General features: G+C 62.1%; 48 protein-coding genes and 1 pseudogene (1 of these 49 running past the window's edge). 32 read left to right on the top strand and 17 right to left on the bottom strand.

Translation table 11 applies throughout. The annotated features are described in order from the left end of the window. The 4 genes from CKW19_RS20890 to CKW19_RS20875 form a co-directional block, all read left to right on the top strand. A protein-coding gene (locus tag CKW19_RS20890) for an amidase (protein ID WP_095059643.1) crosses the window boundary here: on the top strand, positions 1-110 show its 3' portion. 1459 nt of this gene lie to the left of the window's left edge; 110 of the gene's 1569 nt are visible here — the last part of the coding sequence; the start codon falls outside the window, past its left edge; its stop codon occupies positions 108-110. 298 nt (positions 111-408) lie between these two features. Further along, on the top strand, positions 409-2118 hold the full coding sequence (locus CKW19_RS20885; protein ID WP_095059642.1) for an FAD-dependent oxidoreductase: 1710 nt from the start codon (positions 409-411) through the stop codon (positions 2116-2118). A gap of 8 nt (positions 2119-2126) precedes the next feature. After that, on the top strand, positions 2127-3830 hold the full coding sequence (locus CKW19_RS20880; RefSeq protein WP_095059641.1) for an FAD-binding protein: 1704 nt from the start codon (positions 2127-2129) through the stop codon (positions 3828-3830). Beyond that, positions 3827-4606: an SDR family oxidoreductase gene (locus CKW19_RS20875; protein WP_095059640.1), complete on the top strand. Its 780-nt coding sequence runs from the start codon at positions 3827-3829 to the stop codon at positions 4604-4606. Before CKW19_RS20880 ends, CKW19_RS20875 begins: the two co-directional genes overlap by 4 nt. Positions 4607-4859: 253 nt before the next feature. Here CKW19_RS20875 and CKW19_RS20870 read toward each other — a convergent pair whose 3' ends face one another. Beyond that, positions 4860-5645, bottom strand: coding sequence for an enoyl-CoA hydratase (locus tag CKW19_RS20870; protein ID WP_095059639.1), 786 nt, complete (start codon positions 5643-5645; stop codon positions 4860-4862). 142 nt (positions 5646-5787) lie between these two features. On the opposite strand from CKW19_RS20870, the gene CKW19_RS20865 reads away from it, so the two are divergent. From CKW19_RS20865 to CKW19_RS20820, 10 genes are all read left to right on the top strand, one after another. After that, positions 5788-6573 (top strand): SDR family oxidoreductase, encoded by a 786-nt coding sequence (locus tag CKW19_RS20865; RefSeq protein WP_095059638.1) that lies wholly within the window; start codon positions 5788-5790, stop codon positions 6571-6573. A 56-nt stretch (positions 6574-6629) separates the two neighbouring features. After that, complete coding sequence (locus CKW19_RS20860) at positions 6630-7598, top strand: bifunctional MaoC family dehydratase N-terminal/OB-fold nucleic acid binding domain-containing protein (RefSeq protein ID WP_095059637.1); 969 nt, start codon at positions 6630-6632, stop codon at positions 7596-7598. 8 nt (positions 7599-7606) lie between these two features. Next, a complete protein-coding gene (locus tag CKW19_RS20855) occupies positions 7607-8740 on the top strand; it encodes an acyl-CoA dehydrogenase family protein (RefSeq protein ID WP_095059636.1) in 1134 nt (377 codons plus the stop codon). Continuing rightward, entirely contained in the window at positions 8712-9131 is a 420-nt protein-coding gene (locus CKW19_RS20850) for a MaoC family dehydratase (protein WP_095059635.1), read from the top strand. The genes CKW19_RS20855 and CKW19_RS20850 overlap by 29 nt, the downstream gene beginning before the upstream one ends. A 17-nt stretch (positions 9132-9148) precedes the next feature. Continuing rightward, complete coding sequence (locus tag CKW19_RS20845) at positions 9149-10327, top strand: lipid-transfer protein (RefSeq protein WP_095059634.1); 1179 nt, start codon at positions 9149-9151, stop codon at positions 10325-10327. A 10-nt stretch (positions 10328-10337) separates the two neighbouring features. After that, the gene (locus CKW19_RS20840; RefSeq protein WP_095059633.1) at positions 10338-11507 is read left to right on the top strand and encodes an acyl-CoA dehydrogenase family protein; all 1170 of its coding nucleotides are present in this window, start codon (positions 10338-10340) and stop codon (positions 11505-11507) included. 65 nt (positions 11508-11572) lie between these two features. Further along, positions 11573-12778: an acyl-CoA dehydrogenase family protein gene (locus CKW19_RS20835; protein WP_095059632.1), complete on the top strand. Its 1206-nt coding sequence runs from the start codon at positions 11573-11575 to the stop codon at positions 12776-12778. Continuing rightward, complete coding sequence (locus tag CKW19_RS20830) at positions 12775-13917, top strand: acyl-CoA dehydrogenase family protein (protein WP_095059631.1); 1143 nt, start codon at positions 12775-12777, stop codon at positions 13915-13917. The genes CKW19_RS20835 and CKW19_RS20830 overlap by 4 nt, the downstream gene beginning before the upstream one ends. A gap of 192 nt (positions 13918-14109) precedes the next feature. Then, the gene (locus CKW19_RS20825; protein ID WP_095059630.1) at positions 14110-15792 is read left to right on the top strand and encodes a class I adenylate-forming enzyme family protein; all 1683 of its coding nucleotides are present in this window, start codon (positions 14110-14112) and stop codon (positions 15790-15792) included. A 91-nt stretch (positions 15793-15883) separates the two neighbouring features. Further along, positions 15884-17266 carry a DUF1329 domain-containing protein gene (locus CKW19_RS20820; protein ID WP_177408840.1) on the top strand — a complete coding sequence of 461 codons (1383 nt, stop codon included), beginning with the start codon at positions 15884-15886 and terminating at the stop codon, positions 17264-17266. Positions 17267-17559: 293 nt separating this feature from the next. On the opposite strand, the gene CKW19_RS20815 is transcribed toward CKW19_RS20820, so the two are convergent. The 9 genes from CKW19_RS20815 to cysD all read right to left on the bottom strand — a co-directional run bounded on the left by CKW19_RS20815 (position 17560) and on the right by cysD (position 25939). Beyond that, positions 17560-18015, bottom strand: a complete 456-nt coding sequence (locus CKW19_RS20815; RefSeq protein WP_095059628.1) for a nuclear transport factor 2 family protein — start codon at positions 18013-18015, stop codon at positions 17560-17562. Positions 18016-18102: 87 nt separating this feature from the next. Next, positions 18103-18894 (bottom strand): SDR family oxidoreductase, encoded by a 792-nt coding sequence (locus CKW19_RS20810; protein WP_095059627.1) that lies wholly within the window; start codon positions 18892-18894, stop codon positions 18103-18105. 40 nt (positions 18895-18934) lie between these two features. Further along, entirely contained in the window at positions 18935-19402 is a 468-nt protein-coding gene (locus CKW19_RS20805; protein WP_095059626.1) for an SRPBCC domain-containing protein, read from the bottom strand. Positions 19403-19422: 20 nt separating this feature from the next. Further along, the gene (locus tag CKW19_RS20800; protein ID WP_095059625.1) at positions 19423-19878 is read right to left on the bottom strand and encodes a nuclear transport factor 2 family protein; all 456 of its coding nucleotides are present in this window, start codon (positions 19876-19878) and stop codon (positions 19423-19425) included. A gap of 21 nt (positions 19879-19899) precedes the next feature. After that, the gene (locus CKW19_RS20795; RefSeq protein ID WP_095059624.1) at positions 19900-20616 is read right to left on the bottom strand and encodes an EthD domain-containing protein; all 717 of its coding nucleotides are present in this window, start codon (positions 20614-20616) and stop codon (positions 19900-19902) included. Positions 20617-20634: 18 nt separating this feature from the next. Continuing rightward, a complete protein-coding gene (locus tag CKW19_RS20790; RefSeq protein WP_095059623.1) occupies positions 20635-21822 on the bottom strand; it encodes a sulfotransferase in 1188 nt (395 codons plus the stop codon). Further along, positions 21819-22931: a DUF1214 domain-containing protein gene (locus CKW19_RS20785; protein ID WP_095059622.1), complete on the bottom strand. Its 1113-nt coding sequence runs from the start codon at positions 22929-22931 to the stop codon at positions 21819-21821. The genes CKW19_RS20790 and CKW19_RS20785 overlap by 4 nt, the downstream gene beginning before the upstream one ends. A gap of 108 nt (positions 22932-23039) precedes the next feature. Next, entirely contained in the window at positions 23040-24953 is a 1914-nt protein-coding gene (gene cysN / locus CKW19_RS20780; protein WP_095059621.1) for a sulfate adenylyltransferase subunit CysN, read from the bottom strand. Then, positions 24953-25939 (bottom strand): sulfate adenylyltransferase subunit CysD, encoded by a 987-nt coding sequence (cysD, locus tag CKW19_RS29180; protein WP_256580364.1) that lies wholly within the window; start codon positions 25937-25939, stop codon positions 24953-24955. The genes cysN and cysD overlap by 1 nt, the downstream gene beginning before the upstream one ends. A 1055-nt stretch (positions 25940-26994) precedes the next feature. Between cysD and cysQ the strand changes: the two genes are divergently transcribed. Further along, positions 26995-27759, top strand: coding sequence for a 3'(2'),5'-bisphosphate nucleotidase CysQ (gene cysQ / locus CKW19_RS20770; protein WP_177408839.1), 765 nt, complete (start codon positions 26995-26997; stop codon positions 27757-27759). A gap of 420 nt (positions 27760-28179) precedes the next feature. Here the strand turns inward: cysQ and CKW19_RS20765 are convergent, their stop codons facing one another. The 3 genes from CKW19_RS20765 to CKW19_RS20755 all read right to left on the bottom strand — a co-directional run bounded on the left by CKW19_RS20765 (position 28180) and on the right by CKW19_RS20755 (position 30552). Then, positions 28180-28635, bottom strand: a complete 456-nt coding sequence (locus CKW19_RS20765) for a nuclear transport factor 2 family protein (RefSeq protein WP_095059619.1) — start codon at positions 28633-28635, stop codon at positions 28180-28182. Between the two features lie 89 nt (positions 28636-28724). Beyond that, complete coding sequence (locus tag CKW19_RS20760; protein ID WP_256580362.1) at positions 28725-29153, bottom strand: nuclear transport factor 2 family protein; 429 nt, start codon at positions 29151-29153, stop codon at positions 28725-28727. A gap of 70 nt (positions 29154-29223) precedes the next feature. Then, positions 29224-30552 carry an MFS transporter gene (locus tag CKW19_RS20755; protein ID WP_095059617.1) on the bottom strand — a complete coding sequence of 443 codons (1329 nt, stop codon included), beginning with the start codon at positions 30550-30552 and terminating at the stop codon, positions 29224-29226. 255 nt (positions 30553-30807) lie between these two features. Here CKW19_RS20755 and CKW19_RS20750 point away from each other — a divergent pair, with 255 nt between their 5' ends. The 11 genes and pseudogenes from CKW19_RS20750 to CKW19_RS20700 form a co-directional block, all read left to right on the top strand. Next, positions 30808-31893, top strand: a complete 1086-nt coding sequence (locus CKW19_RS20750) for an alkene reductase (RefSeq protein ID WP_095059616.1) — start codon at positions 30808-30810, stop codon at positions 31891-31893. Further along, positions 31890-33743, top strand: coding sequence for a long-chain-acyl-CoA synthetase (locus tag CKW19_RS20745; RefSeq protein ID WP_095059615.1), 1854 nt, complete (start codon positions 31890-31892; stop codon positions 33741-33743). Before CKW19_RS20750 ends, CKW19_RS20745 begins: the two co-directional genes overlap by 4 nt. Next, on the top strand, positions 33736-34821 hold the full coding sequence (locus tag CKW19_RS20740) for an MBL fold metallo-hydrolase (protein WP_095059614.1): 1086 nt from the start codon (positions 33736-33738) through the stop codon (positions 34819-34821). The genes CKW19_RS20745 and CKW19_RS20740 overlap by 8 nt, the downstream gene beginning before the upstream one ends. A 67-nt stretch (positions 34822-34888) precedes the next feature. Then, a complete protein-coding gene (locus tag CKW19_RS20735; RefSeq protein WP_095059613.1) occupies positions 34889-36556 on the top strand; it encodes a DUF1302 domain-containing protein in 1668 nt (555 codons plus the stop codon). A 94-nt stretch (positions 36557-36650) separates the two neighbouring features. Continuing rightward, on the top strand, positions 36651-37862 hold the full coding sequence (locus CKW19_RS20730) for a thiolase family protein (RefSeq protein ID WP_095059612.1): 1212 nt from the start codon (positions 36651-36653) through the stop codon (positions 37860-37862). 4 nt (positions 37863-37866) lie between these two features. Beyond that, on the top strand, positions 37867-38817 hold the full coding sequence (locus tag CKW19_RS20725; RefSeq protein ID WP_095059611.1) for an OB-fold domain-containing protein: 951 nt from the start codon (positions 37867-37869) through the stop codon (positions 38815-38817). Between the two features lie 345 nt (positions 38818-39162). Beyond that, a complete protein-coding gene (locus CKW19_RS20720) occupies positions 39163-40149 on the top strand; it encodes a YCF48-related protein (RefSeq protein ID WP_095059610.1) in 987 nt (328 codons plus the stop codon). A 14-nt stretch (positions 40150-40163) separates the two neighbouring features. After that, positions 40164-42596 carry an RND family transporter gene (locus CKW19_RS20715; protein ID WP_095059609.1) on the top strand — a complete coding sequence of 811 codons (2433 nt, stop codon included), beginning with the start codon at positions 40164-40166 and terminating at the stop codon, positions 42594-42596. Between the two features lie 148 nt (positions 42597-42744). Beyond that, a complete protein-coding gene (locus CKW19_RS20710; RefSeq protein ID WP_095059608.1) occupies positions 42745-43980 on the top strand; it encodes a helix-turn-helix transcriptional regulator in 1236 nt (411 codons plus the stop codon). A 135-nt stretch (positions 43981-44115) separates the two neighbouring features. Further along, positions 44116-44883: an SDR family oxidoreductase gene (locus tag CKW19_RS20705; RefSeq protein ID WP_095059607.1), complete on the top strand. Its 768-nt coding sequence runs from the start codon at positions 44116-44118 to the stop codon at positions 44881-44883. Positions 44884-44894: 11 nt separating this feature from the next. After that, positions 44895-45623: pseudogene (locus CKW19_RS20700) on the top strand (SDR family NAD(P)-dependent oxidoreductase); the annotation flags it as partial. Positions 45624-45852: 229 nt separating this feature from the next. Here the strand turns inward: CKW19_RS20700 and dmpG are convergent. The 4 genes from dmpG to CKW19_RS20680 all read right to left on the bottom strand — a co-directional run bounded on the left by dmpG (position 45853) and on the right by CKW19_RS20680 (position 49487). After that, the gene (gene dmpG, locus CKW19_RS20695) at positions 45853-46881 is read right to left on the bottom strand and encodes a 4-hydroxy-2-oxovalerate aldolase (protein WP_095059605.1); all 1029 of its coding nucleotides are present in this window, start codon (positions 46879-46881) and stop codon (positions 45853-45855) included. A 10-nt stretch (positions 46882-46891) separates the two neighbouring features. Then, positions 46892-47818 carry an acetaldehyde dehydrogenase (acetylating) gene (locus CKW19_RS20690; RefSeq protein ID WP_053159794.1) on the bottom strand — a complete coding sequence of 309 codons (927 nt, stop codon included), beginning with the start codon at positions 47816-47818 and terminating at the stop codon, positions 46892-46894. A 31-nt stretch (positions 47819-47849) separates the two neighbouring features. After that, on the bottom strand, positions 47850-48641 hold the full coding sequence (locus tag CKW19_RS20685; protein ID WP_095059604.1) for a fumarylacetoacetate hydrolase family protein: 792 nt from the start codon (positions 48639-48641) through the stop codon (positions 47850-47852). A gap of 72 nt (positions 48642-48713) precedes the next feature. Beyond that, on the bottom strand, positions 48714-49487 hold the full coding sequence (locus tag CKW19_RS20680; RefSeq protein WP_095059603.1) for a glucose 1-dehydrogenase: 774 nt from the start codon (positions 49485-49487) through the stop codon (positions 48714-48716). Positions 49488-49500: 13 nt separating this feature from the next. Here CKW19_RS20680 and CKW19_RS20675 point away from each other — a divergent pair, with 13 nt between their 5' ends. The 6 genes from CKW19_RS20675 (at position 49501) to CKW19_RS20650 (ending at position 57123) form a co-directional block, all read left to right on the top strand. Further along, on the top strand, positions 49501-50001 hold the full coding sequence (locus CKW19_RS20675) for a hypothetical protein (protein WP_095059602.1): 501 nt from the start codon (positions 49501-49503) through the stop codon (positions 49999-50001). A 155-nt stretch (positions 50002-50156) separates the two neighbouring features. Next, entirely contained in the window at positions 50157-51344 is a 1188-nt protein-coding gene (locus tag CKW19_RS20670) for an acyl-CoA dehydrogenase family protein (protein WP_095059601.1), read from the top strand. 79 nt (positions 51345-51423) lie between these two features. After that, positions 51424-52446 carry a ferredoxin--NADP reductase gene (locus tag CKW19_RS20665; RefSeq protein WP_095059600.1) on the top strand — a complete coding sequence of 341 codons (1023 nt, stop codon included), beginning with the start codon at positions 51424-51426 and terminating at the stop codon, positions 52444-52446. 16 nt (positions 52447-52462) lie between these two features. After that, entirely contained in the window at positions 52463-54079 is a 1617-nt protein-coding gene (locus CKW19_RS20660; protein ID WP_095059599.1) for a FadD3 family acyl-CoA ligase, read from the top strand. A gap of 94 nt (positions 54080-54173) precedes the next feature. Next, positions 54174-55820, top strand: coding sequence for a DUF1302 domain-containing protein (locus CKW19_RS20655; protein WP_095059598.1), 1647 nt, complete (start codon positions 54174-54176; stop codon positions 55818-55820). Positions 55821-55893: 73 nt separating this feature from the next. Then, positions 55894-57123 (top strand): NADH:flavin oxidoreductase, encoded by a 1230-nt coding sequence (locus tag CKW19_RS20650; RefSeq protein ID WP_095059597.1) that lies wholly within the window; start codon positions 55894-55896, stop codon positions 57121-57123. Positions 57124-57671 lie beyond the last annotated feature (548 nt).

The following is a 57671-nucleotide window of genomic DNA, read 5'->3' as shown; positions in this document are numbered from 1 at the left end:
CGGTGGGCATGATGTTCACCGCTCGCCTGGGTGGCGAAGACGTGCTGCTGCGCTTGGCCAGTCAACTGGAACAGGCCCACCCGTGGGCTGCCAGACGTGCCACTCTTTAACCCGCCCCCTCACCCTGTAGGCGCCGGCAAGCCAGCTCCTACAGGTTTATTGGGCGTTGCCGGGATTTGCGCCTGACGGTGATCCCCTGTAGGAGCCGGCTTGCCGGCGAAGGCGGTGTGTCAGGCGAGTGAGATGTTGGATGTGCCGACCGTATCGCTGGTAAGCCAGCTGGGCACCCCCTAGTCCACTTTGACGATGAGCCCATCCCCCCGCAGCCCCGATCATGGGCTGCACTCCGCCAGCGCACCCTGCGTGGTCGGCGGTTTCTTTCTGACCTCAGCTAATGGCATAACAACAATGACGGCTCAAGTTCAGTCTCAGACCCACTACGACGTGATCGTCGTCGGTTCGGGTGCAGGTGCGATGACTTCGGCGGTGTTCCTCGCCGACCAGGGGTTGCGCGTGCTGGTGGTGGAGAAAAGCGACCAGTATGGTGGCACCTCGGCGATCTCCGGCGGCGGTATCTGGATTCCGAACAACCATTACTTCGCGCGCATGAGTGGCACCGACAGCTACGCCACGGCGCTGACCTACCTGAAGGCGGCGGCAGGGGAGCATGTCGATGAAGTGCGCCTGCGTGCCTATCTGGACAATGCGCCAAAGATGATCGAACTGCTCACCCGTAACAGTCGGGTGCGTTATGCAGTAGCGGCCAAATACCCTGATTACTATCCGCATCTACCGGGAGCCCTTGCCGGTGGGCGAACCCTGGACCCTGAATTTTTTGACACCAGTCTGTTGGGTGACGAACTGGCAAACCTGCGCAAGCCGTCGCCTTCAACGCTGCTGATGGGTTGTATCGCCTGGACGGCGCGTGATGCGCACAAGGTCATGGCCCGCAGTTTCGGCTGGCGTCTGCTGATCATGAAACTGATGCTGCGCTACAAGCTGGACTTCAAGTGGCGGCGCAAAAGCAAGATTGATCGCCGTGCGTCCCTGGGCAGTTCGTTGGTCGCCTCGTTGCGTCGCTCGCTGATGGACCGCAATGTGCCGCTGTGGCTCAACACCGATTTTTGCGACCTGATCACTGACAACGGACGGATCAGCGGCATCACCGTGCGGCGTGACGGCGCCGAGCTGCAACTGCGCGCGCGGTTGGGGGTGATTCTGGCCTCGGGTGGCTTCGAACAAAACCAGGTGCTGCGCGACCAGTACCTGCCCAAGCCGACCCGCAAGTCCTGGAGCGCGACACCGCCTGGCAACAATACTGGCGCGGCGCTGGAAGCAGGCATGGCTCAGGGCGCGGCCACCGCATTGATGGATTGGGCCTGGTGGGCGCCGACCATTGCCGTACCGGGAGAGGACAAGCCCCGGGGGATCTTCGCCGAGCGAGCGTTCCCTGGCGCCATCGTGGTCAACGGTGAGGGGCAGCGGTTTGTCAACGAGGCGGCGCCGTACCTGGAGTTCGTCGATGCCATGCATCAGGACAACCAGAAAACCGGTGGCAAGTCGGTGCCGGCCTGGGTGGTCTTCGACGCGCATTTCCGCTTCAACTACGCCATGGGCCCTTTGATGCCCGGCCAGATCATGCCCGACAGCCGCTTGCGCAAAGAGTGGCTCAACAACCTGTACTGGAAGGCCGACACCCTGGCCGGGCTGGCCCGGCAGATCGGCGTCGACAGTGCCGGGCTGGAAGCCACCGTCAGCAAGGTCAACGCCTATGCCCAAAGCGGTGTCGACCTCGACTTCGCCCGTGGCGGCAACGTCTTTGACCGTTACTACGGCGACTGCAACGTCAAGCCCAACCCTTGCCTGGCGCCGCTGCGCAAAGGTCCGTATTACGCCATGCGCCTGGATGCCGGTGACATCGGCACCAAGGGTGGCCTGTTAACCAACGAGCACGCCCAGGTGGTGCGTGATGACGGCACGACCATCGCCGGCTTGTACGCCATCGGCAACTGCTCGGCGTCGGTGATGGGCACCAGCTATCCGGGCGCGGGTGGCACCCTGGGGCCGGCGATGACTTTCGGCTATGTCGCCGCCAACCACTTGGCCAGCCAGCGATAGGAGCGTGTATGTCAATGTCCGATAACCTCCCCAGCACCGAAGCGCTGCCGCCCTTGCAGGTGGCTGATAGCAACAGCGTGACCTGGGACGAAGAATGCGATGTGCTGGTCGTTGGCTGGGGCGCGGCCGGTGCTTGCGCCGCGCTAGAAGCTCGCGCCCAAGGCGCCGATGTGCTGATCGCCGACCGCTTCACCGGCGGCGGTGCCAGCGCCAAAAGTGGTGGGGTGGTCTACGCCGGTGGCGGCACTCGCCATCAGCAGGCTGCGGGCTTTAACGACAGTCCCGATGCCATGTTCGATTACCTCAAGCACGAAACCCAGGGCGTTGTCAGTGACGACACGTTGCGGCGCTTCTGTGATGACAGCGTGAGTAACCTCAATTGGCTGGAAAGCCACGGCGCGCCCTACGCCCACCAGATGCCACCGGGCGGGGGCAAGACCTCGTACCCGCCCGACGGCTACTTCCTCTATTACTCGGGTAACGAATTGGTACCTGACCACGGTGGTCCCCTGCCTCCGGCACCACGAGGGCATCGCACCGTGGGCAAGGGGCAGGGCGGCGCGGTGCTCTATTCCCACCTCAAGGCAGCGTGCCTGAAGGCCGGAGCGAAGACGCTGTTGCAGGCGGCGGCGCGACGGCTGGTGATCGATCCCCGGGGGCGGGTACTGGGTGCCGAGTTTTGGTGTATGCCCGTTGGCAGCAAGCAAGCGCAGTTGCATGCACGACTGGCGGCCCGCGCCGAACGATTGCAAAACTTCGCCCCTGGCTATTGCAACAAACTTCGCCAGAAAGTCTGTCAGCTTGAACGGGATTTCGCCCAGTCACGCCGGGTGCTTGCGCGCAACGGGGTGATCCTGAGTACCGGTGGTTTCATCTTCAATCGCCAGATGATTCAGCAGCATGCACCGAAGTTCCTGCGCAACTTCAAGGTTGGAGCCACCGGTTGCGATGGCAGTGGTTTGCGCCTGGGTGCCAGTGTCGGCGGCCAGAGTCGTGGGCTTGAGCGGGTATCGGCGTGGCGATTCCTCAACCCTCCGTACAGTTGGCACAAAGGCATTGTGGTCAATCGCGAGGGGCGGCGCTTCTGCAATGAAGAGGTCTATGGTGCCACCCTCGGCCAACCCTTGATGGAAGAGCAGGGCGGTAAGGCGTGGCTGGTGCTGGATGCGCCGTTGCGCAAGAAGGCCATTCGCGAGGCGCTGTTTGGTGGCTACTGGTGGTTCCAGAGTTTTCCGGCTCTGGCGCTGATGCTGTTCAAGGTGCGCAAGGGCAAGAGCCTGAGCGAGCTGGCCGACGCGACGTCCATGGACCCTGCCGTGCTGCGGGCCTCGGTGCTGGCCGCCAACGCCGCCGCCCGTGGCGAGGCGCCGGAGCCGTTCGGCAAGTCCGAGGGCGGGCGCCAGGTGCTGGAGCAAGGACCTTTCTATGCCTGCGATATCTCCGTGACCAATCCGGTATTCCCCCTCGGTGCCCTGACCCTGGGCGGCTTGCGCGTGGATGAGCGCAGCGGCGCGGTGCTGGACGAGCAAGGCCAGCCGATCGACGGCCTGTACGCGGCTGGGCGCAGTGCCCTGGGGATTCCTTCGCACCTGTACATCAGCGGCCTGTCCTTGGCCGACTGCGTGTTCTCCGGCCGTCGAGCCGGTGCCGCCGTCGCCCGCCCGCACGACCGGCAACTTCAAACGACCCACGCACATGAGATGACACGATGACCCTCAATCACCACAACAAGAATGGCCGAGTTCACGGCAAGGTCGCGCTGGTCACCGGCGGCGCCAAGGGGATCGGCGCTGCCAGCGTGCGGCTGCTGGCGGCCGAAGGTGCCAAGGTGTTGATCAGCGACCTGGACGTCGAGGCGGGCCAGGCTCTGGCGGTGGAAATCGGACCGGCTGCAGACTTTATCCGCCACGATGTCAGCAGCGAAGGTGAGTGGCGCCAGGTCATCGACCATGTGCGCGAGCACTACGGACGCTTGGATATCCTGGTAAACAACGCTGGCATCCTCATCTGCGGTTCGATTGAAGACACCAGCCTGGAGCAGTGGCACAAGGTAATGCGCGTGAATGCAGACAGTGTGTTTCTGGGCTGTCGCGAAGGCATTGCATTGATGAAGGAAAACGGAGGTTCGATCATCAATCTGTCGTCCATCGCGGCCTTGGCCGGGCGTGACGATTACATGGCCTACAGTGCTTCAAAGGGGGCGGTGGCGGCGTTGTCGCGTTCGGTGGCGGTGCTTTGCCGGCGGCGTAAATACGGCATTCGCTGTAACACCCTGCACCCTGATGGCGTACTCACCGACATGACCCGCGGGGGTTTCCCCGAGGGTGTTGACCCGAATCGCCTGACTATCGATAGCGACCCGATGAACCGCATGTGTCGGCCCGAGGATGTGGCGGCCAGTGTGCTGTTCCTTGCCAGCGACGAGGCTCGGGCGATCAATGGTGTCGAGTTGCGTATCGATAGTGGGCAGATGGTGATGAGTATCTAACCCTTGCCCGCGAAGGCGGCCTTCCAGTCGACACTGATTTTGCGGGTGTCCCCGATCCCCTGTAGGAGCGAGCTTGCTCGCGAAAAACTTCCTGACAATGGGTTCATTCAGACAGCACGCATCATCGTTTTAGTCCATCGCGAGCAGGCTCGCTCCTACAAGGAGTGCGCATGAACTACCGGTCAGAACGGCCGGCAGGCCGCCTTCGCTGGCAAGCCAGCTCCTACAGGTATGCGTCTTGGTTGACGAACGCCTAGTACCCCTCGAATTGCGCCGGGCGTTTGTCGATGAACGCCTGCATGCCTTCTTTCTGGTCCCGTGAGGCGAACAGCAGGGCATTGGCTTTTCGCTCCAGGGCCAGGCCGGTTTCCAGCGGGGCGTCCATGCCTGCCAGGATCACTTCCTTGATCTGCTCGGCGGCCAATGCCGGCATCGCCGCGATGACGCGCGCCAGTTCCAGGGCGTGGGCCTGCACCTGGTCATCGTCCACCAGATCACTGACCAAACCTGCCACCCAGGCTTCCTCGGCGCTGATCGGTTGCCCAGTGAGCGCCATGCGCATCGCCTTGACCTTGCCCACCGCGCGCACCAGCCGCTGGGTGCCACCGATGCCGGGCATGATGCCAATGCGGATTTCCGGTTGGCAGAAGCGTGCGCTGCGCCCGGCGACGATCAGGTCGGCGTGCATCGCCAGCTCGCAACCTCCGCCATAGGCGTAACCGCAGACCGCCGCGATCACCGGTTTCGGACAATGCTGGATCGGCCCCCAGACCCGCTCGGTGTGGCGTTTGTAGATATCGATGGCGCCGACCCCGGCCATGCTGTTGATGTCGCCACCCGCCGCGAACACCTTGTCACCGCCCGTCAGCACGATGCAACGCACCTCGGGATCAATCGCCAGTTCACTGAAATACCGCGACAGCAGCGCCTGCAATTCCAGACTCAAGGCATTGGTCGCCTGCGGGCGGTTGAGCCGCAGCAGGGCCACGCCGGGCAGTGGGCGTTCGAGCAGAACCGGTGCAACGGATGGGTCGGACATGGGCATCCTCAAAGACCAGAAAACGTGTGAATGACCACCAGTGTCCTGTTCGCGAGGTTTAATTTTCATCGTCCGTTCAGACGTAGTTTGACCCGAGGTTCGTCCCTAGAGTGACCCTTGTCAGTAGAGAAAGGAGCACATGATGGAGCTGCATTCGGGTCTTGATTACAGCGGCAAAGTGGTGCTGGTCACCGGTGGCACCAAGGGCATCGGCGCGGGTATCGCACGGGGGTTCCTCGCTGCCAACGCGAGGGTGATCGTCTGTGCCCGGCGCGAGCCTGAGCAGGTGCCGACAGTGGGTGGCAAGCGTGCGAGCTTCATTGCCGCCGATGTGCGTGACCACGACTCCCTGCAACGCCTGTTCGCCAGCATCGAGCGCGACTTCGGGCGCCTCGACGTGGTGATCAACAACGCCGGCGGCAGTCCGTCCGCCGAAGCGGCCACGGCCTCGCCCAGGTTCCACGAAAGCATCATCGGGCTGAACCTGATCGCGCCGCTCAATGTCGCCCAGCACGCCAACCGGCTGATGCAGGTACAGGCGCAGGGTGGTTGCATCGTCTTTATCGGCAGCATCAGTGCACTACGTTCTTCGCCAGGCACCGCCGCTTACGGCGCGGCCAAGGCCGGGGTGCTGGCGTTGGTGCAATCGCTGGCGGTGGAGTGGGGCCCCAAGGTGCGGGTGGTCACGGTCAGCCCGGGGCTGGTGCTGACCGAGCAGGCGCATCTGCATTACGGCTCCGAGGCCGGTATCGCTGCCGTGGCTGCCGGCATCCCGGCCGCTCGTATGGCGGTGGCCGAAGACATCGCCAACGCCTGCCTTTACATCGCATCTCCGCTGGCCAGCTACGCCAGCGGTTGCAACCTGTTGCTGCACGGCGGTGGTGAACGCCCGGCATTTCTCGGTGCTGCGCAGGTTCTGCCCACCTGATCGACCTATTGCGGCGACCGGGTTCGGTGGCCGCCTTCAATGTGAAGGAGACGACTTTGGCTGATCCACAATTGCTATCCAATGTGCGCGCCCTGGTGGGGCGCCAATACGGCCGCGTGTATGCCTGGGACGAGGTCAATGCCCCGATGATTCGCCAGTGGTGCGAAGTCATGGGCGTGGACAACCCGCTCTACACCGACCCGGCGTTTGCCCAGGGCACCCGGTATGAGGGCCTGATCGCTCCACCGGCGATGTTGCAGGTGTGGACCATGGAAGGCCTGCACGCCAACAACTATCCGCCTGGCTCCACCGACGAGAACCCGTACGAGGTGCTCAAGGAAATGGAAGCCTACGGCTACGCCTCGACCGTGGCGGTGAACTCTGAACTGACCTTCACCCGTCCGGTGCGCCTGGGGGAAAAGCTCTACTACACCACGCGCCTGGATGCGGTGGGCGATGAAAAAACCACCGCCCTGGGCACTGGTTTTTTTGTCACCCTGGTGATGAGCCACTTCGTCGAAAAAGCCGGTGGCGACGAGCCGGTGGGCGAGTTGCTGTTTCGCGTCTTCAAGTTCCGCGCGGCCAATGCCCAGGCGCCAGCCAAGGTTGAGTCGGCACCGGTCAAGGCCAAGCGCCCGCTGCCGGGCATCAGCGACGACACCCGCTTCTTTTGGGAAGGCTGCGAGCAGGGCCAGTTGCTGATCCAGCGCTGCACCGCCTGCCAGACCCTGCGCCATCCACCGGCACCGGTGTGCATCGAATGTCACAGCTTCGACTGGGACACCGTGCAGGCCAGTGGCCGCGCCCAGTTGTATTCGTTCGTGGTGATGCACTACCCCGAAGTGCCGCCATTCGATTACCCCAACCCGATTGGCCTGATCGAACTGGAAGAGGGCGTGCGCCTGATCGCCGGCCTGGTCGGCATCGAGCGTGAGCAATTGCAGATCGGCCAGCGTTTTCAGGTCGAGTTCCAGACCTTCGATGACCAGCTGACCCTGCCGTTGTTCCGGCCGGTAGAGGCATAGGAGCCACCATGGATTTCGAATTGAGCGAAGACCAGCGCGCCATTGCGCAGATGGCTGACGGCTTGTTTGTCGACCATTGTCATGACGACTACATGCGCCAGTGGGACACCAGCGGCGAGCCGATGATGGCGCCGCTGTGGGCGCTGTGTATCGAGACCGGGCTGCATGCCCTGGCTATTCCCGAAGAACACGGCGGCAGCGGTCTGGGCATGACCGAACTGATGCTGGTGCTGCAAGCCCAGGGCAAGGCCCTGGCCCAGGTGCCGTTGTGGCGCCATCAATTGGCTGCCGCGACCCTGGCCCGTTTCGACGCTGGCGACAGTGCGGGCTGGGTTGCCAAGGCGGCGTCCGGCGAGGCGCTGCTGAGCCTGTCCATCGACGGCTTGAGCAGTGCCCGGGGCATTGAATTGCAGGCGCAAGCGAATGCCGGGGGCTGGTCAATAAATGGCCGGGTCGCAGCCTTGTCCCAGGGTGATTTGGCCAGCGCCGCACTGGTGCTGGTGCAGGCCGAGGGCCAGCCGCGCTTGCTGCTGCTCGATCTGGCGGCGCCCGAGGTTCAACGGGTGTCGGCAGTGTTGACCCACGGCGAGGCGGTGGCCGACCTGCACATTCACGGCTTGACCGTGAACGCCGCCGCGCTGTTGCCGATTGAGGCCGTCGCTTGGCTGGAACTGCGCTGCACAGCGGCATTGGCAGCCTTGCAACTGGGGGTCAGCGAAGAGCAGATCCGCCGCACCGTGGCCTACGTCAGCGAACGTCGACAGTTCGAGCGCAGCATCGGCAGCTTCCAGGCGGTGCAGATGAGCATGGCTGACACCCATATCGCCGTCGAAAGCTTGCGCACCGTGCTGTGGCAACTGGCTTACCGCATCGATGCCGGTTTGCCGTCGCCCAGCGAAGCCCTGGCTACCGCCTGGATTGCCTGCGAAGCAGGGCATCGCATCGGCCATGTCGCACAGCACGTGCATGGTGGCATCGGTGTCGACTTGACCTACCCGATCCACCGTTTTCTCTACTGGAGCCGTGGCCTGTGCCTTGCCTTGGGTGGCTCGGCAGCAAGCCTGGAACGCCTGGGCGACTGGCTCAACGATAACGACAAGCTGGGATGGAAATATGACCTCGAAGAACACCAAGCGCTTTGAAGACGTGCAACCCGGCGAAGTACTGCCGGAACTTGCCGTGCCGATCACGGTGACCCTGATCAACGGCGGCGCGATTGCCACCCGTGACTACTTCCCCGGTCACCACGACGCGGAAGCGGCCCGTGCCCTGGGTTCGCCCCATGTGTTCATGAACATCCTCACCACCAACGGGCTGGTGCAGCGGTTCATCGAGCAGTGGAGCGGGCCGCTGGCACAGTTCACCGCGCTGAAAATCAAGCTCGGCGCGCCGAACTATCCCGGTGACTGCATGACCTTCAATGGCAGCGTCACTGGCGTTGATGCGGACACCCGTTCGGTGGAAATCACCTTGAGCGGCAAAAATTCCATGGGCAACCACGTGACCGGCACGGTCGCGCTGGTCCTGCCTTGACAGCCGGAGAGACACAGATGACTGATTCATCGATTTCCGGGCGTGCCGCGATCGTTGGTCTGGGCGCGACCGAATTTTCCAAAAACTCCGGACGCACTGAATTGCGCCTGGCGCTGGAGGCCACCTTGAGTGCGCTCAAGGACGCCGGCATCGATCCATCCGAGGTCGAGGGTTTCAGCTCCTACTCGGTGGACAAGGTCCCGGAGTACGAAATCGCCCGTTTGCTCGGTTGCAAAGACGTGAAGTTTTTCTCGCAAGTGCCCCACGGCGGCGGTGCGGCCTGTGGGCCGGTGATGCACGCGGCGATGGCGGTGGCTACCGGGATGGCGAAAGTGGTGGTGGTCTATCGGGCGATGAACGAGCGTTCCTGGTATCGCTTCGGTACCGGCAGCTACGGCTTCGCTTCGGCGCCGACTTTCGACAACGTCAACTACGGCTGGTACATGCCCCACGGCTTCCATACACCGGCCGCCTGGGTCGGGATGTTTGCCCAGCGCTACATGCACACCTACGGCGCCACCAGTGAAGACTTCGGCCGAATAGCGGTGGCGGCGCGGGATTTTGCCGCGACCAACCCCAAGGCGTTTTTCCACGGCAAGCCGATCACCCTGGAAGAACACCAGGCCTCGCGCTGGATCTGCGAGCCGCTGCACTTGCTCGATTGCTGCCAGGAATCCGATGGCGCCGTGGCGATGGTCATCACCTCGGCCGAGCGTGCCCGTGACCTGCGGCAGAAACCGGTGACCATCAAGGCCGGCTCTCAAGGCATCAGCCACGGCCAGCAGAGCATGACGTCGTTCTACCGCGACGACATCACCGGGTTGCCGGAGATGGGCGTGGTCGCCCGTGAACTGTATCGCCAGTCGGGCCTGGGCCCGGACGCGTTCCAGACGGCTGTGATCTACGACCACTTCACCCCGTTCGTGCTGCCGCAGCTGGAAGAGTTCGGCTTCGTCAAACGCGGCGAAGCCAAGGAATTCATCCGCGCCGGGCACCACGCCCGTGGCGGAAAACTGCCGATCAACACCCACGGTGGACAACTGGGCGAGGCCTATATCCACGGCATGAACGGCATCGCCGAAGCCGTGCGCCAGGTACGTGGCACGGCGGTCAACCAAGTGGCGGATGTGCAGAACGTGCTGGTCACCGCCGGCACCGGCGTACCCACCAGCGGCCTGATTCTCGGCGCAGCGTAAGGAGCACCAGATGTTCGTCGACCTCACTCCCGAACAACATGCCCTGCGCCACAAGGTGCGGGACTATTTCCAGGCCCTGATGACCCCGGACATGCGCGAGCAGTTGCGTGGCAAGGAAGGCGGCGAGCTGTTTCGCCAGACCATCCGCCAGATGGGTCGCGACGGCTGGCTCGCGGTCGGCTGGCCCAAGGCCCATGGCGGCCAGGGTTACGCCGCCACCGAACAGTTGATCTTCTTCGAAGAAGCCAACATCGCCGGCGCGCCGCTGCCGTTCGTGACCATCAGTACCGTGGGCCCGGCCTTGATGACCCACGGCAGCGAGTTGCAGAAAGAACGCTTCCTGCCCGGCATTGCCGCAGGCGAAATCATGTTCGCCATCGGCTACTCGGAACCGGAGGCCGGCAGTGACCTGGCGGTACTGAAAACCAGTGCCCGTCAGGATGACCAGGGCTTTGTGGTCAATGGCAACAAGCTGTGGACGTCTGGGGCCGAATCGGCCGACTTCGTCTGGCTGGCGGCCCGCACCGACCCGACCCAGGCACGGCACAAAGGCATTTCGCTGCTGATCGTCGACACCACGACGCCGGGCTTCTCTCACACCTTGATCCCCACCACCAGCATTCCGACCACGGCCACTTATTACGACAACGTACGGGTGCCCAACGAGATGCTGGTCGGTGAGTTGAACGGTGGCTGGAAGCTGATCACCTCGCAACTGAACCACGAGCGACTCGGCCTGGGTACCTGGTCGGACAAGGTAGTGGCGCTTTTTCGCCGGGTTTATCTGTGGGCGCGGGCCAGCGACGAGCAGGGGCGTCGGGCGATGGACAAGGCCTGGGTGCGCAGCTCGCTGGCTGAATGTTATGCGCGCCTGGAGGCAATGCGCCTGATCAACATGCGCATCGCCTCGGACCTTGAGCACGAGCGCATGGACGTGGCGCTGAGTTCGACCACCAAGGTGTTCGGCTCGGAATCGGCCATCGAGATCCTGCGCAAACTCGCGGCGGTCCTCGGCGCCAATGGCTCGATGCGCAGCGGTTCGGCAGCGACGTTGCTGCAGGGCGAGCTGGAATACGAGTTGCGCAGTTCGGTGACCCTGACCTTTGGCGGTGGCACCAATGAAATCCAGCGTGAGCTGATCGCCCAGTTTGGCCTCGGCATGCCGCGCACCCAACGCTGACGTTGGTCCATCAACAACAAAAACCGTACCCGCCCCGAATCCGGGGCGAGTCGAAGGGGACTTTCATGAGCACTATCGAGCAATTCAGGCACGATACCCGTGCCTGGCTGGAGGCTAACTGCCCGCTGTCGATGCGCACCGGCATGGCTGAAGGCGATGTGGTGTGGGGCAGCCAGAACCCGCAGTTTCCCTGTGAAGACGCACGCTTGTGGTTTGAGCGCATGCGCGACAAGCGCTGGTTCTGCCCCGAGTGGCCCGAGGAATACGGCGGCGCCGGTCTAAGTGACGAACAACTGGCAGTGCTGGAAAGTGAGATGCGCCGTCTCAAGTGCCGGCCGCCGCAGATTAACCTCGGTATCTGGATGCTTGGGCCAGTGCTGCTGGCTTACGGCAGCGAGGAACAGAAACGCGATCTACTGCCACCGATTGCCCGCGGTGAAGTGCGTTGGTGTCAGGGTTTCTCCGAGCCGAACGCCGGTTCCGATCTGGCCAGCCTGAAGATGGCCGCCCGCGATGCCGGCGATCACTTCGTGGTGGACGGCAGCAAGATCTGGACTTCTTACGGTGACAAATCCGACTGGATGTACGCCCTGGTACGCACCGACTTCAGCGTGCCCAAACACCAGGGCATCAGCCTGATCGTGCTGGACATGCGCAGCCCCGGCGTCAAGCCACAGCCGATCGATTTGATCAGCGGCAAATCGGCCTTTTGTCAGGTGTTCTTCGACAGCGTGAAAGTGCCCAAGAGCCAGCTGATCGGGCCGTTGAATGGCGGCTGGAACCTGGCCAAGTACCTGTTGCAACACGAACGCAAGGCGATGTCGAAATTCGGCGAGTTCAGCCTGCCGTCGCACTTCGACCTGCTGGCCCTGATGCGCGAATACGTGCCGGCGCCCCGGTCCCAGAGCGAGCACGCCCTGCAGGCGCGGGCCACGGCCTGTGCGATGAACGAGCATGCCTACAACCTGACCGTGCAGCGCATGGGCGAAGAGGCTCGGGCTGGCGACGACATCGGTGGCCTGATGTCGATCATGAAGCTGGTGCACACCGAACAGGAACGCGACAAATTCGAAGTGCTGCTCGATGCCATGGGCGGGGATGCCTTTGGCTGGGAGAGCGCGGCATTCAGCGAGCAGCAACTGGCGGTGACCCGCGCCTGGTTGAACAGCTATGCGCTGACCATTTCCGGCGGGTCCTCGGAGGTCCAGTTGAACGTCATCGCCAAGCGCGTGCTGGGTTTACCCGACGCTAAAAAAGGAGTTACCCCATGAGCCTGCGCTATAGCGACGAACAACGTTTGCTGGCCGACAGTGCCCGGGATTTTCTCGCCGCGCGCAGCCCGGTCAGTGCCCAGCGTCGACTGCGCGATGACGCGGTTGAGGCGGGTTTCGATGCGCAGTTGTGGCAGGGCGCGGTCGATCTGGGCTGGAGTGCGATTCCGTTTCCGGAAGACTTTGGCGGCCTGGATTTCGGTTGCAAGGGCCTTGGGCCGATCTTCGAATCCATGGGCCGCAATCTCTCCGCAACGCCGCTGTTGTCCAGCGTAGTCCTCGGCGGTTCGCTGGTACTTCTGGCGGGCAACTCCGCGCAACAGACGCACTGGTTGCAAGCCGTGATCAGTGGTGAACAGCGCCTGGCCCTGGCCGTGGACGAACAGTCGCGCCACGACCCGAGCCGCATTGCCCTAACGGCTAAAGCCGAGGGGCAGGGCTATCGCTTGCACGGCGACAAGTTCTGGGTGGTCGACGGGCTGGGTGCAGATGCCTTCGTGGTAGCTGCGCGCACCGCCGGACAACCGGGCGACACGCACGGCATCAGCCTGTTCCTGGTGCCAGCCGGTACACCGGGTTTGACCGTCAGCGCCTTGTCGCTGATCGACTCGCGCAACAGCGCACGGCTGCAACTGGACCAGGTGCAATTGGGCAGCGAAGCGCTGCTGGGCACCCTGGGCGAGGGCTGGGCTGCGCTGGAAACGGTGCTGGACCGTGGCCGCACTTGCCTCGCCGCGGAGCTGTTAGGGATGGCCGAACAACTGTTCGAAACCACGCTGGAGTACCTCAAGACCCGCGTGCAGTTCGACACGCCGATTGGCACCTTTCAGGTTCTGCAACATCGTGCCGCGCAAATGTACATCGACCTGGCGCTGAGCCGTAGTGCGCTGATGGCTGCGTTGGCGACTCTGGATGACGCCGGCCACGACGCAGGGGCACGTGCGCGACTGGTCAGCCTGGCGAAATGGAAGGCCGGCGACACGGCAATCAAGGTGGCCAACGAAGCCGTGCAGATGCACGGCGGCATTGGCGTCACCGACGAGCTGGATGTCGGCCTGTACCTCAAGCGTGTCCGTGTGGCGCAGAGCTGTCTGGGCGACCGGGATTTCCATTGCGAGCGCTATTCCGCCCACGCGTAGAACCTGTAGGCAGTCAACTCCTGTAGGAGCGAGCCTGCTCGCGATAGCGGTGTAACAGGCGGCATTTATATCGACTGACACGCCCTCATCGCGAGCAGGCTCGCTCCCACAGGGATGTCGCTTGACCGACTGACATTGGCCCACTTGCACGCCATTGGGGGCGCTACCCCGGCTGTCCTGGAGAAAACAATAATGAGCATTGAACGCTGGCAAACCGCGTGGCGGCAACTGATCGCCCCCGGTGCGCCGTTTGAAGTGGTGACGCCCGATGACGGCGCTCCACGCTTCTTCCGTCACGCCGCGCACGACCTGTTGCAGGTGCTGGACACCGGTCGAGTCCATGGCGACCGTGAGTTCCTGATCTGGCAGTCGCAACGCCTGACTTTCAACCAGTTCTACGATCAGGTCGATCGCCTGGCCGGGCAGATGGTTGCCCGCTTTGACTTGCAACCGGGCGAGCGGGTGGCGATTGCCATGCGCAACCAGCCGGCGTGGCTGGTGGCCTTCGCCGCTATCCAGCGCTGCGGCGCGGTGTGTGTGCCGCTCAACAGCTGGGGGCTGCGCGATGAGTTGCAATACGCTTTGCAGGACAGTGGTTCGCGCCTGTTGCTGTGTGACGAAGCGCGCCTCGAAACCCTGCGCGCAGACCTCGCCCGTGAACAGCGGGCGACGATTGTCGTCGGAGCCCAGGCAGGGTCGTTGCCCGAGTATTGCCTGCGTTTCGAAGACCTGATCGGCGCTCCGGCATTGCCGGTGCCAACGCTGGAAATCGATCCCGATGCGCCGGCGCTTATCCTCTACACCTCGGGCACCACCAGCCGCGCCAAGGGTGCAGTGTCGAGTCACCGGGCCATCTGCCAGGCGCTGTTTGCCCTGGATTTTCAGGGCGCGTTCTGCGCCATGAGTTCGCCTGAACGCATCGGCGTGGTGATCAACAGCGGCTACCCGCCGACCACACTGGCAGCGGTGCCGATGTTCCACGTCAGCGGCCTGCATGCGCAGTTCCTCTCGGCCCTGCGCGGCGGACGGCGGTTGCTGCTCATGTACAAGTGGGATGTGGAGCAGGCACTGGACCTGATTCGTGACGAGCGTTGCACCCAGTTCAACGGGGCGCCGGTGATGATGCAGCAACTGCTCGCCTCACCGCGCTTTGGCGGCGAGCACACCGCCAGTCTGTTCGGTTTGGGGCTGGGTGGTGGAGCGGCGTCCGCCGGGGTGTTGGACAACATGCTCAAGCTCAAGCCCGATGCCATCGGCGGCGCCGGCTACGGTCTGACCGAAAGCAACGGCATCGGCGCTGCCATCGGTGGCGACCCGTTCATCTACAAGCCGGCAGCGGCGGGGTGGGCCTTGCCGATCGTCGATATTCGCATTGGCGATGATCCGCACCGACCGCAGCCTGCGGGCACTCGCGGGGTGATCTGGCTGCGTTCGCCGACCTTGATGAGCGCCTACTGGAACCTGCCTGAAGCCACCGCACAAAGCCTGCGCGACGGGTGGCTCGACACGGGCGATATCGGCTACCTCGACGATGAGGACTTCCTCAGTATCACCGGCCGGGTCAAGGAGTTGATCAACCGCGGAGGCGAGAAAATTTCCGCCGCAGAAATCGAGACGTGCGTGCTCGATATGCCCGGTGTCCTGGAAGCTGCGGCGTTCGCCATCGCCGATCCGCTACTGGGTGAAACGGTGGGGCTGGCCGTGCATGGTCAGGCTTCGACGCTGCCCCAGCAAGCGCAAATCTGCGCCTTCATCGCCCAGCGCCTGGCCGCCTACAAAGTGCCGGCGCAGGTCTATCGGGTACTCGAACCCTTGCCACGCAACGCCACCGGCAAGGTGCTCAAGGCACAGCTGCAAGAAAAGTTGGGCGCATAGCGCTGCCTTAGTCTTTCCGGACGATGTCGGGGCCGGCAGAAACCGAACAATGGGTCCATCCACACAGCCTTATCAGCGAAGGAGGCATCACATGAAAATAACAAGAACAGGTCTCATGCTCGCGGTCGCAGTCACAGCCAATAGCGGGCTGATGGGTTTTGCGCACGCCGCGGTGTCACCTCAGGAAGCAGCCAAACTGGGCAAGGAGCTGACCTGTGTCGGCGCCGAGCAAGCCGGCAATGCCGAGGGCACCATTCCGCCGTACACCGGCAAGTACCTGGGTGAAGTCCCGGGCTGGAATCATGTGAAGTTCTCCGGCGACCAGCCGGTGGACCCCTATGCGGCGGAGAAGCCGATTCTGGTGATCACTGCGCAGAACATGAGCCAGTTCGAGTCGCACCTGACCGAGGGCCAGAAGGCGCTGCTGAAGAAGTATCCGACCACCTACAAAATGAACATCTACCCGGGCCATCGGGATTTCCGCTATCCGGATTATGTGTGCCGCCGTGCGATGGACAACGCATTGCAGGCCAAACTGGTCAATGACGGTGCAGGTTTTACCGGGATTGGCCAGGTGCCGTTCCCGATTCCCAAGAACGGCATGGAATTGCTGTGGAACCACCAACAGCCGGCGCGTGCCTACACCGAGGAAAAAACCACCGATCTGGCTTCGGTCCTGCCCAATGGCAGCATCGGCTGGGGGCGTGCATATGCCCGTAACCTGGCATTGGCCAATTCACCCAGTGCCGACTCCAGGACCGAAGACAAGATTTCGGCCATGAGCAACAACATGACCCTCAAACCGGCCCGTGACAACGGCACGCTGAGCATTTCGCACGAACCCTACAACTTCGGTACGGACTCACGCCAGGCCTGGTCCTACAGCCCATCCACCCGCCGCGTACGGCAACTACCGGGCTACGGCTTCGATCAACCAATGATTGGCACCAACGGCACCATGACCGTCGACGAGGACCGTTTGTTCAACGGCACTCCGGAGCGCTTCAACTGGAAGCTCATTGGCAAGCGTGAAATCTACAGCCCGGCCAACGCCTTCAAGCCCAACACCGCGTCGATCAAATATGCCGACATGCTGACCCCCAACCATCCCAACCCGGAGTTCATGCGTTATGAGTTGCGTCGCGTCTGGGTGCTGGAAGCTGACCTGAAGGAAGGCTATCGCCATGTCTATGGCAAGCGTGTGCTGTTCATCGACGAAGACACCTGGAACTCGGTCATGGCCGACAACTACGATGCCCGCGGGCAGCTGTGGAAGCACGCCATGGTCAACTACTACTACCACCCTGACATGAGTGGCTGGCAGGCCGGGTCGCAATTCTTCATGGACTTGAATTCAGGCCAGTACACCGGTTACGGCATGACCAACGAGTCGAAGAAGGGCCCGATCCTCAACGAAGGCAAATTCACCCCGGACCAATACACCGCGGATGCGGCGCGGGCGATCGGGCGGTAACGACTTCGGCAATACCCGCTACAAGTAAAGGCCTCGCCGGGTAACGGTGGGGCCTTTTTGGGTTGGGTTCTGCAATAAGGTTATTCGATAGCAGGAGGATTTACCTGAGACAGATCAGCACGATGCTCTTGTTTTCCCGAGATGCCGTGAAGAACCTTTTTTTGCTGGTCAGACGCGTTCTTTCAACAACGTCCCATTACCTGTAGCAGCTGGCGTTAGTTCAGGGCTAGACATCTTCGTTGCGAGCAAAAAACCCAGTCAGCGCGATTACACGCTGACTTTCAGGTTGTCAGTCAGTTGATCGGCTGAGAGGTGATCGACCATTGGGGATCCAGTGGGCCGATGATCTCCAGCAGCCGTTTGTAACCGGTACGGAGAATGCGCCATTCGCCTTGTATCTTGATGTAGCTATCCTCATAGATCGCGCTGCCGTTAAGCAGGGTCTGCTTATCGAGGTTGATGAACAGGTCGTTGAGGTACCAGAGGCCAGTGGCTTCATCACCGTTGACCACGATTTCCGGGGTGTGGCCGTTGTGCATGCCGAAACGGCGATTGGTGAAGTTGGTGCGGTAGAACTCGATGGCCTGCTCCAGTCCGTTGAGTTCGAGCTGGTAGGTCGGGCTTTGAAAGCTGATCCTCACCTCGGGGGCGAGGATGCTGCGCAGTAGTTCGAGGTTACAGGTATCGATACCTCGAAAATAGCGGGCCTTGAGCTGTTTGATCTGCTCGATGGCAACGAGATCCAGCATGTTATTCAACTCCAAGGGGAAGGCGATGGCCACACGGGTACCGTGTGGCCGCTGGAAAGAGGCGACGTGCTTGTCGCCTTGAAGTGCTTAGCAGGGCAGAAAGTGGCCGCCGTTGACGTCCAGTTGTGCGCCGGTAATGACCTTGGCGTAGTCGCTGGCCAGGTACAGGGCGGCCATGGCGCAGTCGTTGTCTTCGGGGATCTTGCGCAGTGCAATCTGTTGGGCGACCTGGTCGACCAGCGACTCCATCGGGACACCCAGGCGCCTGGCTTCGCTCTCGAAGTGGCCGATGACCGGCGCGCCCCACATCCAGCCCATGAAGGTGGAGTTGACGCGGATGCCGAACGGGCCAAGATCCTGGGCCAGGTACTGCACGGCGGTTTTCAATGCACCCTTGGAGACGGCATAGCCGGATTCCAGTTGGTTGGGGGTGCGGGTGGCCATGGTGTTGATCATGACGATGCTGCCCGACTTCTGCTTCTTCATCTGCGGCAACACGGCCTGGGTCATGTGCATGGTGCCGAACAGGTTGACGTCCATCGCGTTGCGCCAGTCGTCCATTGACGACTCGGAGGAACTGCCCCAGGCGCCATGGACGTAGGCAGAGTTGATCAATACGTCGATCTGGCCGAAGTGCTCGATCGTCAGGTCGGCGAGCGTCTGGCACTGTTCGGCCTGGGCAATGTCGGTGGGGACTTTCAGCACAGGAGTGCTGTAGCCGGCGTCGCGGATGGCCTGTTCAGCCTGATCCAGCTTGGCCGGGGTGCGGGCGGCCAATACCACGGCCTTCGCCTGATACTCCGCGGCACGCACGGCCAGCTTGATGCCGAGGCCAGGACCGATACCGGAAATGATGACGACTTTATCTTTGAGCAACATGGCAATTACCTTCTTATTGTTCTGGTAGGGAATGGGGCGTTCAGGTGCGACTGGCGTGCAGTTCTTCGGCACGTCGTTTCAGATCCAGGGCCATCTGGTCGAAGCCGGTTTTTACCCAGGCTCCGTGTTCACGCATGATCGTGTCCTGGTTCAGGCCCAGGAAAATGTCAGTGGTGAAATAGCTGCAGCGGTTGGCATCGATGGCCTTGATGTACTGATCGCGGCGGGCGGCGTCCATGTTTTCCGGGACGGGGCGCTGCTCCCAGGACAGCAGTCGCTCGGGGTCGCAGGCCACGAGGTATTCGAAGACCGGAACGGTTTCGCCGGTATCGGGCGTAAGTACCTGCATATGCACCTCGTCGCCGATCTGCAGGCCGCACTGAATGTTCGGGCAGAAGCTGTTCCACTGGTGGTAATTGTCCAGATCAATGAGCACTTCCCAGACCACCCGGGCGGGGGCATTAATTTCCACCGTGTGGGAGGTCACTATGTTTTCTGCTCTGGCCATGACTGTCTCCTGTTGTGCATTCAGTTGATGGGTTTGGAGGTGATCTGCAGCTGTTCACTCAAGGGCTGGATAGTCTCGAGCAGGGTTTCGTAGCCCGTCTCGGCGATCATCCAGCGCTCGCCGCGCTTGATGTAGCGATCCTGGTAGATCGCACTGCCGTGCATGTGGGTGTTTTCCTCGAGGTTGATGAACACGTAGCTCAGGTACCAGAGGGCTGTCGCCTGGTCGCCATCGACTTCGATTTCCGGGGTGTGACCGTTGTGGGTGGCCAGGCGGGTTTTGGTGAACGAGGTGCGATAGAAGTCCAGCGCATCGCCCAGGCCATTGACGTGGAACTCGTAGGCAGGGCTCTTGAACGACAGGGCGACGTCCTCGGTCAGCATGCCCTGGAGCATCTCGATGTTGCAGGTGTCGATGGCGCGGAAATAGCGCGCCTTGAGCTGTTTGATCAGCTCGATTGCTTCTAGATCCAACATGTGAAGCCTCCTTGGGGCCACTCAGGCACTGAGCTGGTACTCGCTGGTGAGGATGCAGTCGATCTTCTGGAAGTCGATGAATTTGCTGGTCGATTCGTACATGGCTTGCTGGCGCTGCGCGCACTTGTCCGGGTCGCCCAGGGCGGCGAAGAATCCTTGCGGATTACCGATGGCCTCGGGCGGGAAGTTCTCTTCGACGATGGCGTGCAGCACCGGTGCGCCGAAGGTCAGCGCGCGTACCACGGTGTTCTGCCGGTAGCCGAAGATCGATTGCAGCGGATAGGCATTAGGCCCGTGTCCGTTGCGCCAGGTGTCGTACCAATGCTCGTAGCTCATCCGGTCTGGCTTGTGCAGCAACGCCACCTGATTCATGCCGGGCGTGCGCTCGCCGACCGGCACCCGATACTGGGCGGCACGGGGCTGGCGCTCCTCGGGATACGGCTCGGATTCCACCACCAGATAAGCCTCCAGGCGGCGGGTCTTGGGCGCCACGAGTGCCTGGATGGCGGGCCATTGCGAGGCACTGTCCAGCCACAACGAGAGCAACCCGTCCAGGGGCACGGCGCTATTGGTGATGCGCTGCGTCGAGGCGGCGGCCACCGCCTCGTCGACCAGCATCACGCGGAGGTTTTTTGCACCGGCTGCAGTCAATGCGTCGCGCAGGTCGAACAAATCCGCACGCCATTGCCTGGCGTTGGGTTGTGTCGGCTTCCACAAGGTCAAGATGATTTTTTCCATGATTTCTCCAACCTGCGTTCAGTGATTGACGCTCAGGTGACGGGCGCGATATTCGCTGTAGTCCTGGATCATCTGCGTCTCGTTCAGACCGAAGCGCTCCAGGCTGTAGTCATGGCTGGCACGTTTTTCCCGGCTGTTTTGCGACAGCCAGCCCTGCGCGTCGGCGCGGGCCTTATCGGTAAACGGCAGATTGGCGAAGGCGTAGACCTTTTCCAGCACTTGCAGCGGCTGCTTCACGGTGTCGGCGAAGTGGATGTCGAGAAAGCGCTCGGCCACATGCTGTTCGCGAACCTGCATGGTGTGACGGATGCCTCGCGCCATGCGGTTGTTCCACTGCTCACCAGCGGCTTTCGGGTCCGGGTTGTCGCTGTACATCTGCCACAGGGTGTGGGCCATGCTGGCCATCGACGGGATGGTCTGGGCCGGTTCACGGTGGGTCAGAATCACCTGCGCCTTGGGGAAGACATCCAGCAGCAAATCCAGGGTGTGCAGATGTTGTGGCGCTTTGAGCAGCCAGCGTTGACCTGCCGGCTCACGCCGTTGTTGCTTCTGCCACTGCAAGAACTGCAGCATTTTCTTCAGTTGGGTGTAGACCGGCCGCTGGTCTTGCTGATCCAGCCAGCGGGTATAACTAGGCACGTTGACGTAGGCGTCCATGGCGCACATGAACGAGTGTTCCATGAGCATGAACTCTTCGTCGCAGAGCATCGGATCCAGCGGGTGGATCGCGAGGATCTGCGGGATCACCTCGGCCATCAGATCGACCTCGGCCTTGGCCTGGGCGATGCGCTTGGCCGGCGCGGCCAGAGTTTCGTCAGTCAGCGGTGCCGGAAAGCGAGTTTCCCACCAGGCGGCGGAGTAGAAGCGTGGGTCGACCGCCAGCGTGCGCTGAAGCATGGTGGTGCCGGTGCGCGGCAGGCCGACGATGACCAGCGGATCGTCGATTTGTATCTGGGTTATTTCTGGATGACGGCGCAGGTAGTCTTCCATCACCAGGCGGTTGACCAGTTGCCCGACCAACCTTTCTTCCAGCAAATACAGGCCGGAGGCTGACAGCTGGGCTTCGGCGGCCAGGGCATCGAGCAGCGCCTGCAACGACTCGCGGTAGTTGTCATCGCCAAAATCGCTCAGGCCATTGCTGCGCGCGATGGCGCTGGCCAGCAGTTTTTCGACGGTCAGGTCTTCAATGCGGGTGTGCGCGTTCATACGGCCTCCGCGACGGCAGATACGTTTACGACGCGGGTGGTGGGGTGGCATTGCTCCCGGGCGCCGACCCAACGCAGGCAGAGCGTGCCCTGGCGTACACCGGCGGTTTGCAGCCAGTTGCTCACCCCGGGGTCCAGCTCACTGAGTACCAGCGTCACGCCGCCGTTGTCGTCGTAGCGGGCCTGATGCTTGTTGAAACAGATCTGGTGGTAGCGGTAGTCCAGCGACTCCATCCAGTAATTGTTGATCTGCAAGTTCCAGAAGTCGCAGTCCGGCACTTTATCAATGTGGATGACCAACGCCTCGTCCGCGGCTAGCGCCCAGTGCGAGTGGTAGTAGAAAATGTTCGGATCGCCGCCAACTGACTGGCAGAGCGCCTGGTTGGCTGGGGGCAACTGATTGCTGTGCGGCAGGTAGCTTTCGCTCCAGTCGGCGAACAGCCGGGCGGTGTTTTCCACGAAGCTCGATACCCGCGCCAGGCCTTGTTGGAACGTCGCCGGGTCAAGGGCCTGTGGCTTGGAATCGGTGCCGATGCGCTCGATGCTCAACTTGGCCGGCACTTCGCTGCGACGGTCAAGAAACGTCTGGCGTACGATCAAGGCATTGGTGGCGCCTTCCATTTTCAGCCAGTTGCCCGTTTGCGGTTCGCTGCTGAGGATGATTTCAAAATTGCCCTGGTCATCGACCTGTAGCTGGCTGGCATCGATGAAACCGGTCTGGATCAGGGTGCCGTCGGTTTCATAACCGCCTTTCTGGGTGCCAAAGCTCAGGTAGGCGACACTGCCGCGCTGGCCTTTGATGCGATAGTCCAGCGTGCCGTCCAGGCGCGAGTACTCATAGAGGTTGTCCGGGTTGTCGGCGCCAATTTTCGCGGTCTCGTGGGAGGTCTTGAAGAAACTGGGAAACGCCGGGTCGGCAAACTCGATGTGCATCTCCAGGCCGATGCGCAGCAGGCGCGTCAGGTAGCGGAAGCCTTCGGCGCGGGTGGCCGCATCGACGGGTGCTTCGGGACGCAGGATCTGCTCGCCGCAGCGCTTGAGGTGATCGCAGAACGTGGCCCAGGTCTGGCCACTCAACAGCTGTTGTTCGTCAATAGAGCTGATTGTCATTGTTAGACTCTCTTGATTAGGCGAATCCGGCTCGTGAGCGACTGCCAAGAGGCGCTTGAGCCGGATTCACGGGACACGGTCAAATGCCCGGCGAACCGGGCGCCGGGGCTAGAGTTCCTTACCGATGAAGCCGCGCTCGGTCAGCACCTCGATGATCCGGTCCACTGCACCCTCCGGCGTCAGCTTGCTGGTCTGGATATGGATGTCCGGCTTGCTCGGTACCTCATAAGGCGAGTCGATGCCTGTGAAGTTTTTCAACTCACCGCGGCGGACTTTCTTGTACAGGCCCTTGGGGTCGCGCTCTTCGGCCACGGCCAGCGGCGTGTCGACGAAGATCTCGATGAACTCGCCTTCCTGCAGCAGCCCACGCGCCATCTCGCGCTCGGAGCGGAACGGCGAGATGAAGGCGGTCAACACGATCATCCCGGCATCCACGAACAACTTGGACACCTCGGCCACCCGGCGAATGTTCTCTACCCGGTCGGCATCGGTGAAGCCCAGGTCGCGGTTCAAGCCGTGACGCACGTTGTCGCCGTCGAGCAAGTAGGTATGGCGGCCGCGGGCGTACAGCCGGGTTTCCAGCAAGTTGGCGATGGCCGATTTGCCAGCCCCCGACAAACCGGTGAACCACAGCAGCACCGGCTGCTGGCCCATCTGTTCGGCACGTGCCTTCTTGTTCACATCCACGTGCTGCATATGGATGTTCTGCGAACGGCGCAGCGAGAACTCGATCAGGCCTGCGCCGACGGTGGCGTTGGTCAGGCGGTCGATGAGGATGAAGCTGCCGGTTTCGCGATTGTCCTTATAGGGATCGAAAGCGATCGGCTGGCTGGAGAAGAGGTTGCACACGCCGATCTCGTTCAACGCCAGTTCCTTGGCCGCCAAGTGCTCCATGGTGTTGACGTTGATCTTGTACTTGGGCACCGCCAGGGTGACCGACAGCGTCTTGCCGCCGATCTTCATTAAGTAAGGGCGACCGGCGAGCATGGCCTGTTCGTGCATCCAGATCAGGCTGACCTGGAACTGGTCGGCGACGCTGGCCGGGTCTTCCGAAGTGGACAGGACATCGCCGCGGCTGCAATCGACTTCGTCGGTCAGGGTCAGGGTGATGGACTGCCCGGCCACGGCTTGTTGCAGGTCGCCGTCGAGGGTAACGATGCGCGAGATTCGGCTCTCTTGCCCGGCCGGCAACACACGTACGCGGTCGCCGGGACGAACCACGCCGCTGGCGATGGTGCCGGTGAAACCACGGAAATCCAGGTTGGGGCGGTTGACCCACTGCACCGGCATGCGAAACGACAGTTTCTGCTGGTGCGCCTCGTCGATCTCGACGGTTTCCAGGTAACCCATCAGCGTGGTTCCGCGGTACCAAGGCATGTGCTCGCTCTGCTCGGTGATGTTCTCACCCCGCAGCGCGGACATCGGGATGGCGGTGACATCCTGAAGATTGATCTGCCTGGCGAAGGCGCGGTAGTCATCGACGATGGCGTTGAAGACTTTCTCCGAGTAGTCCATCAAGTCCATCTTGTTGACGGCCAGGACCACCTTGCGAATGCCGATCAGCGAAGCCAGATAGCTGTGACGCCTGGATTGGGTCAGCACGCCGCGTCGGGCGTCGATCATTACCACGGCCACGTCGGCCGTGGAGGCTCCGGTCACCATGTTGCGGGTGTACTGCTCATGGCCCGGGGTATCGGCAACGATGAACTTGCGCAGCTCCGTGGAGAAAAAACGGTAGGCCACGTCGATGGTAATGCCTTGTTCGCGCTCGGCGGCCAGGCCGTCAACCAACAGCGCGAAATCCAGTTCACCACCCTGGGTGCCGTCTTTTTTCGAGTCGGCCTCCAGCGCTTCCATCTGGTCTTCGAAGAGCATTTTCGAATCGTAAAGCAGGCGTCCGATCAGCGTGCTCTTGCCATCGTCCACGCTGCCACAGGTAATGAAGCGCAGCAGGCTCTTGTGCTCGTGGGCCTTGAGGTATTGCCCGATATCCTCGGCAATCAGGTCAGATACGTGTGCCATTAGAAGTACCCCTCTTGTTTTTTCTTCTCCATCGATGCGGACGAGTCGTGGTCGATCATTCGCCCCTGACGTTCGGACGTGCGGGTCAGGAGCATTTCCTGAATGATCTTGGGCAGGGTGTCGGCATCGGACTCGACGGCACCGGTGAGCGGGTAGCAACCCAGAGTGCGGAAGCGCACGTTGCGCATCATCGGCACTTCACCCGGGTTCAGCGGCATGCGTGCGTCATCGACCATGATCAGCATCCCGTCACGCTCGACCACCGGGCGCGGTGCGGCGAAATACAGCGGTACGATCGGGATGTTTTCCAGATAGATGTATTGCCAGATGTCCAGCTCGGTCCAGTTGGACAGAGGGAACACGCGGATCGACTCGCCCTTGTGTTTACGCGTGTTGTACAGGTGCCAAAGCTCTGGACGCTGGTTCTTCGGGTCCCAGCGGTGCTGATCGGAGCGAAAGGAGAAAATCCGTTCCTTGGCCCGGGATTTTTCTTCGTCGCGACGCGCGCCGCCGAAGGCCGCGTCGAAACCGTAGTGATCGAGTGCCTGTTTCAGGCCCTCGGTTTTCATGATGTCGGTGTGGATCTGCGACCCGTGCTTGAACGGGCTGATGCCCATTTCAATGCCTTCGGGGTTGGTGTGGGTCAGCAGGTCGACGTTCAGCTTGGCCACCATCTGATCGCGGAAGCGATACATCTCCTGGAACTTCCAGGTGGTGTCGACATGCAGTAAGGGGAAGGGCGGCTTGGCCGGGTAGAAGGCCTTCATGGCCAGGTGCAGCATGACCGCACTGTCCTTGCCGATGGAGTAGAGCATGACCGGATTGTCGGAGTCGGCGACAACCTCGCGCATTGCCTGGATGCTTTCCGCTTCCAGTCGTTGCAGATGGGTAAGCGTCATAGATTTTCCTCTCGCTTTTTGTTGTTGTCGTTTATCAACGTACAACTGCTGCGATTCGGACTTATGCGCGACTTGATGTTTTAACATCAGGCGCAACATCTGCAGCATGGGATCGCGGGGCAGGGGGGGAGCGACTGTGGCGGGCACGTGATCGAGCTCATCGTCAGGACAAACGCGCGCGGCTTGCTGACTGATCTGGGTCGCCAGGTCGCGGGCACCGCTGAGCATTGCGCTGGCTTCGGGCAGATGAAACAGATGCAGCCGTTCGGCGCGTTCGCCGGCCCAGGTGATGAAGGTCGCGGCGCGTTGCCAGTGCATGCCCGAGAGCAGGGCGAACACTTTGCGGTCGACGGAGCGATACAAACGGTCGAAGAACGCTTCCAGGTGGGGCGCGCGCAAGCCGTCTTCGTATGGCAGCCAGAGCACCTTGCCGCGATTGCTGACCGCGCGCAGTACTCCGTGACTGAGCTTGCCCTGGTCGTTGCGCGCACCGTAGTCATCGATCCAGTGGATCTCGCCGTTCTGCGTACGAGCCTGTTCGAGGATGTCCCGGTAGGTGCCGCGGTACCAACGCTGCACCGCTAGCGAAGCATTCGCGACGCGCTTGGCCGGGCGCTCGGCATTGAGCTGCCAGCGTTGCAAATAATGGGCGGCGGTGCGTTCCGGCAAGTCGATATCGTGCAGGCGCTTGACCAGTGCCTGCATCGCTTCCAGTTGCCAGAGCAGGAAGGGTAACTGGTGTCGTTCCGGCGGCGTACTGACCAGCAATCGGTAGATGTTCTGTTCCTGCTCGGCAGACAGGCTGCGGCCTTCACCTTGCTTGCGCCCGCGTTCGCGCACGGGCACGGCATTCCAGCCACCGGCCTGCCACGCCTTGTAGGCAGAAATGATCGTCGGCGATGAGAGTCCGGTGTCCTGGCTGATGGCTTTGAGCGTGCTGCCAGCGATGCGCAATTGCACGGCGCGCAGGCGAAGCTTGTTGATCTGTGGAACGGATAACTGATTGCCGTGGGACACAGGAACTCCTGTTAAACATCCATTTGCGCAGTGGCGGTGGTGCGGATGTCTGTACTGTTCCCGGATCCGGAAAACGGCGCATAGGCCGAATGGACCATACGAAGAACAAAAACAGGAGAATTGCCATGAACGAGTCAATGACTGTTCTGCTTGAAGACGTCATCGCTATTGCTCGCGAAGCAGGTGAGCTGGTGTTGGAGGTGTACCGCTCGGATTTCGAGGTACGCGGCAAAGTCGATGCCTCGCCAGTGACCGAAGCTGACGAGCGTGCCGAGGCTTTGATTCTGCGTGCCTTGGCGGCGCGTACGCCGCAGATTCCGGTGATTTCCGAAGAGGCCGCCGCTGCCGGCCAGGTGCCCGACGTGGGTCAGCGTTTCTGGCTGGTGGACCCGCTGGACGGAACCAGGGAATTCATCAATCGCAATGGCGAGTTCACCGTCAATATCGCCCTGATCGATAACGGTGAGCCGGTGCTTGGGGTGGTTCTGGCGCCCGCGCTGTCGCGTCTGTTCGCGGGTGCCCACGGTTGTGGAGCCTTTATCGAACAGGCCGGGCAGCGCCAACCCATTCACTGCCGTGCAGTGCCGCACGAGGGCCTGGACGTGGTCGCCAGCCGCTCCCATGGCGATGCCGAGGCGCTGGACAAATTCCTCGACGGGCGCCATGTGCGATCACTGAAAAGTGCCGGTTCATCGCTGAAGATTTGCCTGGTGGCGGCCGGTGAGGCCGACCTTTATCCGCGCCTGGGGCGCACCATGGAGTGGGATATCGCTGCGGGGCATGCGGTGCTTGTCGCGGCCGGTGGACAGATCCGCACCCTGGCCGGAGAGGTGTTGCGTTATGGCAAGCCTGGCCTGGACAACCCGCATTTCTATGCTCAGGGTCTATAGATCGCCGGGCATTCGCGAATGTACTCGTTGCATATTTGGATTGGGTGTATATCCGTTGCTGCGGTAACGGCGACTTAGGGTTTCGCTCTTACAGCGAGTCACTTGGAAAAGCCCCAAGTAACCAAGGGCTCTTGCCCCTGGCGTTCGGTGCCTCGCTAATGCTCGGCATGCCCTCGCTCCGGTCCTGCTCCGTGGGTCGCCGCGATGGGCCATCCATGGCCCAGCGCGGCTAAACCGGCATCCTTGCCGGTTTACCCACTGCGCAGAACCTCCACTCGGCCTCTCGATGGGGCAAGAAAATCAAAAGCCAAATCAAAAGCGAAAGCAAAAGCGAGGCGGCCTGACAGCCGACCTGATTTCGCGGATGTACTCGTTGTGATCGTTCCCACGCGGAGCGTGGAAACGATCACAGGCCTGCACCTATCTGTGCGCAGCCTCTGTTGTCGGGCGCAGGATGTCGCGGCATCCCTGCTCGTGACTGATGACCATGCGTCGATGGGCAATACGCCAACCGTTCACCGTCGATACCCAGCGATCCTGATATTCGGCCAGCGATTCATAGGTGATGTCCCGCATGCTGCCGGCGCCGCGATGCGCGGCACGCACGTACACGCGGCTCTCGACGGCCGCATCACTGGCGTCGACCAACAGGTTGCCAAGCAAGTGCTGCGAAGGTCCGCAGCCATCCAGGTGCACACGGATCATCGCCACAATCGGCTCACGCCCTTGAAGGTGTTGCAAGCCGCCATAGTCGGCGGTGGCATCCTCCAGGAAAACATCCTCCATGGCCGACCAGTCGCGTTGGTCGCAAGCACGTGCATAGCGGGAAAGGACTACATTGAGCTCGCGCTCAAGCAGCAGATTGTTGATGTCCATCTTGCCTCCCTTCATTTCCGGTTTTTTCGGTTGACCTGATGCTCGGCCCGCTTCGGGTTCCCCTCATCGTCCGTTCAGACCATTTGCGGCTACATCACCAAATGCCCGCGCAAATCCCCCAACATGTCCAGGTGCGAATAATCACGAAAGCTGAACCGCCAGACCCCGTCGACACGCTCGAACTCATCAAGGTAGCGCCCGGCGGCAATGGGTTGCAGGGGGAGTGTGTCGGTGGCCTGCAGCACGGTGTAGCAGGCGCGAACCGTGGCGGTTCCCGAGGCTTCGTCGATGTCGATGATGGGGTTGCTAATGACGTGTCGGGTGCGCGGTGTACCGCAGGGGTAGAGCTTGATGCGTTGCTGCCAGATGCCCAGCAGGGCGGTGTGATCAAGGCACTCGCCCTGGCTGTTTACCTTGATGCGGGCATGCCGAAACAGTTCGGCGGCCTCGACCAGTCGGCCGCTGTCCAGGTACTCGGCGTAACGGTAGAGCAGGTTGCAGATCTGTACGGCGCTCATGGCATTCCTCATGAAAAAAAGCCGCTGCAACCTGGCAAGGTTGCAGCGGCGCGGTGGTGCAGGAAAGGAGTCAGGCCGTCACGGCCCGGACCGGTGCAAGGGGTGCAGCCGGGTGCTTCATCTGTTGGCGATAACGCGGCAGTGCCAGGGCCAGGAACACGCTGGCCAGCAACAGCATCGACACCGACGAAGCCAGGGCATAGCGCAGCGATTCACTGCCCAGGGTCGGCACGAAGAAATCGCTGAGCATGCCGACGAACAGCGGTCCGATACCAACGCCCAGCAGGGTCATGGACATGACGAAAATCGCCGTGGCCTGGGCCAGGCGTGTGGCCGGGAACAGGTGGGTAATGGCACTCAGGCACGGTGTTGCCCACCACACGCCGAAGAAGGCGAAGGCGCTGTAGAACAGGAACGCCTGGGGCACGGCGATGCTGCCGATATGGAACGCCGTGCCTTGGGGCCAGAGGAAGTACGCCAGGGCGAAGGGGATGCTGATCAGCGTACCCAGCAACGGCACGCCGATTTGCCAGCCGACATCGCGCCGCGCCATGCGGTCGGTGAGCATGCCACACAACAGGGTGCCGACGGTCGCGCCGCCACCGCCCACCACGCCCACCAAAAATCCGGCCTCTTGCAGGTTGAGGCCGTGGGAACGGATCAGGAAACTCGGGCTCCAGGTGCCGATGGCGTAGCCGGCAATCGCCGCCGCGCCGCCGGTGAGCACCAGGCACAGGAACGAGGGCATGCGAAACAGTTCGACCAGGGTCTTGAGCCAGCCATCCTGTTGCGTCGCGAGGTGGCCCAGCGGCACTGCGCGCTGGGGTGCCCGCACAGTCAGCAGCAGAAGCAGGCCAAGGAAGATCCCGGGTGCGCCGATCAGCAAGAAGGCGTAGCGCCAACCGTGGTGCTGGGCAATCCAGCCACCCAGGCCCAGGCCGACGATCGCCCCTAGGCTGGAACCGAGCATCAGCACCGACAGGGCCGTGGATCGGCGGTTCGCCGGGTACAGATCCGAGACCATGGCCACCGACGGCGCCGTACCGCCAGCCTCGCCAACCGCCACGCCAACCCGTGCCAGCACCAGGGTCAGGAAGTTGCCGGCCATCCCGCAAAGCATGGTCATCAGGCTCCAGGCGATGCAGCTGAAGGCGATCACCGGCTTGCGTCCGATGCGGTCCGACAGACGCCCCATCGGGAAGCCGAACACGGTGTAGAACACCGCGAAGGTCACCCCCGAAAGCAGGCCGATGCCGGTATCGGATATACCGAATTCGAGCTTCACCGGTTCGATCAGGATCGCCATCAACTGGCGGTCGATGTAGTTGAACACATAGATGCTGGCGAGCACGAACAACGCGTAGTGCGTTCGCCATGTCACGGGGGTGGATTGGTTCACTGCGGGTGCTCCCGGTTTTGTTCTAGTTGGCGCGATGCTCTACGTGCCCGGTTTTTATTTCATCGTCCGTTCAGACCATCTTTGTCGTACCCAGGCAAGCCGCCTTACCCAATGGCGAACCTAGTCTTGTCGGACGATGTTTCGCTTGTGCTCAACGTCAATCATTCAGCCCGTATCCGCTGGCATGTCAGCGCTTGCCCACGTTGTGGCGAGCATGGCGACAGCCTGAAAACAATAAGAAGCTGAGGAATTGAAATGAGCGTCTTGTTCGAACCGGTCGCCCTGGGCGAACTGCAACTGGCCAACCGCATCGTCATGGCACCCATGACTCGCAGCCGTGCCCTTGCCGATGCGGTCCCTGGTGGCGACATGGTCGAATACTACCGCCAGCGTGCCAGTGCCGGGTTGATTGTCGCTGAGGGCACCGCGCCCTCGGCCAGTGGCCTGGGCTATTGTCGCACCCCGGCCATCTACAGCGACGAGCAGATCGTCGGCTGGCAGCGGGTCACCGAGGCGGTGCATGCCGAGGGCGGGCGCATCGTCCTGCAGCTGATGCACGTTGGTCGCGCCGCCAGCCGGCACAATAAGCCGGCGGGTGCGGCCACGGTCGCACCTTCGGCATTGCGCGCACGCACGCAGGTGTTCAGCGACGCTGCCGGACTGGTGGACACAGACGAGCCCCACGCACTGACTTTGCAAGGCATCGACGACGTGATCGAAGACTATCGCCAGGCCGCATTGAATGCGCGTCTGGCGGGTTTCGACGGTGTCGAACTGCATTGCACCAGCGGCTATCTGCCGATGCAGTTCATGGCCTCCGGCAGCAATCAGCGCAGCGACGCCTACGGCGGCGATGTGACCGGACGGGTGCGTTTTGCCAAGGAAGTGATCGAGGTCATGGCCGGTGCGATTGGCGCCGGACGCGTCGGTTTTCGCCTGTGCCCCGGCAACCCCTACAACGACATCGACGACAGCGATCCGGCGGCCACGGCGGCTGCCTTGTGCGAAGCCGTGGCGTCGCTAAACCTGGCCTACCTGCACATCATGCGCTCGCCACTGGCAGAGCTCGATGCCTTCGCCCTGGCGCGTCGGCACAGTCCGCATGCGTTGATTCTCAACGATGGTTTCGACGGCCTTTCGGCCAGCGCCGCGCTCGCGTCGGGCGAGGGGGTTGCTGTGTCGTTCGGCCGTCACTTTATCGCCAATCCCGATCTGGTGGACCGCTTGAAGCGTGGCCTGCCGCTGAGCCGCTTCGATCGTAAAACGCTCTATACACCGGGCTCGGCGGGCTACTCCGACTACTGCGCCTACCAAGCGATTGCCCAGGAGGTGGCGCAATGAACCTCAATGACTTGAGCCGCGTCTTGCCAACACGTCCAGTGCCACGGGAGCAGACCCAAGCGCTGCTCGACCAACGCTCGGCGGCCGCCGGGCAGATCAAACCGGGCGACCTTTACACCCTGGCCGATCGTCTGGAACAACAGGCAAGCAAGCAAGGAGAGCAAGCGTTCCTGATCTATGGCGAGCAGACCCTGAGCTACTTCGAGGTCGATGCGCGAGCCAACCAGATGGCCCACACCTTTTATGCCAATGGCCTGCGCGCCGGTGATGTCTGCGCCCTGGCCATGGAAAATCGTCCGGCGTTTTTCTGCACATGGTTCGGTCTGGTCAAGCTCGGTGTGGTGGTGGCCTTCATCAACACTCAGGTCAGTGGTCGACCCCTGCTGCATGCGTTGCAGACGACCGAGGCCAAGGCGTTGGTGATCGGTGAAGAGTGCCTGGCCAATGTGCAGGCCACCGAAGGTTTTCCAGACCTGCCGTGCTGGCTGCTGCGAGACGCGGAAAATCCCTGGACCGCAGCGCTGCCCAAGGGAGTCGACGGGCATTTCGATGCGCGCCTGGAGAAAGCCCCGCGCACGCCGTTCCCCCGGGATATCCGCGCGCACATCGACGCGCAGACGCCGACCCTGCTGATCTTTACCTCGGGCACCACAGGCTTGCCCAAGGCGGCGCGTTACAGCCACATGCGCTGGATGTCGTCGGGCGATGTGATGGAAACGACCCTGCAGGCCACCTCCAGGGATGTGTTCTATTGCTGTCTGCCGCTGTACCACGGCGCAGCGGCCACGTCCGTGACGTCGACCGCGCTGCGCGCCGGTGCCGCCATTGTGGTCCGCCGCAAGTTCAGCGTGCGTGAGTTCTGGAAGGACGTGTCTCGTCATCAGATCAGCATCTTCCAGTACATCGGTGAGATCTGCCGCTACCTGCTCAATCAACCGGTGCAAGCGAACGAGCGCGAGCACACCCTGCGCTGCATGCTTGGTGCCGGGCTGTCGCCGGATTCCTGGCAACGCTGGCTGGAGCGCTTCGGCCCGATCCAGGTGTTCGAGGGCTGGGGCGCCACTGAAGCCAATGCTGCAGTGATCAACGTCGACAACTATTTCGGTTCCTGCGGACGCGTGCCGGACTGGAACAAGACCAACCTGCGGCTGGTGCGTTACGACATCGAAAACGACTGCCATCCGCGGGACGAAAACGGTTTCTATCAAGTCTGCAAAGTGGGCGAGGTCGGCGAGGCCATGGGCTTTATCGTCGATCACCCTGAGATAGGTGGCGGGCGTTTCGAGGGCTACACCTCGACCGAGGCCACCGAGAGCAAGATTCGCCGCAATGTGTTGCGCGAGGGCGATGCTTATTGGAGTTCCGGCGACTTGCTGCGCGAAGACGCCGACGGTTACTGCTACTTCGTCGACCGTATCGGCGATACCTATCGCTGGAAGAGCGAGAACGTATCGACTCAGGAAGTCGCGGATGCGTTGGGTGATCTGCCGGGGCTGGAGCTGATCAATATCTATGGCGTCCAGGTGCCGGGCAATGAAGGTCGCGCCGGCATGGCCGCCGTGCTGATGCAGGCGGCCCAGACGTTTGATCCTGTCGCGCTGTACGCCCTGGCTGAAGCGCGCCTGCCGCGTTATGCGGCACCGGTTTTCGTGCGGGTCACCCAGTCGGCGGATCTGACGGCCAGCTTCAAACTGCGCAAAGTGGATCTGCAGCGCCAGGGTTACTGCCCGACCCGTTGCAGCGATCCTCTGTTCATTCGCGACGAACAGGCGCGCACCTATGTGCCTTATTCGACAGAGGCTTTGACGCGGGCCGGCCTGACACCCTTCGCGGTGGCCGACCATGGCTGATCTCGACGTCAACGGTCATGAACTGCGCGGCGGCCTGCGGTATCCCTGGCCGCAAGCGCCCGACTCCGGACAGGTGCGCGAAGTGGCGCCAGGCGTGTGGTGGTTGCGCATGCCGCTGCCGTTTCGCCTGGACCACATCAACCTTTATCTGCTGCGCCACACCGACGGCTGGGTGGCGGTGGACACCGGCATGAACACCGATCAGACCCGAGAGGTCTGGGACCGGGTGCTGAATGAAGTGTGTGGCGGGTTGCCGTTGCTGGCGGTGGTCTGTACCCATTTTCACTCTGATCATGCCGGGGTCGCCGCGTGGCTTTCGGCGCGTTTTCATTGCCCTGTGTACATGACCGCCAGTGAGTTCCAGTCGCTGCACGTCAGGTTCCCCGCCGATCAAAAACCGGGCTGGGATTTTCTCGATTTTTACCGCAAGGCCGGCGTCAGTGACGAACAAAGCACCGAGATGTTCACGGTGATGAGCAACGCCCATTTCCTGCCAGTGCCGCTGAACCATTTCCACCGTTTGCACGAAGGCAGTGAACTGCATATCGGCGGCCGTACCTGGCAAGTGGTCATCGGTCGCGGGCACTCGCCGGAGCATGCCTGCCTGTACGCCGCGGATGACGGCTTGCTGATCTCCGGCGACCAGGTCTTGCCGCGCATCACCTCCACCGTCGGTGTGCATGCCACTGAACCGTTGGCCGACCCGCTGCGCGACTGGCTCGATTCCATCGAGCATTTGCGCAGCTTGCCCGACAGCGTGCTGGTGCTGCCGGCGCACGAACGGCCGTTTTTTAATTTGCATGAGCGCCTGGATCAACTGGAAGCCCATCACAAAGGGCACCTGGCGCTGATGCTGGCCAACTGTGACGAGCCGCGCACCGTGCTCGAACTGATGGCCCTGTTGTTTCCCAAGCTATCGGGTCGTTTCGACGAACTGATGGCACTTGGCGAAACGTTGGCCCATGCCAACTACCTGGTGGCCGAAGGGTCGCTGGAGCGGGAAGAGGACCGGGGGCGATATCGCTACCGGCGTGCTGTAAGGGGAGCGTGCGCTGTTACTCCGCTCAAGGTGTTTTGAGCGGACGGCACGGCAGCAGTGTTGAACATTCCAGGCAGCCAGCCGGTTGTCATTGAGGAGAGTCAGTGTGATCAACAAGAACAACAATAACTTCACGGTCAGCGGTTCGAGCGCATTTCAGATCAGCAGTCTCGCGGCGGCCATTGCGCTGTTGTCCACGCCCGTATGGGCCGGTGACACGATCGAGTTCGACAACGGCGCAACCATCGACTGGTCGGTGACCACCAGCTACGGCATCGGTGTGCGCACGGGCAGTCAAAGCGATCGCTTGCTGACGGTCAACGCCGACGATGCCAACCGCAACTTCGACAGCGGCAGTCTGACCACCAACCGCGTGGGCGCCCTGGCAGAAATGATCTTGCGCAAGGACAACTACGGCGCCGTGGTGCGCGGCAGTACCTTTTACGACGACATCTACCACCGCAAGAACGATAACGACTCGCCGGCCACCGTGAACAAAAACGGCAGCAACGACGAGTTCACCAGTGATACCCGCTACTACAGCGGCGGTCGCAGCAAAATGTTGGATGTCTATGTATTCAGCGGCTGGCGCTTTGACAACGACACCATGCTGGACGTCAAGGCCGGGCGGCACATCGAGTCCTGGGGCGAGAGTCTGTTCTACCCGGGTGTGAACGGCGTACAAAACCCGTCCGATGCGGTAAAAGCCTCGCAACCGGGTGTTGAAGTCAAGGAAGTACTGTTGCCGGTGGGCCAGTTCTCCGGCTCGTTCCGACTGAACCCCCAACTGACCTTCGGTGCATACGTGCAATACGAATGGAAGGGTACCGAACTGCCGCCGGTGGGCAGCTATCTGTCGGGCAGCGACGTAGTCGGGCCAGGGCGCGAGTTTATCTACGCCAATGGCCAGAAGATCCCTTACCGCGGCACCGACGAGCCGAGTGATGGTGGCCAGTGGGGCGTGCAGATGCGCTACCGCCCGGTGCCAGCAATCGAGCTGTCGCTGTTTCATGTCAACTACCACGACAAGAACCCGGCCACCGCACTGGTCGGCTACAACGCTTTGCCGATTGGCGGTGGCCGCAACGCTTTCGTCAGCAATGGCTACGAGATCAAGTACTTCGAAGACATCAAGCTGACCGGCATCAGCGCCTCGACCAAGATCGGCGACACCCAGGTCGGCGCCGAATGGTCGTACCGCGATGGTGCGCCAGTGATGGTCAATACCGGCCTTGGCGCAGTACCGGCCAAGGGCAAGGGCCAGCAAATGCAGTTGTCGGCGATCCGGATCCTCGGCGACCGTCCCTGGGCCAGCCAGACCAGTCTGACAGCCGAAATCATCCGCGTGCAGGTCGACAGCGTCGAATCCACTTCGGCGGCGCCCAACCTGCAAGGCGTGAACCTATTGCCCTCCCTGGCACCTCTAGTGGCCTCTTCCGATGACTATACCTACAGCACAGCCGCGGGTTACCGCACCAAGTACTCCAGCGCCTACACCGTGGGCGCATCGTTCAGTTATCCGGGAGTTTTCCAAGGCTGGGATCTGGATGTCCCCCTCAGCTTCTCCAACGTCTTCAGCGGCTCCACGCCCATGTCCGGAAGCATTTCCGGCGTTGCCGGTGACCGACGCCTGAGTGCGGGCACGACCTTCAAGTACCTGGGCAACCTGGAACTCGGTTTGAGATACATCGCCTACCTGGGGGAAGCCGACGCGATCGATCGTCCGTTCGCTGACCGCGACTACGCCACGTTTTCGATGAAATACACCTTCTGATTGACGACTCGAGGTCCGGGTCGCCCTGCTGCGCCCGGACCGTCAACACAACCTGGAAAAACGCCGCAGCGTAACGCTTCGGCATGGAGGCACTATGGGGCTCAAAGGGCACGCGGCCATTGTTGGCACCGCACAATACAAACCGGAGAAGTACTCGACTGCGCCCAAGATGTTCCATCTTGAGCAAGTCGCCGACCTGGCGGCCCAGGCCCTGCGCGATGCCGGGCTCAAGGCCTCGGATCTCGACGGGCTGGTGATCAACGGCCCGCATTTTCATGAAGCCTCGGTGTTCGTACCGGCGATGGCGGCCGAATATCTGGGCCTGCGGCTGAACTTCGCCGAAGTGGTGGACCTGGGTGGCTGTACGTCGGTGGGCATGGTCTGGCGCGCTGCCGCTGCCATCGAGCTGGGGCTGTGCCAGGCAGTGCTGTGCGTCATCCCCGCACGCATGGCGCCGTTGGGGCCCGACGAGGACCCTGGCTGGATGGCCCGCTCCATGCGTTTCGGTGGACACAGCACGGCATTCGGCGCGCCTGAAGCCGAGTTCGACCTGCCTTACGGACACATGGGCCAGAACACCGGCTACGCGATGATTGCCCAGCGTTATGCCGCCCAGTACGACTATGATCAGCGCGCCATGGCCAAGATCGCCGTCGATCAGCGCACCAACGCCCTGGCCAACCCGCAAGCGATGTTCTACGGCCAGCCATTGACCATCGAACAGGTGCTGGCCAGCAAAATGGTCGCCGACCCCTTGCACGTCCTGGAAATCGTCATGCCGGTGGCCGGTGGCGCCGCGCTGATCATCACCAACAAGGAAGTGGCGGCGCGGGCGCGCAAACGCCCGGCGTTCATTACCGGCTTTGGCGAGCACCTGGCCTTCAAGTCGCCGTCCTATGCCGAGGACATGCTGCACACGCCGATCGGTCCAGCGTCCCAGCGCGCCTTTGCCATGGCCGGGCTCAAGCCCAAGGACGTCGATGCTGCGCAGATCTACGACTGCTACACCATCACCACCTTGCTGACCCTTGAAGATGCCGGTTTCTGCGCCAAGGGCGAGGGCATGTCGTTCGTGCGCGAACACGACCTGACCTGGCGTGGCGACTTCCCGATGAACACCCATGGCGGGCAACTGAGTTTCGGCCAGTCGGCCTCGGCCGGTGGCATGAGCCAGGTGATCGAGGCGGTGACCCAGATTGCCGGCAATGCAGGCGAACGCCAACTGGGCCGCTGCGACAGCGTCTACGTCTCCGGTACCGGCGGCGTGATGAGCGAGCAGGGCGCATTGATACTTCAGGGAGCATAAGCACATGTCCAACAACAAACCGATGCCGGTCGCGACGCAGATCTCCGCGCCGTTCTGGGAGGGCCTGAAGGCTCGCCGTCTGTTGATCCAGCAATGCAACGCCTGTGCACACTGGAACTTCTACCCGCGCCGGCATTGCCCGGTATGCCTTGAACATGACCTGGCCTGGCGCGAAGTCAACGGCGCCGCGACGCTCTACAGCTACACCGTAACGCGCATTGCGACCTTGCCCGACTTCATTGATGAGATGCCGCAGAAACTGGCGGTGGTCGAGTTGGCCGAAGGGGTGCGCATCAACACCAACCTGGTGGGCCTGGACGAAGGCGAAATCAAGATTGGCATGCCGTTGCAGCCAGTGTTCGCCGAGGTCGATGCCAAGGGCAATCGTCTGCTGCGCTTCACCGGGGTGGACAAAGACGCGGTCAGCCTTGAACCGTTGCCGGCGCAGGACAATGAACCAGCGCCTGCGGTATCGGAGCAAGCGCCCGTGCGGCAGATCGACCTCAATGACGGTCCGGCTTTGCAGGCGCTGGTCAGCGAGCAGTTCAGCGACTGGAGCAACGTGGTGGTGGTCGAGCAGGCACTGATCGACGACTTTGCCCGGTTGTCGGGCGACGATTACTGGATCCATACCGATCCGGAACGGGCACGCCTGCAAAGTCCGTTCGGCGGCACTATTGCCCATGGCGCACTGGTGCAGGTGTTGCAGTCGCGGATGAAATTGGCGCTGGGCTTCGAAATCAGCGGCTTCACGACGCAGATCAACTACGGCTCCGATCGCCTGCGCTTCCCGGCTCCGGTACCGGCCGGTTCGCGCATCCATGCGCGGGCCAGGGTGAAAAAAGTCGAAGTCCTGACCCGTGGCACCCAGATGACCCTGGAGCTCAACACCCATGTGGTCGGCCAGGACCGGCCTTCGGTGATCAACGATCTGGTGATCCTGTACATGGCCTGATCCCCGCCGAAGATCCCCCCGTAGGAGCCGGCTTGCCGGCGATGGCGTCCGTCAGGTCGACGAATGGGTTGTCTGAACTGACGCTATTGCCGGCAAGCCGGCTCCTACAGGGGGGGGCGATGCCAATCAGTTCGGTTTGCACATAAATACCCGCCATTCCCCCCACGCCATTCCCGCCAATGCATAAGCCATTTGGACGATGTGTCACCCCTCCCTTGCGCCGACTATTCCCTCAGAGGCAACGCCCATCTCGATTGCCTCGCATGCCCTGGTGCGTGACAAAAACAAGAGGATCGGCCCTATGACTTGCCCTATCCATATCTTTCCCGAACAGGAGCGTTGCTCATGCGCTCGGTGATCGGCTACGTGGTTTGCCTGGTGGTTGCCTTGACCATTGGCTACACCTTTTCCCCCAAATCCCCACCGCAGGCCGAACTGTTGGCCACGCGCCCGGACCGAGTGCAGATCAATGGTCTGCTCAATCTTGGCGCGCGGGTGGTCGCCGTGGGCGAGCGTGGCAGCATCTTGCTCAGTGATGATCAGGGCGTCAGCTGGCAGCCAGCCAATGTCGCCACCCAACGCAATGCCACCCTGACGGCCGTTGTGGCGCTGGACGACAAACGCTTGCTTGCTGTCGGGCATGACGGCTGGATCCTGCGTTCTGTGGACTCGGGCAGCAGCTGGCAGGAAATTCGCCACGACAGCGATCTGGGTGAACCGCTGCTGGGCATCTGGACGGGCGGTGGCGACAGCGTCATGGCGTTCGGCAGCTTCGGCAAGTTCTATCAATCGCCGGATGGAGGGCAAACCTGGACACCGCAGCCGCTGGACATCGACAGCGCGCACCTGAACAGCATGGCCGGAGGCAACGATGGTCGGCGCATGTTGGTGGGCGAGCAGGGTCTGGTGTTGCGTACTACCGACAGTGGCCAGCACTGGCAGACATTGCCGGCGTTCTACAGCGGTTCACTGTTCGGCATCGTGCGCCTGAGTGCAGATAACTGGGTGACTTACGGCATGCGCGGGCACGTTTTTGTCAGTCACGACTTCGGCGACAGCTGGACCCAGATCAAAGTCGGAAACCAACTGCCGCTGTATGGCCATGTGGTGCTGCCCGATCACTCGGGCCTGGTGATCGTCGGTGCGGGCAGCTCGGTGGTACGCCTGAATGTGAAAGGTGAGCTGGTCGGTGTCGGGCGTCTGGCCGGCCTTGGCACGTTGACCTCGGCGACCGTCGTTGGCTCTCGCCTGTTGGTGGGTGGCGAACGCGGGGTATTACAGGGATCAGGTGGCAGCGTCGCTGCCCTAATGGCCACTGAGGCCACCCAGTGAATGAGAGGCGGGAAATGAATCAAGGTAAACACTGGGTGACACGTTGTGTCGATACGTGCGCAGACCACCTGATGGCCTGGCGCAAGGGACTGCTGCTCCTGTTTGTTCTGGTAACGCTGGGCCTGGGTTACAGCGCCACCCACACGCAACTGGATCCGGGGTTTAACAAACAGATCCCGGTGCGTCATGAGTACATGATCAATTTTCTCAAGTTCAGCCACTACTTCACCGGCGCCAACCGCTTTCTGGTCAGCGTGCGCTGGAAGGGCGAGGGTGACATTTACAACGCTGAGTACCTCGAGACCTTGCGTAAAGTCACCGACGACGTGTTCTTCATCTCCGGGGTCAGTCGACCGAGCGTGACGTCGCTGTTTACCGCCAACGTGCGCTATATCGAAATCACCGAGGAAGGTTTCTTTGGCGACGTGGTCGTGCCGCCGCGCTTCAGCGGCACCACCGAGGACCTGGCGCAGGTGCGCAGCAACACGGCGGCCTCCGGGCAGGTCGGTCGTCTGGTGGCCAACGACCTGAAGTCGGCCATGGTCCGCGCGGACCTACAGGACACCGACCCCAAGACCGGTCAGCCGGTGTCCTATGTCCAGATCGCCAAGCGTCTGGAAGAGATCCGCGGCAAGTACAACAACCCCGATATCGAAATCAACATTGTCGGTTTCGCCAAACTGGTGGGCGATGTGGTTGAAGGGTTGAACACGGTGATCGGTTTCTTTGTGGTGGCCTTCGTCATCACCGGGTTGCTGCTGTGGCTGTATTCTCGCTCCCTGCGCCTGACAGTCGTGGCTCTGGTGGTCGCGTTACTGCCGGTGGTCTGGTTGCTGGGCCTGTTGCCGCTGCTGGGCCTGGGCATCGATCCGATGTCGATCCTGGTGCCGTTCCTGATCTTCTCCATCGGCGTGTCCCATGCGGTGCAGATGACCAACGCCTGGAAGCAGGACGTGTTGGCCGGCAGTAGTTCCAAAGAAGCGGCGCACTCGGCGTTCTGCAAGATCTTCATCCCCGGTTCCCTGGCCTTGCTGATGAATGCCCTGGGCTTCGCGGTGATCATGATGATCGACATTCCGATCGTTCACGAACTGGGGGTGACGGCCTGCATCGGCGTCATGTTGATGATCATCACCAACAAACTGATGTTGCCGATCATCATTTCCTACCTGCACCTGGAACCCGCGCTATTGCGTCGTGCGCAATTCCGGCCGACGGGCAAGCACCGCCTGTGGTGGCGTCTGTCGGCGCTGGCAGAGCCGGGGCCTGCTCTGGGCGTATTCGTTGTCAGTCTGTTGCTGCTGGCGGCGGGGGCCTACAAGGCTCGCGACTTGGCGGTGGGCGATATCGGCGCGGGCGCGCCGGAACTGCGGGCTGATTCCCGCTACAACCAGGACAACGAAAAGATCATCAACAGCTACTCCATCGGCCTCGATGTGATGTCGGTGTTTGTTCAGGTCAAGGGTGTTGAGGAAGGTTGCCTGTCGCCTGCGGTGATGCGTGCGGTGGAAGCCTTTGATTTCCGCATGCGCACGGTCTCGAGCGTGCAGTCGATCCAGAGTGTGGCGGACATGGGCAAGCGGGTGATCGCCGGCAACAACGAAGGCAATCCACGCTGGGCAGCGATTCCAGGCTCGCCCCGTGGCTTGAGCCAGGGCGCTCGGGCCTATATGCCGGATGACGGACTGGTCACCGACGGCTGCCAGCAGATGCAGATCCTGGTGTTCCTCGCCAACCACGAAGGCAGCACGGTCAGCCATGCGATCGCGGAAGCCAAGCGGATCATTGCTGAAGTCAGTACACCGCAAGTCGAATTCCTTCTGGCTGGCGGCAACGTCGGGGTGATGGCAGCGTCCAACGAGGCGGTCAAGCGCGCCGAAGTGATCATGCTCGGGGCACTATTCGGATCGGTGGCATTGTTTTGCTGGCTGACCTTCTTGTCGATCCGCGCAGTGCTGTGCATTCTGGTGCCGCTGGCGATTGTCGCGATCCTCTGTAACGCACTGATGACCCTGCTCGGGATCGGACTGAAGGTTGCGACTTTGCCGGTGATGGCGTTGGGGGTGGGCGTGGGCGTCGACTATGGCATTTACCTGTACGAACGTATCCAGCACGAAATGCTGCGTGGCGCCAACCTGCGCGAGGCGTTCTATCAGGCCATGTGCCAACGCGGCACCGCTGCGGTATTCACGGCCGTGACCATGGCCATTGGTGTCTGCACCTGGGCGTTCGCACCGCTGAAGTTCCAGGCTGACATGGGAGTGCTGCTGTCGTTCATGTTCCTGGTCAACGTGCTGGGGGCGATTTTCCTCCTGCCGGCATTGGCGGCCTGGTTCAATCGAGGTCGACCGTTGGTTGCCTGTCGGGTACGTACGCCTGCTCCGGCACAAGGGCAGTTCCACCTGAAAAACAGCCTGGCGGCGCGTGATACCGCAGGCGAAAAATAAACCTGCCGGACCTCTTGTGGAGTCCGCAGGTGCTAGGGAAACTGGCAGGCAAGTAGAGTCGAAAAGGGGGGGAACCCTGGGTTCCCCCCGCCGAAATTATAAAAATAACAAGGGAAGGGCCAGGCTCTTACCCGAGCGAGATAAGACTATGCAAAATGGTGTCTTGACCCATGAAGCCCTGGCCAGTCTTGGCCTCGACCTCACGCGCTACAACCAGTTGGTGGGCGAAATCTATGAAGGCGCCCTCGATCCGAAACTGATGGCCCACGCCCTCAGGAGTTTTCTCAAACTCTACGATGCCAACTTCGTCACCCTGATCCTGCGGGTGCCGGATCAACCCGATACGGGCGTGATGATCATCGTCGGCGACATCGAAGGTGCCGGTGATGTTTGCTACATGACTTACCCGCAGACCAATTCGCCTTTCTCCAACCAGCCGCTGGACAGCGTGTTCACCGTCGATGACCTCATGAGCAACTCGCAATGGGAGCAGAACGGTTACTACAAGATGTTCTGCGAGCCCCATGACGTGTATCACCTGATGTGCGCCGACATTTCCACTCCGGACGGCGGCAAACTACGTTTTCGCATGACCCGCCCAAAACGGGCACCCAACTTCTCTGCCAACGACCGGGCGGTGTGCGCCAGTTTCCTGCCACACCTGCGGCGTGCCTCGCAGTTGCATAACATGGTGGACCGCAGTGAATCGCTGAGCGAGTTGTACTCCCAGGCCATCAGCCGGTTATCGGTGGCGACCCTGGTACTCGACGAAAGCGGCAGCGTGTTGCAGATCAATCCGGTAGCCCAGGAAATCCTCGCCCGTTCCGATGGCCTGAAACTGGTGGGCGGGCGCCTGGAGGCGACGTATCCCAGCGACAACCGGGAGCTGCAACGCCTGATTCGCGGTGCGTTCTGTCCGGATGCGCCGAAAAGCGCCGAAGCCATGTCGGTGACGCGTCCCTCGGGGCTGGTCAACCTGGGGGTGGTGGTCGAATCGATTCCGTCCCTGGACTGGGCCGAGGAGAAGGGCCAGCCGGCGGCGCTGGTGTATATCCGCGATGCGTCGAGCAAGTCCCTGGCCAGCGAAGTGGTGACCAAGCAGCTGTTCAACCTGACCAAGGCCGAAACCGCCCTGGCCATGGAACTGGCCAACGGCTTGTCCCTGGAAGAAGCGGCCGAGGTTCTCAATATCCGGCGTAACACCGCGCGGGCACACTTGCGCTCGATCTTCTCCAAGACCGGCGTGCGGCGCCAGACCGAACTGGTGCGCATCATGCTCAACAGCGTGGTGGCCCTGGGCAAGCCGCAACTGGCGTTGAAAATGTCCGAGAAAATCAAGGTGCCGCCACTGCAACTGGCCGTGCCGATCTACCGTCAGGCCTGATCCTGCAGACCCACCGCCGGGCCATTCGCGCCCGGCGTCGCAGTCGTTGACCCCGCGCATTTTTTAGTCCGCACGGACGATGCCGTCCCGTGATCGCCCTGTCGATACTGGGCGGACCAATCACGGAGAACCACCATGCCAATTACAGCCATCACCGGCAGTGCCTCGGGAATCGGGGCCGCCGTATCCGCCGCCATGCGTGCCGCCGGGCACCAGGTCATCGGTATCGATCGCAGCAACGCCGAAGTGATCGCCGACCTGTCCACCCCTCAGGGGCGTGACGCCGCCATCGGGCAAGTGCTTGAACTCAGTGGCGAGGTCCTCGACGGGTTGATCTGCTGCGCCGGGGTCGGTGTCACCGCGCCAAACTGTGGCTTGGTCCTGGCGGTCAACTACTTTGGCGTCAGTCAGTTGCTCGATGGCCTGCAGGGCGCATTGGCCAAGGGACAACAACCGGCGGCGCTGGTGATCGGCTCGGTGGCAGCGACTCATTCGGGGCCTGAGGGCCAGCCGCTGATCGAAGCGATGATCGCCGGCGATGAAGCCCGGGCGCTGGAATTGGCCAACAGCCTCGGCCAGCCTCACGTCGCCTATGCCGCCTCCAAGCTCGCCATCAGCCAACATGTCCGCAGCCTGGCGGTGAGCTGGGGCAAACAGGGCATGCGCTTGAACGTGGTGGCGCCGGGCGCGGTAGAAACCCCGCTGCACCAGGCTTCGCTGGACGATGCGCGTTTTGGCCAGGCAACCCGTGATTTCGTCGCACCCCTGGGCCGCTCCGGGCACCCTGATGAGATCGCCGCAATGGTAGCTTTCTTGCAATCGCCACAAGCGTCATTTGTCCATGGCACCGTGGTGTTCGTTGATGGCGGTATGGACGCCATGGTCCGCGCCTCGCGTTTCTAAAAGGAATCTGTATGAACAAGGTGGCATTCATTACCGGCGCCAGCCGAGGTATCGGCCGCGAGGCGGCGCTGGCATTCGCCCGCGCCGGTTTCGACGTAGCGATCAGCGCACGCACCCTCAACGAGGGCGAACAACATGAACATGCGTTGCGCAATGCCGACGGGGCGCCGTTGGCCGGCAGCCTTAACGGCACAGCGCAGGCATTACGAGAACTCGGTTGCCGGGTGCTCGTTGTGCCGATGGACCTGCTCGACAGCGCCTCGGCCCTGAACGCCTGCGAGGCGGTGCTGGCCGAGTACGGGCGCATTGACGTGCTGATCAACAACGCGATCTACCAAGGCAGCGACCTCAACGCCGGGTTCATGGACCTGCAAGCGCAGACCCTGGAGCGGATGTTCCAGGGCTACATCCTCACCCCGTTCCTGTTGACCCGTGCGGTGGCCGAACACATGGTGACGCGCGGCGGCGGGGTGGTGATCAACGTCACCTCCGGCGCTGGCGAAAGCGACCCACCAGTGGCGGCGGGCAAGGGCGGTTGGGGTTATGCCTATGGCGCGGGCAAGGCGGCGGTGTCGCGACTGTCCGGGGTGCTGAGCACGGAACTGGGCGAGGCCGGCGTGCGTGCTTACACGCTAAATCCAGGCGTAGTCACCACCGAAGCGCTCAAGGCCACCATCGGCGACAAAGGCCTGATCGCCCTGCGCGCCGGCAGTGCTCCACCGCATGTTCCGGCGGCGGTGATGCTGTGGCTGGCTACGGCCGAACAGGCACCGGGCTTTCAACGCCGGACCATCGCGGCGCAGCCGTTTGCGCTGGAGCACGGGATAGTCGCCGACTGGCGTTGACGAAAACGGTGGGTCGGTCGCCATAGATGTAGGCGCCGGCTTGCTGGCGATTGCGTCAGGTCAGACAACCCATTCGTCGACCGGACGAACGCCATCGCCAGCAAGCCGGCTCCTACAGGGTTCTTTACGCCTGCCGCCGCTGGCGGGCCAGGGTCATGGCGGTGTCTTCGATCATGTCTTCCTGGCCTCCGACCATGCCGCGACGGCCCATTTCAACGAGGATCTCCCGCGCGGATACGCCGTATTTCTTCTCGGCACGTTTGGCGAACAACAGGAACGAGCCATAGACCCCGGCGTAGCCCATGGTCAGGGCGTCGCGGTCGCTGCGGATCGGGAAGTCCATGATCGGCACCACCAGATCTTCGGCGACGTCCTGGATACCAAACACGCTGACGCCAGTGTCGATACCCATGCGGTCACACACCGCCACCAACACTTCCATCGGCGTGTTGCCGGCACCGGCACCGAGGCCTGCGCACGCGGCGTCGATCCGGTTGGCCCCGGCGGCAATCGCGGCGATGGAGTTGGACACGCCCATCGACAGGTTGTGGTGGCCATGAAAACCGATCTCGGTTTCCGGCTTGAGGGCTGCGCGCATTGCTGCCACACGGGCGCTGACGTCATGGGGCAACAGGTAGCCCGCCGAGTCAGTCAGGTAGATGCAGTTGGCGCCGTAGCTTTCCATCAGCAAGCCTTGCTTGACCAGGCCTTCGGGGCTGTTCATGTGGGCCATCATCAGGAACCCGACAGTGTCCATGCCCAGGCCGCGGGCGTGGGAAATGTGCTGTTCGCTGACATCGGCCTCGGTGCAATGGGTGGCGACGCGAATGGTGTTGACCCCCAGTTCATGGGCCATTTTCAGGTGATCGACGGTGCCGATTCCCGGCAGCAGCAAGGCCGAAACCTTGGCCTTTTTCATCAGCGGGATCACCGCCGACAGATACTCCTCATCGGTGTGGGCCGGAAAGCCATAGTTCACGGAGCTGCCGCCCAGGCCGTCGCCGTGGGTGACTTCGATCAGCGGCACGCCCGCCGCATCGAGGCCGCAGGCGATGTCTTTCATCTGTTGCAGGCTGATCTGATGACGCTTGGGGTGCATGCCATCGCGTAGGCACATGTCGTGAACGGTGATGCTTTTGCCGCGAAGATCCATGGTCGGCTCCTTATGCGTGGGCGGGTTGGGCGGTGGCTTTGAGCACAAGTTCGCCCTTGAGGATTTCCTCGGCGAACATCTCGGCGGTGCGCGCCGCGGCGGCGGTCATGATGTCGAGGTTGCCGGCGTACTTGGGCAAGTAGTCGCCCAGGCCTTCGACTTCCATAAAGATCGACACCCGATTGCCGTCGAACACCGGGCCATTGACCAGCTTGTAGCCGGGCACGTAGCGCTGCACTTGCTTGATCATCGCCTCGATGGCCGCGGTGATCGCCGGCTGGTCGGGTTCGCTGGCGGTCAGGCAATGCACGGTGTCGCGCATGATCAGCGGCGGCTCGGCCGGGTTGATGATGATGATTGCCTTGCCTTTCTTGGCACCGCCGACCTTTTCCACTGCACTGGACGTGGTGCGGGTGAACTCGTCGATGTTTTTCCGGGTGCCGGGGCCGACCGATTTGGACGCGGCGGTGGCGATGATTTCGGCGTATTCCACCGGCTGCACGCTGGACACCGCCGCCACCAGCGGAATGGTGGCCTGGCCGCCACAGGTGACCATGTTGACGTTCATCACCCCCAGGCCCAGTTGCGCCTTGAGGTTCACCGGCGGTACACAATACGGGCCGATCGCTGCTGGGGTCAGGTCGATCATCAATACGCCCAGGGCATTGAGCTTTTGCGAATTCTGCGCGTGCACGTAGGCCGAGGTGGCGTCGAAGGCAATCTGGATCTGGTCTTCGAGGACATGCGGCAGCAAGCCGTCAACACCATCGGCGGTGGTCTTGAGGCCCAGCTCGCGAGCCCGCGACAGGCCCTCGGAGGTGGCGTCGATGCCGACCATCCATACCGGCTCCAGCACCTCGCTGCGCATCAGCTTGTACAGCAGATCGGTGCCGATGTTGCCCGGCCCGATCAGCGCGCATTTGATCTTTTTACTCATGGTTTCTGGCTCCTCAAGAGGGAAGGGCAATTCACGGGACAAAGCGCAGGCTGGTTTCGCCCAGCCCGCTCATGGACAGGCTGATTCGGTCACCGGCGACCACTGGCACCAGTGGCGCCAGGGCACCGGAAAGAATGATTTCGCCACGGCGGAACGGGATACCCAATTCACCCAGGGTGTTGGCCAGCCAGGCCACTGCCGCACAGGGATGGCCTTGCACTGCCGAGCCCAGGCCCGAGCCTGCCGGCTGACCGTTTTTGAGCATTTTCATCTCCACCGCAGCCAGGTCCAGCGAGCGCGGGTCGATGCGCTGGCTGCCTAGGGCGAAGACCGCACAGGAGGCGTTGTCGGCCACGGTGTCCTGGATGCGGATCTGCCAGTCGTCGATCCGCGAATCGACGATTTCGAAGCACGGCACGACCCATTGACTGGCGGCCAATACGTCTTCGGCACTGATGCCTGGGCCTTGCAAGTCTTCACCGAGGATAAAGGCGATTTCGCCTTCGGCCCGTGGCTGGATCAGGTTGTAACGGGCCAGGCTGACATCGCTGCCATCCTCGACCTGCATGGCGTTGGTGAGGAAGCCAAAGTCCGGTTGGTGGACATCAAGCATTTCCTGCACGGCGCGACTGGTCACGCCGATTTTCTTGCCAACCACGTGCTCGCCGAGCGCTTCGCGGCGTTGCAGGAAGCGCAGGGAAATCTGATAGGCCTGCTCCAGGGTGATCTGCGGATAACGCCGGGTCAGGGGCGCCAGCGTCTGGCGGCCGCGCAAGGCGTTGAACAGCTCGTCACCGAGGGTGTTGATCAAATGGGCGTCCATGACGAGGGCTCCAGATGGGGGAAGAAAAAAGGCCCGCCCCAACGTGTTCGGGGGCGGATCCAAAGGAGTCGGTCAGCCGGGCCAGACGGACGTCTCGGCGCCGCCATCGACATCGATGATCTTGCCGGTCACCCAGGCCGAAGCGGGGCTGGCGAGGTACAGCGCGGCGGCGGCGATGTCTTCAGGGGTGCCCAGGCACTTGAGTGGCGTGTTGGCTTCCATGGCTTCGCGCATGGCAGCGGGCATCACACCGTTCAGCGCTTCGGTCAATGTCGGGCCGGGTGCCACGGCGTTGACCCGGATCTGCGGCGCGAAGTCCTGGGCCAGCAGGCGGGTCAGATGGCTGAGGGCGGCCTTGGCCGTGCCGTAGGCGCTGAAATGGCGCTGGGCATAGCGTGCCGCCACCGAGCTGATGTTGATGATGTTGCCGCCACCGGCCTCGCGCATCAGCGGCACGCACAATTGGCAAAAGGCGTAGCTGGTGGCGACGTTGAAGGTCAGCGTTTCGGTGAATTGCTCGGGCGTCATCGTCAGCGGATCGTTGGGACCGCCACCGCCGACGTTGTTCACCAGATGAGTGATCCGACCCATTTGCTCAACGCTTTGACGCACCAGAGCCTGGCGTTGCCCGGCATCGTTGACGTCACAGGCGATGGCCAGGGCGCGTCGGCCCAGGCCACGAACCTCTTCGGCCACTGCTTCTACCTCGTCCATCGAACGCGCCGAGCACACCACGTCGGCGCCGGCTTCGGCATACGCCAGGGCAATCGCCCGACCAATACCCCGGCCGCTGCCGGTGACGATGGCGACGCTGCCGTGCATGTGGAAACGTTGCAAAATACTCATGAGCCCTTGCTCCGTGGGGTCGATTGTTTATGGATTGAATATCGCCGCAACGGTTGGCGCCAGCATCGTCTCAATGGACTATCAAACAGCGCACACAGGGAGCTGCGATGAGGTGCACCGGCTTGCCAACGAAGGGGCCCTCGAGATTGACGCGATGTGTGACGACGCCTTCGCCGGCAAGCCGGCTCCTACAGGAAATCGTGCGGTCACGGAATTCCGCGCTCTTCGTAGGAGCTGGCTTGCTAGCGAAGGGGTCCGCGAGATTGACGCGATGTTTGACGACGCCTTCGCCGGCAAGCCGGCTCCTACAGGAAATCGTGCGGTCACGGAATTCCGCGCTCTTCGTAGGAGCTGGCTTGCCAGCGAAGGGGTCCGCGAGATTGACGCGATGTTTGACGACGCCTTCGCCAGCAAGCCGGCTCCTACAGGACATCGTGCGGTCACGGAATTCGGCGCTCTTCGTAGGAGCTGGCTTGCCAGCGAAGGGGGGGCGCGAGATTGGCGCAATGTTTGAGGGCGCCTTCGCCAGCAAGCCGGCTCCTACAGGACAGTGCGAATCCTGGGAGACCCATCCCCCCTAGTCCGCTTTGACGATGAATGATTGCCCGCTCAATCCGATGATCCATCCCAACTGGCGCAATGGCGCAGTGAGATCGGGAGAATTGAGTGATGCACAGCATGCGTGAAAAGACCCAGGACGAACGTGATCTGCTGGAACGTGCACGGCGCCTGGTGCCCGCACTCAAGGCACGCACGGCGCAGGCCGACAAGGACTTGAAGGTGCCCGTGGAGAGCGTCGTCGAGTTGCAGTCCGCCGGCTTGCTGCGGGCCTTGCAGCCTCGGGCGTTCGGTGGCTACGAAGTGGACCCGCGAACCTTCTTCGAAATCCAGACCATCCTCGCCGAGGGTTGCATGTCCACGGCCTGGATCTACGGCGTGATGGGGGTTCACCCTTGGCAACTGGCGCGTTACCCAATTGAAACGCAGCGCGAAGTCTGGGCTGAAGACCATGACGCGCTGATCTGCTCGACTTACATGCCGGCGGCCAGGGTCACGGTGGTCGAAGGTGGATACCGCATCAGCGGACGCTGGGGTTTCTCCAGCGGCAGCGAGCACTGCCAATGGGTGTTCCTGGGCGGCATCCTGCCACCCGATGGCGAACTGGCCGCTGAGCACGGCACCTTCCTGCTGCCGCGCAGTGACTATCAAATCGAACGCAACTGGGACGTGATGGGCCTGCGCGGCACCGGCAGCCATGACATCGTTGTCGAGGATGTATTCGTCCCGGCCCATCGCGTGCAGCGCACCAATAACTGGAACCTCGAAGCAACGCCCGGGCGGCTGGTCAATACCAACCCGATCTATGCGATTCCCTTCGCCCAAGTGTTCTCCCGCGCCGTCTCGACCTCGGCGATCGGCGCCCTGCAGGGGGCGATCAACGAGTTCCGCGACAACGCCGCCAAACACATCGGCAAGCATGGCGCTCGCACCGCTGAAGATCCGGTGGCGCAAACCGCGATTGCCGAAGCGATGGTCACCGTCGACAGCCTGCGCCTGGTGCTGGAACGCAACTACGAGCACCTGATGAGCCTGGCCCGTGCCGGTGAATACCCGGACACCGAGACCCGCCTGTTGTATCGCTACCAGTCGGCCTATGTGACCAACATCTGCGCCGAACGGGCCAACGACCTGCTGCGCAGCATGGCGGCCTCGGGCTTGTACAACACCAACCCGGTGGCGCGACTGTTCCGCGACCTGCACCAGGCGCGCGGACACATCGCCAACAACTACATGGCCTACGGCCGCAGCTACGGCGCGGTGATGCTCGGCTTGCCCAACCCGGACCCTTACGTCTGAGGCGATGGCGCCCGTTTCGACATCCCTGGGTTTACACCTGTCCGTGATGCATGGGCAGGTGGTCATGAGTACCTGACCTATGAGTAATTATCTGGCCCTGCGCGTGGCGCGAGTGATCGAGGAAACCGCCGATGCGCGCTCCCTCGTGTTCGACGTGCCGGAGCATCTGGGCGAACGTTTTCGCTATCAACCCGGCCAGTTCCTGACCTTGCGGGTACCTTTCGAGGGCGGCTGGCTACCCCGTTGTTATTCATTGTCCAGCACGCCGTTGCTGGATGAGCCGCTGCGGGTAACGGTCAAGCGTGTGCACGAGGGGCGAGCTTCGAACTGGCTGTGCGGCGAGTTTCAGGCCGGTCAGACCCTGGAGGTGCTGCCCCCGGCCGGGGTGTTTGTGCCCCGTAGCCTCGACGGCGACTTGCTGCTGTTCGGCGGTGGCAGTGGCGTGACGCCCGTGCTGTCGATCCTGCGTTCGGCGCTGCTCGCGGGTACGGGCCGGATCCTGCTCATTTACGCCAACCGCGATGAGAAATCAGTGATTTTCAAAGATGAACTCAAGGCCTTGGCCAGTGTTCATCCGCAACGCCTGCAAGTCGTCCATTGGCTTGATTCGGTGCAGGGCATCCCGAGCGTCGGGCAACTGGGCGAGCTGGCGCGGCCGTTTATCGATGCTCAGGCATTCATTTGCGGACCCGGCCCGTTCATGGATGCGGCCGTCAGCGCGCTGAAAAGCCTGGGCATGCCGGATCGCCGAGTGCATGTCGAGCGGTTCGTCTCGCTGCCCGGCGAGGGCGAACTGCCGCTGGTGAGCAGCAGCGAAGCGGCGGTGGCCGCGCAGTTGGCAGTGCGCCTGGACGGCGAGGAGTTTCAACTGGCCTGCGACAGCGGCGAGACCGTGCTGGCCGCCATGGAGCGAGCCGGTCTCAACCCGCCCAGCGCTTGTCGTGTCGGTGGCTGCGCCTCGTGCATGTGCACCCTGGAAAGTGGCGATGTCGAGCTGCTGCACAACGATGCACTGGATGCCGGCGAATTGGCCGAAGGCTGGATCCTCGCCTGTCAGGCGGTGCCCACCAGCGCGCAACTGCGTATCCGCTTTCCCGATTAATGAGCCCGAGCCCACGATGAATCAGAGCCTGAACCTTGCCGCGCCCCTGAGCGCAGCCCCTGCCACCCTGGCCCAGTTGGTCTTCAGCAGTGCCGAACGTTTTGCCGGACGCACGGCTATCGAGGACAACGGCCAGTGCATCGACTACGCGCAGTTACCCGAGCGGGTCATGGGCTTTGCCCGGGGCTTGATGGCCCTGGGGATCCAGGCGGGTGATCGGGTCGCAATCTGGGCGCCAAACTGTGCCGACTGGATCCTCGCTGCGCTGGGCATTCAGTGCGCCGGTGCGGTGCTGGTGCCGATCAACACACGCATGAAGGGGCAGGAAGCCGCCGATGTGCTGGAGCGTAGCGGTTGCCGAGTGTTGTTTGTCCAACAGCGTTTTCTCGACGTTGACTACCCCGCGTTGCTCGCTCCTCATCGGCCATCCAGCCTTGAACATCTGGTAATTGTCGATGGCGACGCGCCGGAGCAGTCTTCGGATTTGACGCTGGCACAGTTCCTGCGCGGTGCGGCGACCATCGATACGGACAGCGCCTTGCGCCGCGCATTGGCGGTCGGCCCCGAGGCCATGTGTGATTTGTTGTTCACCTCCGGCACCACCGGCAAACCCAAGGGCGTGATGAGCGGCCATGGCCAGAACCTGCGGGCCTTCACTGAGTACGTCAAAGTCATCGGCCTGGTGCCGGGTGACCGTTACCTGATCGTCAACCCGTTCTTTCATGCCTTTGGCTACAAGGCTGGCTGGCTGACCTGTCTGATCGGCGGGGCGACCATCCTGCCCCACGCGGTGTTCGACGCAGAGCAAGTGTTCCAGCGCATCGCCCGCGAGCGCATCAGCGTCCTGCCCGGCGCGCCGACGCTTTACCTGTCACTGCTGGCCCATCCGAAGCTCCAGCAGACCGACCTGTCGAGCCTGCGCATCGCGGTGACCGGTTCGGCAAGCATCCCGCCGAGCCTGATCGAGCGCATGCGCAACGAGTTGGGGTTTGCCGTGGTGACCACCGCCTACGGCCTGACCGAGTGCGGCGGGCTGGCGACGATCTGCGATCCGCAAGACTCGGCGCACGTGATCGCCGGCACCAGCGGACGACCGATTGCCGGCACTGAGGTGAGCATCCGCGACCCGAATAACCAGGCGCTGGACGCCGGGCTGACCGGCGAGATCTGCCTGCGTGGCTTTCACATCATGCAGGGCTATTTCCAGAACCCCGACGCGACCCGCGAAGCCATCGACGCCGAAGGCTGGCTGCACACCGGCGATGTCGGCCGCCTGGACGACGCAGGCAATCTGATCATCACCGACCGGCTGAAGGACATGTTCATCGTTGGCGGTTTCAACTGCTATCCGGCGGAAATCGAAGCAGCACTGATCCGGCATCCGGCGATTGCCCAGGTGGCGGTGATCGGTATCGCCGATGAACGCATGGGCGAAGTCGGCTGTGCCTGCGTGGTGTTGCGTGAAGGCAAAGAGCTGGACGAGGCGCAACTGATCACCTGGAGCCGCGAGCAAATGGCCAATTACAAGGTGCCGCGCCAGGTGCGATTTTTCAGTGCGCTGCCGCTCAACCCGTCGAGCAAGGTGGCGAAGAACGAACTGCGCGCGGTGGTGGCCAACGGCGCTCAGGCATGAGGAGCGCTCATCTCACCAAACGGACGATGTGCGTCACAGCGGATTTTTTCATGCTGTGGCGGCACAAGCAAAAACAACAAAAAAGGAGAGGAGCATGTTTACCCGAAACCTGGTAACCCGCCGTCCGGGGAGTCCATTCGATAGTCGCTGCCTGTTGGCAACGGCCATCACCTTCGTCAGTGCTACGGCCAGTGCTGCACCGACCATCGAGCTGGGGGAAGATACCACCCTGGATTCGTCGCTGACGGTCAACTACACAGCATCCATGCGTACCGCCAAGCAGGCCAGCCAATACCTCAACGACCCGAACAACGACGACGGCACGCGCAACTTCAAGCGCGGCTCGTTGATCAACAACCGCGTGAGCCTGTTCGGCGAGTTGCAGCTCAAGCACGACAATCTCGGTGCGGTGCTGCGCGGCAGTCAGTTCTATGACGATATCTACAACCAGAAAAACGCCAACGACTCGCCGCAGACGGTCAACAAGACTGGCCACAACGATGGCTTCAGTGACGAAACCCGACGCCTGAGCGGTAGCATGGCGCGACTGCTTGATGCGTACGTGTATGGCAACTTCGATGTCGGCGAGACCCAATATCTGTCGATCAAGGCCGGACGGCATCTGGTGGCCTGGGGCGAGAGCCTGTTCTGGGCCAACATCAGCCAGGGCCAGGCCCCGGTGGATGCCACCAAATTCAACGTGCCGGGTACCGAGGCCAAGGACTCTTACCTGCCGGTAGGGCAGGTGTCCGGGTCGTGGTCGCTCAATGAAGACCTGGCGCTGGTGGGCTACTACCAGTACGAGTGGGAAAAGACCGATCTCAACCCCGTGGGCGACTACTTCGGCAGCGATACCTTCGGTCCCGGTGCCGAGTTCTATCGTCTGGGCGCCGGGCAGATCGACAGCCTGCCCAACGGCCTGGCGGTCGGTTATGCCGGTGAAAAAGACGCCAGCGACAGCGGCCAATGGGGCCTGGGCGTGCGCTACCGAGTCACTGAAAACACCGAAGTGGGGCTGTTTCACTACCGCTATAACGAGCGTGTCGGTTCGTTGTTTTTCGACTTCACCGGCACCACCCAGTACTCGTCGCTCAAGGGCATTGGTCATGACGGAACCGCGTCGTCCTATCGCCTGGGTTACTTCGAAGACGTCAAGCTGACCGGTATCAGCTTCAGCTCCAAGGTCGGCGACTCGGTGCAGTATGCCGGTGACCTGAGCTACCGCGATGGCGCCTCGGTCTACCTGAACAACGGTGCGCCGACCACCGGGCAAATCTGGCAAGGCAACCTCAACGCCATGTACATCCTCGGCCCGAGCTTCCTCGCCCAGCAGACCACTTTCATGGGTGAAGTGGTGCATCAACACATTGACGGTGTGGACAGCCTGACGATCACCGGTGGTGGGGCCGGCGTAGACGGCACGTTCGACACGTTCGAGTCAAAGACCCAGACCCGTGGCTCGTCCTTACTCGGCGTTGGCGCCTACATGGACTACCCGTCCATTGCCAATGGCCTGGACCTGAGCACCAAGGTGGTCTGGACGCAGAACATCGACGGCAGTGCGTACCAGGGCCTGGGTCGCGACGAGAAGCGGCTGACGGTGGGTGGCGACTTCAAGTACCTGGGCAATTTCCAGGTCGGCATGACCTACGTCGCCTACCTGAGCTCCCCGGATGTCGCCCAGGGCCGCTTGTTGGCGGACCGCGATTATCTGTCGCTCAATGCCAAATACACCTTCTGATGATCACAGCTGCGTCGCGACATGGCGGCGCAGCTTTTATTTGTAGCCTGATAACAATAAAGAGAGGCCAGTCATGAATCCTCGTCCGACCCCGTCAGCGTTCAGCCCGATTGCGATTGGACCGTTGACCCTGAAAAACCGCTTTATCAAGGCTGCCACCAACGAAGGCATGAGTGCCGGGGGTGTACCTTCCAAACAGCTGGTCAAGCTGCACTCGGCCCTGGTCGCGGGCGGCACTGCCCTGACCACCGTGGCCTATTGCGCGGTGAGCAGCGATGGCCGCACCTTGCCCAATCAGTTGATCCTCGCCCCCTCCAGCGTGCCGCACTTCAAGGCCCTGACCGATGCCGTGCACCAGTCCGGTGGCCTGGCCAGCGCGCAGATCACCCACGGTGGTTGCTTTACCTTTATTCGCGAACGTTCGACCAAGCGTCCGCTGTCGGCCAGCGGCGGCTTCAACAAGATCGGCTTGATGAGCGGCATGTTCCTCAAGCAGGCGATGAACGAAGCCGACATGCAGCAAGTGGTGCGCGACTTCACTCAGGGCGCGCGTCTGGCGCGGCAGGCGGGTTTCGATGCCGTGGAAATCCACATGGGTCACGGCTACTTGCTCAGCCAGTTCATTTCGCCGATGTACAACAAGCGCCGCGACCAGTACGGCGGCAGCCTGGAAAACCGCCTGCGCTTTCCACGCCGGGTGCTGCGCGCGGTGCTCGATGCGGTCGGCTCGGAAATGGCGGTGATCTGCAAATACAGCATCACCGAAGGCGTGCGCGCCGGTAACAGCGCCGAGGACGGAGCACAGATCGCCCGCATGCTGGAAGAAGAGGGCGCACACTTGCTGGTGCTCAGCGCCGGGATGAACGCCGAATCGATCACCACCATGTTCGGCTCGTCCTTCCCCAAGGAAAACCGCGTACAGCAGAAGAACAAGATTATCGCCCTGGCGATGGCTATCCAGCGTCGCAAAGAGCCGACCGTGGAGTTCCGTGAGCTGTATTTGCTGGAGCATGCGCGTAAGGTGCGGGCGGCGGTAAAGATGCCGCTGGCTTACCTGGGTGGCGCCAAGAGCCTGGCGAGTATCGAAAAGATCATGGCCGAGGGCTTTGACCTGGTCGCCATGGGGCGGGTGTTGCTGGCTGAAAATGACTACGTCAACAAACTCGCCAGCGGCGCCAGTCGCGATTCGATCTGCACCGCCTGCAACCGCTGCGTGGCCATGATGTACACCCCTGGCGGCACCTCCTGCGTACTGGGCCAGCCGGGCGATGCCGTGTTGAACAGCCAGAAGGCGGCGGGGTGACGGATACACCGGCGCCTGGGTCGCCTGTACGAGCTTGCTGGCGATGCGGCGGTGAAGCTGATGCCGCCATCGCTGGCAAGCCAGCTCCTACAGGTTTTGCGGGTGTCTCCGGATTGTTGAGCGGTACGAAAAATCTGTAGGAGCCGGCTTGCTGGCGATGCGGTGTTGAAGCGGATGCCGCCATCGCTGGCAAGCCAGCTCCTACAGGTTTTGCGGGTGTCTCCGGATTGTTGAGCGGTACGAAAATCTGAAGGAGTCGGCTTGCTGGCGATGCGGTGTTGAAGCTGATGCCGCCATCGCTGGCAAGCCAGCTCCTACAGGTTTTGCGGGTGTATCCGGATGGTTGAGCGGTAGGGAAATCTGTAGGAGCCGGCTTGCTGGCGATGCGGTGTTGAAGCTGATGCCGCCATCGCTGGCAAGCCAGCTCCTTGTATCTCGACTATCGCTCCATCAGGAGCGATAGTTCTCGACTGATCATCGAGGGAGGGTTCTGGAAGCCGTGCAGCTCCTTAGGCTTTATGCCTGTGACGTAGATTGTGCTCCAGCCC

This window comes from Pseudomonas sp. Irchel s3f7, assembly GCF_900187615.1.
Classification (GTDB): Bacteria; Pseudomonadota; Gammaproteobacteria; order Pseudomonadales; family Pseudomonadaceae; genus Aquipseudomonas.
The sequence above is the reverse complement of the archived record's forward strand: the minus strand, read 5'-3'. Positions and strand labels throughout refer to the sequence as shown.

Coding starts and splice junctions, on each gene's coding strand:
- CKW19_RS20885 (WP_095059642.1), top strand. CDS start 409: ATGACGGCTCAAGTTCAGTCTCAGACCCACTACGACGTGATCGTCGTC.
- CKW19_RS20880 (WP_095059641.1), top strand. CDS start 2,127: ATGTCAATGTCCGATAACCTCCCCAGCACCGAAGCGCTGCCGCCCTTG.
- CKW19_RS20875 (WP_095059640.1), top strand. CDS start 3,827: ATGACCCTCAATCACCACAACAAGAATGGCCGAGTTCACGGCAAGGTC.
- CKW19_RS20870 (WP_095059639.1), bottom strand. CDS start 5,645: ATGTCCGACCCATCCGTTGCACCGGTTCTGCTCGAACGCCCACTGCCC.
- CKW19_RS20865 (WP_095059638.1), top strand. CDS start 5,788: ATGGAGCTGCATTCGGGTCTTGATTACAGCGGCAAAGTGGTGCTGGTC.
- CKW19_RS20855 (WP_095059636.1), top strand. CDS start 7,607: ATGGATTTCGAATTGAGCGAAGACCAGCGCGCCATTGCGCAGATGGCT.
- CKW19_RS20850 (WP_095059635.1), top strand. CDS start 8,712: ATGACCTCGAAGAACACCAAGCGCTTTGAAGACGTGCAACCCGGCGAA.
- CKW19_RS20845 (WP_095059634.1), top strand. CDS start 9,149: ATGACTGATTCATCGATTTCCGGGCGTGCCGCGATCGTTGGTCTGGGC.
- CKW19_RS20840 (WP_095059633.1), top strand. CDS start 10,338: ATGTTCGTCGACCTCACTCCCGAACAACATGCCCTGCGCCACAAGGTG.
- CKW19_RS20835 (WP_095059632.1), top strand. CDS start 11,573: ATGAGCACTATCGAGCAATTCAGGCACGATACCCGTGCCTGGCTGGAG.
- CKW19_RS20830 (WP_095059631.1), top strand. CDS start 12,775: ATGAGCCTGCGCTATAGCGACGAACAACGTTTGCTGGCCGACAGTGCC.
- CKW19_RS20825 (WP_095059630.1), top strand. CDS start 14,110: ATGAGCATTGAACGCTGGCAAACCGCGTGGCGGCAACTGATCGCCCCC.
- CKW19_RS20820 (WP_177408840.1), top strand. CDS start 15,884: ATGAAAATAACAAGAACAGGTCTCATGCTCGCGGTCGCAGTCACAGCC.
- CKW19_RS20815 (WP_095059628.1), bottom strand. CDS start 18,015: ATGCTGGATCTCGTTGCCATCGAGCAGATCAAACAGCTCAAGGCCCGC.
- CKW19_RS20810 (WP_095059627.1), bottom strand. CDS start 18,894: ATGTTGCTCAAAGATAAAGTCGTCATCATTTCCGGTATCGGTCCTGGC.
- CKW19_RS20805 (WP_095059626.1), bottom strand. CDS start 19,402: ATGGCCAGAGCAGAAAACATAGTGACCTCCCACACGGTGGAAATTAAT.
- CKW19_RS20800 (WP_095059625.1), bottom strand. CDS start 19,878: ATGTTGGATCTAGAAGCAATCGAGCTGATCAAACAGCTCAAGGCGCGC.
- CKW19_RS20795 (WP_095059624.1), bottom strand. CDS start 20,616: ATGGAAAAAATCATCTTGACCTTGTGGAAGCCGACACAACCCAACGCC.
- CKW19_RS20790 (WP_095059623.1), bottom strand. CDS start 21,822: ATGAACGCGCACACCCGCATTGAAGACCTGACCGTCGAAAAACTGCTG.
- CKW19_RS20785 (WP_095059622.1), bottom strand. CDS start 22,931: ATGACAATCAGCTCTATTGACGAACAACAGCTGTTGAGTGGCCAGACC.
- cysN (WP_095059621.1), bottom strand. CDS start 24,953: ATGGCACACGTATCTGACCTGATTGCCGAGGATATCGGGCAATACCTC.
- cysD (WP_256580364.1), bottom strand. CDS start 25,939: ATGTTAAAACATCAAGTCGCGCATAAGTCCGAATCGCAGCAGTTGTAC.
- cysQ (WP_177408839.1), top strand. CDS start 26,995: ATGAACGAGTCAATGACTGTTCTGCTTGAAGACGTCATCGCTATTGCT.
- CKW19_RS20765 (WP_095059619.1), bottom strand. CDS start 28,635: ATGGACATCAACAATCTGCTGCTTGAGCGCGAGCTCAATGTAGTCCTT.
- CKW19_RS20760 (WP_256580362.1), bottom strand. CDS start 29,153: ATGAGCGCCGTACAGATCTGCAACCTGCTCTACCGTTACGCCGAGTAC.
- CKW19_RS20750 (WP_095059616.1), top strand. CDS start 30,808: ATGAGCGTCTTGTTCGAACCGGTCGCCCTGGGCGAACTGCAACTGGCC.
- CKW19_RS20745 (WP_095059615.1), top strand. CDS start 31,890: ATGAACCTCAATGACTTGAGCCGCGTCTTGCCAACACGTCCAGTGCCA.
- CKW19_RS20740 (WP_095059614.1), top strand. CDS start 33,736: ATGGCTGATCTCGACGTCAACGGTCATGAACTGCGCGGCGGCCTGCGG.
- CKW19_RS20730 (WP_095059612.1), top strand. CDS start 36,651: ATGGGGCTCAAAGGGCACGCGGCCATTGTTGGCACCGCACAATACAAA.
- CKW19_RS20725 (WP_095059611.1), top strand. CDS start 37,867: ATGTCCAACAACAAACCGATGCCGGTCGCGACGCAGATCTCCGCGCCG.
- CKW19_RS20720 (WP_095059610.1), top strand. CDS start 39,163: ATGCGCTCGGTGATCGGCTACGTGGTTTGCCTGGTGGTTGCCTTGACC.
- CKW19_RS20715 (WP_095059609.1), top strand. CDS start 40,164: ATGAATCAAGGTAAACACTGGGTGACACGTTGTGTCGATACGTGCGCA.
- CKW19_RS20710 (WP_095059608.1), top strand. CDS start 42,745: ATGCAAAATGGTGTCTTGACCCATGAAGCCCTGGCCAGTCTTGGCCTC.
- CKW19_RS20705 (WP_095059607.1), top strand. CDS start 44,116: ATGCCAATTACAGCCATCACCGGCAGTGCCTCGGGAATCGGGGCCGCC.
- dmpG (WP_095059605.1), bottom strand. CDS start 46,881: ATGGATCTTCGCGGCAAAAGCATCACCGTTCACGACATGTGCCTACGC.
- CKW19_RS20690 (WP_053159794.1), bottom strand. CDS start 47,818: ATGAGTAAAAAGATCAAATGCGCGCTGATCGGGCCGGGCAACATCGGC.
- CKW19_RS20685 (WP_095059604.1), bottom strand. CDS start 48,641: ATGGACGCCCATTTGATCAACACCCTCGGTGACGAGCTGTTCAACGCC.
- CKW19_RS20680 (WP_095059603.1), bottom strand. CDS start 49,487: ATGAGTATTTTGCAACGTTTCCACATGCACGGCAGCGTCGCCATCGTC.
- CKW19_RS20670 (WP_095059601.1), top strand. CDS start 50,157: ATGCACAGCATGCGTGAAAAGACCCAGGACGAACGTGATCTGCTGGAA.
- CKW19_RS20665 (WP_095059600.1), top strand. CDS start 51,424: ATGAGTAATTATCTGGCCCTGCGCGTGGCGCGAGTGATCGAGGAAACC.
- CKW19_RS20660 (WP_095059599.1), top strand. CDS start 52,463: ATGAATCAGAGCCTGAACCTTGCCGCGCCCCTGAGCGCAGCCCCTGCC.
- CKW19_RS20655 (WP_095059598.1), top strand. CDS start 54,174: ATGTTTACCCGAAACCTGGTAACCCGCCGTCCGGGGAGTCCATTCGAT.
- CKW19_RS20650 (WP_095059597.1), top strand. CDS start 55,894: ATGAATCCTCGTCCGACCCCGTCAGCGTTCAGCCCGATTGCGATTGGA.